The sequence below is a fragment of the Mesorhizobium sp. WSM4806 genome (assembly GCF_055811635.1).
Genome location: NZ_JBVVQZ010000006.1, coordinates 170,219 through 227,889, shown reverse-complemented (window position 1 = coordinate 227,889; position 57,671 = coordinate 170,219). Strand labels below are relative to the sequence as shown.

49 protein-coding genes and 1 pseudogene (2 of these 50 running past the window's edge) are annotated in these 57,671 nt (G+C 63.0%); 35 read left to right on the top strand and 15 right to left on the bottom strand.

Features of this window, described 5'->3' with window-relative positions:
• From AC0L2M_RS12120 to AC0L2M_RS12105, 4 genes are all read right to left on the bottom strand, one after another.
• Window positions 1-347: the 5' portion of an NADH-quinone oxidoreductase subunit I gene (locus tag AC0L2M_RS12120; RefSeq protein WP_023800392.1), read on the bottom strand. It extends 220 nt beyond the left edge of the window; the window shows 347 of its 567 coding nt (coding positions 1-347); the start codon lies at window positions 345-347; its stop codon lies off the left edge, out of view.
• A gap of 23 nt (window positions 348-370) precedes the next feature.
• Entirely contained in the window at window positions 371-1,357 is a 987-nt protein-coding gene (nuoH, locus tag AC0L2M_RS12115; protein WP_473524255.1) for an NADH-quinone oxidoreductase subunit NuoH, read from the bottom strand.
• Window positions 1,358-1,977: 620 nt separating this feature from the next.
• Entirely contained in the window at window positions 1,978-2,502 is a 525-nt protein-coding gene (locus AC0L2M_RS12110) for a DUF2867 domain-containing protein (protein WP_473534964.1), read from the bottom strand.
• A 40-nt stretch (window positions 2,503-2,542) separates the two neighbouring features.
• Window positions 2,543-2,896: a DUF6463 family protein gene (locus AC0L2M_RS12105; RefSeq protein ID WP_473534963.1), complete on the bottom strand. Its 354-nt coding sequence runs from the start codon at window positions 2,894-2,896 to the stop codon at window positions 2,543-2,545.
• A 332-nt stretch (window positions 2,897-3,228) separates the two neighbouring features.
• Here AC0L2M_RS12105 and AC0L2M_RS12100 point away from each other — a divergent pair, with 332 nt between their 5' ends.
• Window positions 3,229-3,831 (top strand): TetR/AcrR family transcriptional regulator, encoded by a 603-nt coding sequence (locus AC0L2M_RS12100; RefSeq protein WP_473534962.1) that lies wholly within the window; start codon window positions 3,229-3,231, stop codon window positions 3,829-3,831.
• Between the two features lie 221 nt (window positions 3,832-4,052).
• Here AC0L2M_RS12100 and AC0L2M_RS12095 read toward each other — a convergent pair whose 3' ends face one another.
• The 6 genes and pseudogenes from AC0L2M_RS12095 to AC0L2M_RS12070 all read right to left on the bottom strand — a co-directional run bounded on the left by AC0L2M_RS12095 (window position 4,053) and on the right by AC0L2M_RS12070 (window position 14,128).
• Window positions 4,053-4,295 (bottom strand): type II toxin-antitoxin system Phd/YefM family antitoxin, encoded by a 243-nt coding sequence (locus tag AC0L2M_RS12095; RefSeq protein ID WP_473534961.1) that lies wholly within the window; start codon window positions 4,293-4,295, stop codon window positions 4,053-4,055.
• A 177-nt stretch (window positions 4,296-4,472) separates the two neighbouring features.
• Complete coding sequence (locus tag AC0L2M_RS12090) at window positions 4,473-5,768, bottom strand: TIGR02679 family protein (RefSeq protein ID WP_473534960.1); 1,296 nt, start codon at window positions 5,766-5,768, stop codon at window positions 4,473-4,475.
• Window positions 5,765-9,943, bottom strand: a complete 4,179-nt coding sequence (locus tag AC0L2M_RS12085; RefSeq protein WP_473534959.1) for a TIGR02680 family protein — start codon at window positions 9,941-9,943, stop codon at window positions 5,765-5,767. Before AC0L2M_RS12085 ends, AC0L2M_RS12090 begins: the two co-directional genes overlap by 4 nt.
• Complete coding sequence (locus tag AC0L2M_RS12080; RefSeq protein ID WP_473534958.1) at window positions 9,940-11,229, bottom strand: TIGR02678 family protein; 1,290 nt, start codon at window positions 11,227-11,229, stop codon at window positions 9,940-9,942. Before AC0L2M_RS12080 ends, AC0L2M_RS12085 begins: the two co-directional genes overlap by 4 nt.
• Window positions 11,226-12,670: pseudogene (locus AC0L2M_RS12075) on the bottom strand (TIGR02677 family protein). Before AC0L2M_RS12075 ends, AC0L2M_RS12080 begins: the two are co-directional and overlap by 4 nt.
• Before the next feature lie 261 nt (window positions 12,671-12,931).
• The gene (locus tag AC0L2M_RS12070; RefSeq protein WP_473534957.1) at window positions 12,932-14,128 is read right to left on the bottom strand and encodes an ROK family transcriptional regulator; all 1,197 of its coding nucleotides are present in this window, start codon (window positions 14,126-14,128) and stop codon (window positions 12,932-12,934) included.
• Window positions 14,129-14,267: 139 nt separating this feature from the next.
• Here AC0L2M_RS12070 and AC0L2M_RS12065 point away from each other — a divergent pair, with 139 nt between their 5' ends.
• The 12 genes from AC0L2M_RS12065 (at window position 14,268) to AC0L2M_RS12010 (ending at window position 27,209) form a co-directional block, all read left to right on the top strand.
• Window positions 14,268-15,533 carry an ABC transporter substrate-binding protein gene (locus AC0L2M_RS12065; protein WP_287226346.1) on the top strand — a complete coding sequence of 422 codons (1,266 nt, stop codon included), beginning with the start codon at window positions 14,268-14,270 and terminating at the stop codon, window positions 15,531-15,533.
• A gap of 60 nt (window positions 15,534-15,593) precedes the next feature.
• On the top strand, window positions 15,594-16,529 hold the full coding sequence (locus tag AC0L2M_RS12060) for a carbohydrate ABC transporter permease (RefSeq protein WP_128167587.1): 936 nt from the start codon (window positions 15,594-15,596) through the stop codon (window positions 16,527-16,529).
• Window positions 16,522-17,424 (top strand): carbohydrate ABC transporter permease, encoded by a 903-nt coding sequence (locus AC0L2M_RS12055; RefSeq protein ID WP_128167586.1) that lies wholly within the window; start codon window positions 16,522-16,524, stop codon window positions 17,422-17,424. Before AC0L2M_RS12060 ends, AC0L2M_RS12055 begins: the two co-directional genes overlap by 8 nt.
• Window positions 17,425-17,434: 10 nt before the next feature.
• Entirely contained in the window at window positions 17,435-18,532 is a 1,098-nt protein-coding gene (locus tag AC0L2M_RS12050; protein WP_473534956.1) for an ABC transporter ATP-binding protein, read from the top strand.
• 49 nt (window positions 18,533-18,581) lie between these two features.
• Window positions 18,582-19,310: an SDR family NAD(P)-dependent oxidoreductase gene (locus tag AC0L2M_RS12045; RefSeq protein WP_473534955.1), complete on the top strand. Its 729-nt coding sequence runs from the start codon at window positions 18,582-18,584 to the stop codon at window positions 19,308-19,310.
• A gap of 38 nt (window positions 19,311-19,348) precedes the next feature.
• A complete protein-coding gene (locus AC0L2M_RS12040) occupies window positions 19,349-20,350 on the top strand; it encodes a sugar phosphate isomerase/epimerase family protein (protein ID WP_473534954.1) in 1,002 nt (333 codons plus the stop codon).
• A complete protein-coding gene (locus AC0L2M_RS12035; protein WP_473534953.1) occupies window positions 20,347-21,159 on the top strand; it encodes an SDR family NAD(P)-dependent oxidoreductase in 813 nt (270 codons plus the stop codon). Before AC0L2M_RS12040 ends, AC0L2M_RS12035 begins: the two co-directional genes overlap by 4 nt.
• Before the next feature lie 346 nt (window positions 21,160-21,505).
• Window positions 21,506-22,693 (top strand): magnesium transporter, encoded by a 1,188-nt coding sequence (locus AC0L2M_RS12030; protein WP_473534952.1) that lies wholly within the window; start codon window positions 21,506-21,508, stop codon window positions 22,691-22,693.
• Window positions 22,694-22,708: 15 nt separating this feature from the next.
• On the top strand, window positions 22,709-22,876 hold the full coding sequence (locus AC0L2M_RS12025) for a hypothetical protein (protein ID WP_288141952.1): 168 nt from the start codon (window positions 22,709-22,711) through the stop codon (window positions 22,874-22,876).
• 329 nt (window positions 22,877-23,205) lie between these two features.
• Window positions 23,206-24,462 (top strand): tetratricopeptide repeat protein, encoded by a 1,257-nt coding sequence (locus AC0L2M_RS12020; protein WP_473534951.1) that lies wholly within the window; start codon window positions 23,206-23,208, stop codon window positions 24,460-24,462.
• Window positions 24,463-24,557: 95 nt separating this feature from the next.
• Window positions 24,558-25,274 (top strand): FecR domain-containing protein, encoded by a 717-nt coding sequence (locus AC0L2M_RS12015; protein ID WP_473534950.1) that lies wholly within the window; start codon window positions 24,558-24,560, stop codon window positions 25,272-25,274.
• A 15-nt stretch (window positions 25,275-25,289) separates the two neighbouring features.
• On the top strand, window positions 25,290-27,209 hold the full coding sequence (locus tag AC0L2M_RS12010) for a CHASE2 domain-containing protein (protein WP_473534949.1): 1,920 nt from the start codon (window positions 25,290-25,292) through the stop codon (window positions 27,207-27,209).
• Between the two features lie 14 nt (window positions 27,210-27,223).
• Here the strand turns inward: AC0L2M_RS12010 and AC0L2M_RS12005 are convergent, their stop codons facing one another.
• Window positions 27,224-28,018 (bottom strand): IclR family transcriptional regulator, encoded by a 795-nt coding sequence (locus AC0L2M_RS12005; protein WP_473534948.1) that lies wholly within the window; start codon window positions 28,016-28,018, stop codon window positions 27,224-27,226.
• Between the two features lie 232 nt (window positions 28,019-28,250).
• Between AC0L2M_RS12005 and AC0L2M_RS12000 the strand changes: the two genes are divergently transcribed.
• The 16 genes from AC0L2M_RS12000 (at window position 28,251) to AC0L2M_RS11925 (ending at window position 48,052) form a co-directional block, all read left to right on the top strand.
• Window positions 28,251-29,852: an ABC transporter substrate-binding protein gene (locus AC0L2M_RS12000; protein WP_473534947.1), complete on the top strand. Its 1,602-nt coding sequence runs from the start codon at window positions 28,251-28,253 to the stop codon at window positions 29,850-29,852.
• 12 nt (window positions 29,853-29,864) lie between these two features.
• The gene (locus AC0L2M_RS11995; protein ID WP_473534946.1) at window positions 29,865-30,725 is read left to right on the top strand and encodes an alpha/beta hydrolase family protein; all 861 of its coding nucleotides are present in this window, start codon (window positions 29,865-29,867) and stop codon (window positions 30,723-30,725) included.
• On the top strand, window positions 30,722-32,332 hold the full coding sequence (gene ggt, locus AC0L2M_RS11990) for a gamma-glutamyltransferase (protein ID WP_473534945.1): 1,611 nt from the start codon (window positions 30,722-30,724) through the stop codon (window positions 32,330-32,332). The genes AC0L2M_RS11995 and ggt overlap by 4 nt, the downstream gene beginning before the upstream one ends.
• A gap of 58 nt (window positions 32,333-32,390) precedes the next feature.
• Complete coding sequence (locus tag AC0L2M_RS11985) at window positions 32,391-33,368, top strand: ABC transporter permease (protein WP_091597385.1); 978 nt, start codon at window positions 32,391-32,393, stop codon at window positions 33,366-33,368.
• 1 nt (window position 33,369) lies between these two features.
• Window positions 33,370-34,293: an ABC transporter permease gene (locus tag AC0L2M_RS11980; protein WP_413468470.1), complete on the top strand. Its 924-nt coding sequence runs from the start codon at window positions 33,370-33,372 to the stop codon at window positions 34,291-34,293.
• Window positions 34,290-35,252, top strand: coding sequence for an ABC transporter ATP-binding protein (locus tag AC0L2M_RS11975; RefSeq protein ID WP_091597382.1), 963 nt, complete (start codon window positions 34,290-34,292; stop codon window positions 35,250-35,252). Before AC0L2M_RS11980 ends, AC0L2M_RS11975 begins: the two co-directional genes overlap by 4 nt.
• A 56-nt stretch (window positions 35,253-35,308) precedes the next feature.
• Window positions 35,309-36,304, top strand: coding sequence for an ABC transporter ATP-binding protein (locus tag AC0L2M_RS11970; protein ID WP_091597380.1), 996 nt, complete (start codon window positions 35,309-35,311; stop codon window positions 36,302-36,304).
• 20 nt (window positions 36,305-36,324) lie between these two features.
• Window positions 36,325-38,235, top strand: a complete 1,911-nt coding sequence (locus AC0L2M_RS11965; protein WP_473534944.1) for a CocE/NonD family hydrolase — start codon at window positions 36,325-36,327, stop codon at window positions 38,233-38,235.
• A gap of 317 nt (window positions 38,236-38,552) precedes the next feature.
• A complete protein-coding gene (locus AC0L2M_RS11960; protein WP_473534943.1) occupies window positions 38,553-39,863 on the top strand; it encodes an ABC transporter substrate-binding protein in 1,311 nt (436 codons plus the stop codon).
• Window positions 39,864-39,935: 72 nt separating this feature from the next.
• Window positions 39,936-40,811 (top strand): ABC transporter permease, encoded by an 876-nt coding sequence (locus tag AC0L2M_RS11955; RefSeq protein ID WP_473534942.1) that lies wholly within the window; start codon window positions 39,936-39,938, stop codon window positions 40,809-40,811.
• Between the two features lie 2 nt (window positions 40,812-40,813).
• Window positions 40,814-41,713: an ABC transporter permease gene (locus AC0L2M_RS11950; RefSeq protein ID WP_023800425.1), complete on the top strand. Its 900-nt coding sequence runs from the start codon at window positions 40,814-40,816 to the stop codon at window positions 41,711-41,713.
• Window positions 41,710-42,816, top strand: a complete 1,107-nt coding sequence (locus AC0L2M_RS11945; RefSeq protein WP_128167576.1) for an ABC transporter ATP-binding protein — start codon at window positions 41,710-41,712, stop codon at window positions 42,814-42,816. Before AC0L2M_RS11950 ends, AC0L2M_RS11945 begins: the two co-directional genes overlap by 4 nt.
• Before the next feature lie 13 nt (window positions 42,817-42,829).
• Entirely contained in the window at window positions 42,830-43,318 is a 489-nt protein-coding gene (locus AC0L2M_RS11940; protein WP_023800427.1) for a (2Fe-2S)-binding protein, read from the top strand.
• 2 nt (window positions 43,319-43,320) lie between these two features.
• Window positions 43,321-45,708: a xanthine dehydrogenase family protein molybdopterin-binding subunit gene (locus tag AC0L2M_RS11935; protein ID WP_128167606.1), complete on the top strand. Its 2,388-nt coding sequence runs from the start codon at window positions 43,321-43,323 to the stop codon at window positions 45,706-45,708.
• Between the two features lie 10 nt (window positions 45,709-45,718).
• Window positions 45,719-46,540, top strand: a complete 822-nt coding sequence (locus AC0L2M_RS11930; protein WP_128171840.1) for an FAD binding domain-containing protein — start codon at window positions 45,719-45,721, stop codon at window positions 46,538-46,540.
• Between the two features lie 48 nt (window positions 46,541-46,588).
• Window positions 46,589-48,052 (top strand): amidase, encoded by a 1,464-nt coding sequence (locus AC0L2M_RS11925; RefSeq protein WP_023800430.1) that lies wholly within the window; start codon window positions 46,589-46,591, stop codon window positions 48,050-48,052.
• On the opposite strand, the gene AC0L2M_RS11920 is transcribed toward AC0L2M_RS11925, so the two are convergent.
• The 3 genes from AC0L2M_RS11920 to AC0L2M_RS11910 form a co-directional block, all read right to left on the bottom strand.
• Window positions 48,039-48,968 (bottom strand): LysR substrate-binding domain-containing protein, encoded by a 930-nt coding sequence (locus AC0L2M_RS11920; RefSeq protein ID WP_023800431.1) that lies wholly within the window; start codon window positions 48,966-48,968, stop codon window positions 48,039-48,041. The two genes, AC0L2M_RS11925 and AC0L2M_RS11920, sit on opposite strands and share 14 nt — an antisense overlap.
• 150 nt (window positions 48,969-49,118) lie before the next feature.
• Window positions 49,119-50,018: a proline iminopeptidase-family hydrolase gene (locus AC0L2M_RS11915; RefSeq protein ID WP_023800432.1), complete on the bottom strand. Its 900-nt coding sequence runs from the start codon at window positions 50,016-50,018 to the stop codon at window positions 49,119-49,121.
• Between the two features lie 153 nt (window positions 50,019-50,171).
• The gene (locus AC0L2M_RS11910; protein WP_473534941.1) at window positions 50,172-50,897 is read right to left on the bottom strand and encodes a helix-turn-helix transcriptional regulator; all 726 of its coding nucleotides are present in this window, start codon (window positions 50,895-50,897) and stop codon (window positions 50,172-50,174) included.
• 300 nt (window positions 50,898-51,197) lie between these two features.
• Here AC0L2M_RS11910 and AC0L2M_RS11905 point away from each other — a divergent pair, with 300 nt between their 5' ends.
• From AC0L2M_RS11905 to AC0L2M_RS11880, 6 genes are all read left to right on the top strand, one after another.
• Window positions 51,198-51,839 carry an ABC transporter substrate-binding protein gene (locus AC0L2M_RS11905; protein ID WP_473534940.1) on the top strand — a complete coding sequence of 214 codons (642 nt, stop codon included), beginning with the start codon at window positions 51,198-51,200 and terminating at the stop codon, window positions 51,837-51,839.
• 25 nt (window positions 51,840-51,864) lie between these two features.
• Window positions 51,865-52,887 carry an ABC transporter substrate-binding protein gene (locus AC0L2M_RS11900; RefSeq protein WP_473534939.1) on the top strand — a complete coding sequence of 341 codons (1,023 nt, stop codon included), beginning with the start codon at window positions 51,865-51,867 and terminating at the stop codon, window positions 52,885-52,887.
• A gap of 121 nt (window positions 52,888-53,008) precedes the next feature.
• Complete coding sequence (locus AC0L2M_RS11895) at window positions 53,009-54,037, top strand: ABC transporter permease (protein ID WP_473534938.1); 1,029 nt, start codon at window positions 53,009-53,011, stop codon at window positions 54,035-54,037.
• A gap of 11 nt (window positions 54,038-54,048) precedes the next feature.
• A complete protein-coding gene (locus tag AC0L2M_RS11890) occupies window positions 54,049-55,011 on the top strand; it encodes an ABC transporter permease (RefSeq protein WP_287171680.1) in 963 nt (320 codons plus the stop codon).
• A complete protein-coding gene (locus AC0L2M_RS11885) occupies window positions 55,001-56,023 on the top strand; it encodes an ABC transporter ATP-binding protein (protein ID WP_473534937.1) in 1,023 nt (340 codons plus the stop codon). The genes AC0L2M_RS11890 and AC0L2M_RS11885 overlap by 11 nt, the downstream gene beginning before the upstream one ends.
• Window positions 56,020-57,012 (top strand): ABC transporter ATP-binding protein, encoded by a 993-nt coding sequence (locus AC0L2M_RS11880; protein ID WP_128167568.1) that lies wholly within the window; start codon window positions 56,020-56,022, stop codon window positions 57,010-57,012. Before AC0L2M_RS11885 ends, AC0L2M_RS11880 begins: the two co-directional genes overlap by 4 nt.
• 87 nt (window positions 57,013-57,099) lie before the next feature.
• Here the strand turns inward: AC0L2M_RS11880 and AC0L2M_RS11875 are convergent, their stop codons facing one another.
• On the bottom strand, window positions 57,100-57,671 hold the 3' portion of the coding sequence (locus tag AC0L2M_RS11875; protein ID WP_473534936.1) for an arginase family protein. The gene runs 325 nt beyond the window's last position; the window shows 572 of its 897 coding nt (coding positions 326-897); its start codon lies off the right edge, out of view — the gene reads right to left on this strand; the stop codon is at window positions 57,100-57,102.

The window sequence follows — 57,671 nt, the reverse complement described above, 5'->3', positions numbered from 1 at the left end:
GCGTCCTCGCACAGCCCGCAGAACAGGCAGCGGGCCATGTCGATCTCGAATTTAGCTGGATGCCGGTTGCCCTTCTCGTCCTCGTAGGGAATGACTTCGATACAGTCGCAGGGACAAATCCGCGCGCAGAGTTCGCAGGCCACGCACTTGATCTCGCCCTCTTCGTCGCGCGTCAGGAAGTGATGCCCGCGGTAACGCGAATAGGGCAACCATTTTTCCTTGTCAGGATACTGCATGGTCACGGATCTGGAGAACATGTAGCCGAAGGTCAGCGCCAAGGCGCCCGCTAGATCGGCGAAGAATGCCCAGCCGATCCATGTTCCACTTATGTGCAGTGCGCGCGACATCGCCGCCTCGCTTGGGGTGGCCCTCAAAGGAAAGCAACACCTGTTACTATTATGTTCGCCAGTGACAGTGGAAGCAAGACTTTCCAGCCGATCGCCATCAGTTGGTCGTATCGATAGCGCGGGAAGGTGAAGCGGAACCACATAAACACATAGAGAAAGAACGCGACCTTGAGCGCGAACCAGAGGAGCGGCGGCAACGGGATCAGCACGCCGTTCCAGCCGCCGAAGAACAGGATGACCGACAGGACCGACACCAGCAGCATGACGGCGTATTCGCTGACCATGAAGAACGCAAAGCGGATGCCGCTGTATTCGGTATGGAACCCGGCCCCCAGATCGCCTTCCGCCTCCGCTAAGTCAAAAGGTATGCGCTGGGCTTCGGCCAGCCCGGCGACGAAGAATACGAAAAACCCGACCGGTTGGTAGACGATGTTCCAGACATCGGCCTGCGCCCGCACGATCTCGAGCAGGCTCATGGATTGCGCCAGCATGACCACGCCGATGACCGCGAACCCCATCGGGATCTCGTAGCTGATCATCTGCGCGCAAGTCCTGAGGCTGCCCAGGACCGCGTATTTGCTGTTCGCGGCCCAGCCGCCGAAGATGACGCCATAGACCTCGATCCCGATCACCGCGAAGACGAAAAGGAGCGCCACGTTCATGTTGGAGACGTAGAGCGTGATCTCGGCGCCGAGGACCGAGACGCTTTCGCCGAAGGGGATCGCGACGAACACCACGAAGGGCGGGGCGAGCGCCAGGATCGGCGCCAGTTTGAACAGGAAGCGGTCGGCTTCGGCCGGGATGTGGTCCTCTTTGGTCAAGAGCTTGATGCCGTCCGCCACCGGCTGCAGCAGCCCGTGCCACCCCACCCGCATCGGCCCCATCCGCTGCTGGATGTGCCCGGCGATCTTGCGTTCGAGCCACGTCAGCGGCAAAGGCAGCAGCAGCAGGATCGCAATCAGCAACGCGACCTTGAAGGCGATCAGGCCAAGGGCGACGACAAGTTCCATAATCCGCGGCTACTTGTTCATCGGGTTGAGACTTACGATACTGAGCACTGCGCTTGTCCGGCTTCGCGGAAACGACAGTCTGCCGGCGGCGACGCAACTTGTGCAATGGTATCACAGTCTTACCGTTGCTGGCCATGGTGTGTGTCGCTTGGCGCTCAAACGCGCCCGCACATCGAGCAATGGCACGCAATGACGGGACCAGATGGCCCCAGCGCCTAATACTGGACGCCTCCACAAACAGCCCCCTTCTTACCGTTCAACAACGGCATTCGGCACGAGACACATTCCTAAGGGCCAGAAGGCAGGGCACTGAACCGCTTAATCGGTGCGTTGACGCTCCCCCACTAAAGGGCAATCCGAACGAGTTGCCGCCCGCCCGGCCAGAAAAGAGACCGACAACGCAGACGAGAAATGGGGAAATCTCGGCAGCGCCATCGGTCCAACGGACCAAAGGCGAGGAGGGTTTGGTGCATTGTCAATGCTATCGGTCATTTCCTGACTGACGACCCGCTTCCTCAGCCGCGATGGGAACAAAAGACGCGCTACAGCCCATCGACCCGTCATGGTGTCGGCGCGTCTTTCGCTTGACCCGATCGCGGCCGAACCCCTGCTCGGCCACGCTAGTGGTCGGAAACCACCTGCATTAGCATCGCAGGAACGACGATACGGTGAAATGGCTTCACCAACGCGAGATAGCTGCTGCCTACCAAATTGTGGGTTTTGACTGCGGTCGAGACCGAGATCTCATGCTGGGTCGATGTGCGTTCCTTGACTTCCAATAACACGCGGAAATCGAGATGCCAGTCATCGAGACCGAACACGATACAATTGGAGGACTGCCTGACAACTGGCAAGAAGCCAATAGGGGCGCCAGATTTACTTCCCAATTCCGGCCCAGTTTTCAAGCCGAAAGGCGTCACAATGCCATTTCGCAACGCCAGCAGCCATTTGATCCAACTTGGCTGCCGCCCGAATACCTGCTGCGAAACGCCGACCGCGTCCAAGGCGAGACCTGTTACAACCAATGCATAAGTGTCGCCGAAGTTTGCGCCGGGAAGAAGCCTGTCAGCGTGCGCAAATGGCCTGGCAAAAGGTTTCGCCACAACTTGCGGCCGAGGAGGGTGATGCCTGGCGATGCACATCATTGGGCCTTGGTTCCCCGCTGCACGCCAAGACACAGGCCGATCAGAACAAGCACAGTAGCGGAAAGCCGCTTGGCAGCATGATCAGCGTAGCAACCGTTCCCCATCCCAACAATGCCAAGCCGACGAACCGTGGCACGACGATGCCCCTGCGCGTCATCCAGAGGAGGAGCAGGCCCAGGATGATCAATGGGATTGCAAAGCTGCCGACCGTCGACCTGAAGGCGAATCCGCTGAGGATCAGGCCGGGACGCTGATCAGCCAGCGGCCCCCAGTGGTCCCATGTCCACAATGCGCCCCCGAGCCAACCTGGCGCCTGGATCAAGGCGTCGCCGCCCAGAACGAACAGGTGGGCGATTCCGACAGCCGTTAACCCGTAGATCGAGTACTTCAACATTTCCTATCCTATTAAATGACTGCAGAAGCCGTTCGACTATTTGCACTTGCCATCCCCGGAAGCCGCACGTCCAGGCCATTTGCGGCCCCTGCAAGCATGCTGCCCGCACCGTCACCGTTATCGTCACTGACGATCTCGGCATGGTTCTGTTCCGCCTTCATTCGCCCCTTTTGCGGGCCCACCTGTTGCCGGCAATTGTGACCACGTCGGCATGAAGGCACCTACTCCGCCGGCTCTATACGTACCCGTATACATCGGCTTGGCTGTCGAGTCTATACGGTACCGTATAGAGCTGCTATGAGCGGCTTTCCGCGGAACATGCGAGGAGTTTCATGGCGCAGCGATCGGCAGGTCCCTCAAAAGAGGATTGGGTAGGCGCTGGCCTGACGGCCCTTATCGAAGGGGGTATCGAGTCGGTCAGGATTGAACGCTTGGCCGACTCGCTCGGGGTCAGCAAGGGCCCCTTCTACTGGCGTTTCAAGAATCGCGACGAGCTACTCAAGGCAATCATCGAGTTTTGGAGGCGGGATTTCACCACTCTGCTCATTGACCAGACCCGGGAGTTTGCCACGGCGCGCGAACGATTGATTGCACTCGCTGAGTTGTCTTTGGTTCAGCGAATGGGATCCGTGGACGTTGCGCAGGCCGAGTGCGCTTTGCGGGCTTGGGCGGCACGGGATCCAATGCCCAGGGCGGCAGCGGCGGAAGTCGATGCGGCTCGTATCGATCACCTTACCAAAGAGTTTGCCCTAGCGGGCGCTCCACAGCCATTGGCCGGACGGTTGGCCAAAGCGGTCTACGTTGCCCTTCTCGGGCTCTATATGCTTCGCCAATACACTCCGGAATTGGCGGACGACCAATCATTCCGAACCGCGGTTGAGACCGCTTTGGATGTCGCCGAGGCCGCATGCGAGCGCGGGGCCGGTGATATCTGAGTGCTCAGACGATAAGGTGGGCTGCCTGGCTGGTCGTGCCGTAGGCTTCCGCGCCTGGCTTCCTCAGCAATCCAAACGCCGTGCAGTCCGCTCGGGCGCGTTGCTTGGTCCGTTCGGCGCCATTCGGCTTCCGCTTCTCCGAGAATGCCTGATGGGGATAAGAGCGTCATCGCTTCATTTGAAAAGGGCGGCAACGATCAGCGACGTGTCGAGATAGTGCATCAGTAACGGTCGCCATCCCGCATCGACCGTACCAGATCGGCAGAACTCTCGGCCTGAGGAGGCATGGTCGCGGTCAAGGATTGCAGGAGCGTCGCGTCGATCCGCTGCCGCGGTCTCGCCACGGCGGTGAGCCGTGCGACCGGTTTACCCCGCCGGGTGATGTCGATCGTATCTCCCGCCTCGACCCGATCCACTAGCTCGCTCAGATGGGCTTTGGCATCTGCCAAGTTGATCACACTCATGTCACGCTCCTGACTATGGAAATGGTCATATGCGTGTTGCGCTTAACACTTCCAGCGAGAGGTTTTTCACGCGTCACGTTCTGCCCCGGCAGCGCTCAATGACATGATCTGCGAGCGTGCCGCGTCCGAAGTGCTGCTGTCAGGCTGAAAATGCGTCCCGCTTTGAAGAATGCAGCCTCATCGATCGTCGAGGTCCGGCAACAACGTGGCGGCCAGCGCCTCTTCGGCGATGGCCACTCCGTGCTGACGCATCGCGGGCGCCAGCGCTCCGTCCCATGACGCTTCGGCCACCTTTCCCTCAAGCGGGTGCGCCAGGCCGGGCGCAGTCCGCACAGCGGCAATATAGTCCGCGGCGCCAAAGCGCCATGGCTCTGCACCGTGTTCTCGCATGACCTGGTTGCCGATACGCAATCCGGGCCAGTCGAAATCGCCGTGATAGCGCAGCTGCGCGCCGGCCTGTGCGAGTTGGGCCAATAGGCATCGTTGCGCGGCGGCCGGCATCCCGTCGGTACACACCAGCGGCGCACAGCCTGCCCCCCATCGGTCCGCGGCGATGGCGAGCAGGTTGGGATTTTCGCAGACGTAAACGTTGCGGTCCGCTACCTCCCATCGCTGCGGCGAGCGCAGCAGCGATCGCAACGACGCATAGGCCGGTTCTCCCAGGGGCAAACGATCGCTTTCGGTCGCGCCTGTCGGCAGGTTCAGGAACAGGGCCGGGCGTGCCAGCTCGTTGACCAGAACGCCTGCTCTGGCCCATGTCTCGCGTATCCGCTCCGCGCCGGCGGCCGGTTCCGCACCGACGTCCTCTCTCGAATCGCGTACCGTCTCGCCATCTTCGTCGGCAGCTGCGGCGTCGGAAGCGGGCATGGCGGTCTGGCGCAGGACCGCCAGCACGAGTGCCGCGGCGCCGCGACCATTGTCAAGCGCATGGGCATCGCCCAGCGCGTCCGCGGCCAGTTGCGAACGTGTTACGCCTTTTGCCGGTAGGCGCCGCAGCACCGCTTCGGCGCGCCGGCAAAGCTCCGCAGCCGCGACCGTATCCCGCTGAGCGAGCCGCTTGACAAGGCCGATGCCTGCCGGCGTCAGCAGCAGCTTGGCCAAGTCGGGATGGCTGCAACCATCTATCACGCTCGACCACAATTTTTGCTGTCGAAGGCGTGCTCCGGCGAGATGAAGGATGGAGCCGTCAAGCCTTTCCAGGGCATCGCACAGCGATGTGGCGATGCCGGCGCGCCGCAGGTCGGCGTCGACGCGGCGGACGTCGATCTGCAAGGAGTTCGATCGGCGCTGCGGGCGGCCGAGCAGCGCCGCCAGTGCCGCGTGCTCCTCGTTACTGAGCCCGACGACGCGAATCTGATCGACAGCGCCTTCGAGCGGCGCGCGCTCGAAACGCTGGCGCAGCCGCTTGCGCAGCGAGGCAAGGTGGTCGCCACCGAGCAGGCGTTGAAGACGCGGGTCGACCTGATCGCTCATGCCGGCGCAAATCTGCGATCTGGATCGGCCTCGGGCTTCTTCTCTCGTCCGTCCCAGGTCCATCGCGAGACGAATACGGCATCGATGCCTTCGCGCCGCTGCAATTGGCAGATGGCGACACCTGGCAGTTCGGCATAACAGGCCCACTCGCGCTCGCTGGTGATGACGAAGTCCAGATCGAACTCGCGGATCAGCCCCATGCAATGCGCTCGCGCTGTGTCATCGATGCCGGCAAAGGCTTCGTCGAGCAGCATCAACCGTGGGGACAAGGCATAGCTGCTCTGGCTGTAGAAGCTGGCGACCGCGGCAAAGAGTGGCACCGTGAGGCCGAGCGCCCGCTCGCCGCTCGAAGCGGGTCCGGAAAGCTTGCGCCAATGGCCGTCCTGCCAGCGTTCGACGCGGAAGCGGTGCCAATGGCGATAATCGAGCGCGCGGGCCAGTTGGTCGAGCAAGGTGCCGCCGCTGTCCTTTCCGCCGGTGGCATCAGCGCGCTCGCGCTCGGCGGCGATGCGCTGCTGCAGCATCGCGCCGACGACGCGCCGGTCGTCTGCCGACCATAGGTCCGCGCTGGTGTTGAGCAGGCGCTTGCGCGCCACGTCGAGGCCCACCGGCGCGCCTTCCTCTTCGGACAGCGGCTGCCACAACAGGCGATACCGCACGCCGGTGGAGGTCGGGCGCTTGTGCAGTTCGACGTTGATGGCGTCGACCTGGCGTTCGGCGGCCTGCAACAGGCGCTGGATCTCTGCCGCGATTTCGGCCTGCAGATGGTTCTCCAGGACGGCGCGTTCGTTGGCGCTGAGCAGTTCGCCGCGCTGGGCGATCTCTTCGGCCAGCCGGATGGCGAGGCGGTCCGGCCGTTCGCGACGGTTCTGATAGACGATATCCACCCTGAAACCCCAATCGCTGGGATCAGCCTGGGCCTGGTGACCCAACGCGCCGAGTGCGCGCTGCAGCTCGTTAAATTCTTCAGCTATCTGCCGCCGGACGCGCGCCCACGCCTCATCGTCGTCCCTGAGATTCGACAGCTCCTGTTCCGCGCGTCTGGCCAGCGTCAGCGCGGGGTCGATCGTCCACGGGCTGCCCATGTCAGGCAGTTCGATATACGGCAGCCCTGCAGACAGCAGGCCGGTGCCTGCAAACAGCTGAAATCTGGAGATCGTCTGGGCGCGTGCTTCGCCGCGTTCCTGAAGCACGGCGTTCGCTGTCTCGGCCTGTTGCCCGGCGACCGCGCGTGCCTCACCCGCTTTGCGCAATCTATCGCCGGCGAGCTTCAGCTCGGCTTCGCCGGTTTCGACAGCGCGGCGGGCATCGGTCAGCCTTCGCTGCAGTTCCTCGACCTTGGCGCCGACCGTTTCCCGCAGCAGCTCGAGCCGGGCAGTGGCGTCTTCCGTTTCAATGCGGGCCGCCACGAGTTCCGCTTCGCGCTGCTGCACCTCGCTGCGCGCCTCGCCCTGGCGGGCACGCTGCCGTTGCAACTCGGGCAGTGCCAGACAAAACTCGTGAGCTGCTTGCTCGAGCCGGACCTGTGCATCGCGGTAATGATCCAGCGCCGCTTCGACGGCAGGCAGTGCATCGGGCGTTGCCGGCAGGCGCAAGTCCACGGCATCTGCGGCGAGCCGTTCCCGCACGGCTTTGAGCGCCTGTTCGGCCTCGCGGCTCCGCGTCTCCGCTTCGGTCAGTTTTTCGCCAGCCAGACGCGCGGCGTGAGCGGCTGCGGTAGCGGCCATATGAGCGCGCCGCAATTCCTCGTCGGAAGGCGCAAGGCGCCATTCCTCGTCGGCCTGTTCGCGATCCAGCGCGAGCTGCTCGGCTTTTGCCCGCACGGCCCTCAATTCATCGGAGAGTTGCGCCAGGCGGCCAGCAATCTCGGCCAGGCGGCGCGCGCGGGCTGCGGCGCGGGCGGCGTGGCCAATGTAGACCGCCTCCGGCTTGCCCCACGCTCCGGACAGCGCGCCGAGGCGGAAACGGCCGTCGGTGGAGACCCAGGCCTCGCTATCGATCGGATCGTCATCCGCCGAGGCGATGCCCGACAGCACCCGATCAACGATATTGGCCGGCACGGCGCAGCCCGCGGGCACGGTGGCTTCCAGCCAGTCGCCGAGGGATGGAGAATGCTTTTGCCGTTCCAGCAGCTGGGTATCGTAAGGCAGGGTGCCGCCGTCGCCGGCCTGGAGGCGTCCGTCAGGCGATAACCAGGCGTCGAGCAACCCGGCCGCTTCGAGCGCGGCTTCAAGGCCGGCGCGTTGCGGTGCAGCTACTGCGCCGCGAAAATCGATCACTTGCCAGAGCGGCGCGCCCTGACGCGCGTCCCGGACGGAGGCATCACGCGTGTAGGGCAGGGGCGGCGCCATGTCGTCGCCGGCTTCGAGGCGTCCGCGTTCGCCTTCAAGGAGCCCGTATTCCATCTCCAGCGCCTGTCGCTGGCCGTCGAGCGCCACGCGACGCTGTGTCAGAGAGAGACTGGCTCCTTGATACGCCGATTGCAGAAGGTGGCGGGCAGGGTTGTCGCCTTGCAGCGACGCTGTCCATTCCGCCAGAGTCGTCAGCGCCGCCGGCCTGCTGTCGGGATCGATCTGCAGTTGCTTCAGGCCGATGAAATGGCGGTCCCAGCCTTCCACCAGGTCCCGGCTTTGCCGTTCGACCTCGGCGTCAGCTCGGGTCCGACGCTCGGCGGCCTCTTCGGCTTCGACCTGCCGCTCACCCCGGATTTCGCGGCGCCGCGTGTAGGCAGCCTCGGCCTGAGCGACTTCGCCGTGGCGGCGACGCAGCAACCCGATCTGTTCACGCCGGCCGGCAACGAGGCTGCGAAGCTCGGCGCAGGCCGCGTCGAAAGCATGCTGCGTCAGTACGACCAGCGCGGAAGCCTCCAATCTGGCGAGGGGGTTTGCTGCGTGTTGGCCGGCGATGCCTGCGTCATCGGCGTGAACGGCGGTTTCCCGGCGCAGATCGGCCAATGCGCGTTCCGCCTGCCCCACGCGCCGGGTTGCCCGTTCGCTTTCCTCCGTGCTGAGCTCCAGTCGTCGGCCCGCCGCTTCGACGGCCAATGTCGCCCTCTGCATCGCCCGCAGTCGCGCCGCCTTCTCTTTTTCGGCATTTTCGAGGCGGTTGGCGTCCTGCATCGTCGGGTCGGAGCGCAAGGTATCGAGCCGCGCACGCCCGCGCGCCAGAGTGATCTCGGCGCTATCATGAGCGGTCCGCTCCAGCGCTTCCTGGCTTTGCGCTTCGTCGAAGCGAGCCTGGGCCTCACCTCGTGCTCGGCTGGCATTGTCGAACTCCGTCTGGGCCTGGCGCAACAAGCGTGCCTGCCGGCGGGTCAGCGTACCGGCGTAGACGCGATAACGCTCCTCGAATCGGCTGACGGCCTTGGCCAAGGCTTGATATTCGTCGAGCTGGCGGCGGTCTTCCTCCAACTGCCCGAGCGCTTCAGCAACGTCGCCGAGCAGTTCCGGCGCCAGCGGCGGCAGGGCCTCGGTCAGCGCATTCGAAAGCGCGGTTTCGTCCGGCTTTCTGGAAAGCTGCGGCTGGCGAAGCTGGATCAGTGTGTCCATCAACGCGTCGTAGCGCTTGGTGCCCAGATGGAACAGGCGCTCGTCGACGGCGCGACGGTAGCCGGCCGCGGTGTCGAACACCTGGCCACGGCCATCGAGCGCGTCGCGCAGGCGCTCCTTGGTCAGCACTACCTGCTGCGGACTGATCAACCGCAGATCGCGGTTGATACGCGGCGCGTCGTCGGTGTCTTCCAGCAGGAAGAACCAGCTGTCGACCTGCGGACGAGCTGCTGTCGCAAAAAGGCCGGCGCCGAGCGAAAGAAAACGTGGCGTGCCGTCTTCGGCAACGCGACCGAACTCGATCCACGCATAGCCGATGCGCCGGTCGTGGCTGTTCATCAGCAGGTTCCATGCCATCTTCTTGCCGCTGTCGCCATCAGGCTCGACGCGCGAAGACTTGAGCTGCGCGTCGAGCAGCAGCGGCAGCGTGAGCGACAAAACCTTGGACTTGCCCGTGCCATTATTGCCGCGCAGCAACAGATGGCCGTTGCGGAACCAGAATTCCTCGCTGTCGTAGTGAAAGAGCTCCACCAGGCCCAGGCGCAGAGGCTGCCAGCGCTGCCTTGTGGGCATCGGCAAAGCCGGTTTTTCCGGCGTCAGGCCGAGCAGGTCCAGGCGGTCGTTCATGTCGGTTCGAACCGAAAGCCGAAATCCGCAGCCGGCGCGTTGCGCGTTTCGCGAATTTCGGCGTCGCCCAACGCGAAGCGCGCGAGCGCCGGCAGCGGGCGGACGACGCCGGCTTCCCGCACCGCCAGCTGCAGTTTTTCCAATCTTTCGATCGCAATGGCGGCGAGCTCGCGTTCGGCGCCTGGTTCGCGTGCCGATTTACGCCAGTAACGGCCGTACTGCGCCTTGGCCTCGTGCAGGAAGCCGGCAATGTCATGCTCGTGGATATCCCGGCCGGAGGCCTGCGCCATGTCGCCGCCACCGGCTCGCCGCTGCCTTTGCCCGGCGCCCAGATATTCGGCGACGAGCAGTGTTACATGGGCGTCGGTGCCTTCGGCCGGCACCGCCAGGTCGGTCAGCAGACCGGCTTCGTCGACCAGCGCCAGCCCTTCCGCGCGCTGTTCCGCCACCAGGCCGGCGGCGTCGCAGAGGCGCGCAGCCATCGTTCCGCGCTGGTTGAAGAAATACGCACGAGCTTCCGGGTCCAACGTCTCGACATAGACGACCGGATCGTCGAGGAGTCGGCGTGCGAGTTGGTGGCGCAGCGCCGTGCGCCGGCCTTCCTCGCTGTCCGCCACATGTTCTCCGACCAGCGCGCACAGCCGCTCTTCGAGCGTTGCCGGCGCCTCTTCCGGAGTCCAGGTGGAGGGGCCACGCACCGCCGCCAGCATGCCGGACAGCATGCGGCGCTGCACGTCGTAGAGCGCATCCGCCTGATCTCCTCCGGCCTGCACGAACGTTTCCTCGTCGCCGGCCACGCGGTGCAGCACCCCGAGGATCAGCAATGTGCGGCACACCGAAACGAGTTCGCGCCGCTCGTGTTGCGCCTCGAGGGCGAAGCTGAAGTCGAGCGTCGGCTCGGCGGCGAGCTCCAGCAGCCTCTCGCCGAGCAGGCGCAAAGTGATCTGCGGGTCGGCGCGTTCGAGCACCGCGCAGGCGAGGCAAAGCAGCACGTAGCGCCGGCGATCGTAGCCGGCAATGCCACGCGTGGTGTCGGTCAGGTTTCCGGGCCGCTTGTAGAGGCGCGCGCCCTCGCGCTCGACTTGCAGTATCCAGCCGGTCTCGCGAGAAAACCATTCGCGCAATGCTTCGGCCTGGCGGCGTATGGCGGCGAAATCCTCGTGCCCCGGGCCGATCAGCGGCGTCATCAAAAGCGCGCGCACGCAGGCGCGAAACTCCTCGCGCTGGAAGCGCTGCTGCAGCAGGCCGATGCCACGATCGTCGTTGGAACCGTTCGCCGCCTTCATCGGCCGTCCTGCAAGGGGGTGATGGTGATCAGATGGTCGCGCCCGGCAAAGACGCCATGTGGCGTGTCGATCGTGGCGCGGCTGTCGGCGGCAAGCGGCTTCAGGTGGATGTGCAGCAAGCCGTCGCTGGTCTGGCGTTGCACCGCCGTCTCCGGCCCGGCTTGCTCGGCCAGTGTCTCCCCGAGCAGGCCCAGGAAGAGGCCGAAGGCGTGCTTGTCGAGTTCCCCGAGATCCGAAAGCCGCGCCGGTCGGCTGGTGGCGAGACGCTTGCGCGCCGCTTCGACCTGCTGTGATTCCTCCGCGAGCTGAAGCGCCAGGAACGCACGCTCCTCGGCGCGGTCGCGCACGCGCGGCAGCGGTCCGCGCGGGGTAGCTTCGCCATATTCGCGCAAACGCGGGTGAATCTTGAGCGGCGGGGCGTCGGCCCAGGAGGTGCTGGCCGGCAGCTCGGCGTCCACACTGGCGTTGAGCGAGAAATGCCGCGCCGGATTGAGAGCGAAGGCAGCCCGCGCAAGCCGGTGCGCCTCGCCGTCGTCTGCGCAAGCGGCAAACCAGCCGGCGAGCAGGCGGAAGTCGGCAGAGCGATCGCTGCGGCCGCTGCGGCGCTCATTCAGCGCGGCGATAGCGGCCAGAAGCTGCGGGATGGCCGACCGTGCCCGCGCCCGCAACAGTTCGGCTTGCGGCGGCTCATGGCCGGTGCTGAGGAACCAGCCGCGCAGACCCTTCCAGCGTTCTCGCCATGCTTGCAGGTAGGCTTTCCTCGCCTCGGCCTGATCGTGCGCGCCGCCTGGAGCCGTGTCCCGCGATTCGCGCTCGGCCACCTGTCCAAGCAGCGCCTCAACCTCAGGCTCTAACGCCAAAATGAGGCGTGCGATGGTGTCGGAACGGCGTACCAGATCGCCCATGAAGCGTTCGAGATAATCGATCAGCCGCTTCTTGTAGTTTGCGACCGCCCCAGCTTCAGCTTGCTGCAGCTCGATGCTGCGAGCGACGCCGGCCATGAACGCCTGCGCGTTCTCGGCCAAACTTTCGAAGACACGCACCAGATCCCGCAGTGTTTCGTGGATCTTGGCCACGTCGGGTGGGTTGCTTGCGCCAGCGCCTGCAGTGCCTGCAGTCGGCTCGCTATGTCCTCGAGCGCCACGGTTTGCAGCTCGGCACGGCGCTGCAAGGTCTGCACGAATGTCGCCAAGGCTGATTCCACTGCCTCGCCGCCCTGCGAGAGCCGGTAGAGGAAGCGTGCACGGTAGAAGTCGCTAAGGCTTGAAACCCGCGCGGTGTCGGGATGCGATTCGAGATTGCCCCATTCCGTGAGCTGAGTGAGCGCCGTATTCACGTCCTCTATGCGCGGCGGCTTGGCCGGCCATCGGGCTTCGGTAAGCACTTCGTCTGGCCGCAGCTGCAGACGGTATTGCCGCTTCGCCGCCGAGAATACGTCCATGATGCAGCGGTAAAATACGGCCTTCTCGGCGCTCACGTGACGGAATAGATCCGCCGGGTCATTCGCAATATGCACAGGCAATCGCCGCCTCCCGGACTCACTCCGAGCGTTTTCGCTTTGTCCTTGCGCCCCGTCAAGACCGCCTGGCGAGCTTTAGGTCTCCGTCTTCCTTGCATGGCGGTCGGTTCGCGCCGGTTCATACACCTTTCTAAGTACGTACGGGGCGGTAGATGTCAAAGCGCCGCTCGGCGCAAAGCTGGCTCATTGCAGCCGGCTGTTGTGGCGCAGCACCAGGCCAACTGCGCCGAGCAAGGCATCGTTCTGCGTGTGCTTGCCAACGATTATCCGCGTGCGCAGGGCTGGCGCGATATCGCGGGACTTGATGAGCGTGTGGCGTTCATATGACGCGATCAGCGGTGCCAGGAGAATATCGCCTGCCAAAGCCATGCGGCCACCGATGATGATGAGCGGCGGATTGATCACCGAGCCGATCAGACCAAGGCCACGACCGGCGAAGTCCGCGGTGTCCTCGATCATCCGCAGCGCCCCGACGTCGCCCTGTTCAGCCATCATGATCACCTCGTCCATCGTCACCGGCCGCCGCACGATGCGCGAAATCTGCTCGAGCGGCCGGGCAAAACTCGCATAAAGCTCCAGGCATCCGCGATTGCCGCACCGGCAAAGATCACCGCCTGGATCGATGCTGATATGCCCGAATTCGCCGGCGCCGCCGGCGATGCCCGTGACCAGCCGGCCATGCTGGACTATGGCCCCGCCGACGCCGAGATCGATCTTGAACAGCACGAAATCGTCTTGGCCAACGGCCGCGCCCCACATCAGCTCGGCAATGGCCGAGCAGTTGCTCTCGTTGTCGGCGAAAATCGGCTGTTCGAGAACCGGCCCGAACACATCGCGGATGTTGACCCCAGCCCAGGTCAAAACAATACTCGCACGCTGCACCACGCCTTCGCGGCTGACAGGGCCCGAGACGGAAACCCCAACCCCAAGGAGCCCCGCCATCGGCAGACCGTTCTCTTCGTAGCATTGGGCAATTGCTGACTTGGCGAGCTCGGCCGCCTGTTGTGGCTGGTAGTCCAGGCCCATGGCGATAGTTTGTTCGGCAATGACAGAATGCGAGACGTCGGCGATGAGGCAACGCATCTCATCGAGGCCTAGGTGAATGCCGACGCAGGTGCCCGCAGCGGGATTGAGCGTCAAGGTCGCGGCAGGCCTGCCAATGCCCCTGGCGCCGTCATGGTGGGCCGAGGATTCAATCACCATCCCGGACTTTCTCAAGCCATTGAGCGCGGTTGAAACTGTCGACCGCGCCAAACCGGTGATGTGCGCGATTTGCGAGGCAGAAAGCACGCCGCGCTCACGCAGGCATCGCACGATCAGGCTCTCCGGTGATGCGGAGGGCTTGTCGATCAGCCAATTTCTAAGCGAAGGTTTGTTCATGGTGAGCACAAAGGACGTTGACTGATAGCTCAAATATGTCATCTTGGAAAGAACGGAGATGCTGCATCTCCCTCTGCGACGAACTCCAATTGCGTCACAAGCGGTCGATACGAACCGTACATCACATGGGAGTGAAACGATGGAATACCTGAGGACGGCCGTTGCGGCCGCTACGGCGTACACCCTTGTTGCGGGAGCCGCGTTCGCAGAGCCCAAGACCAACCTGTTGCATCAATGGGCGACCGGATCGGACGCCCAAGCCATTGCCAAGCTCGGCGAGATGTTCACCGCCAAGGGTGGCACCTGGCAGCAGACCTCCATCGCGGGCCACACGGCCAACACGCTGGCGAAACTGCGCGCCGACGTGATCGCCGGCAATGCACCGCCGGCGGTGCAGCTCAAGGGACCCGAGATCGCCGAATGGAACGAGACCGGCATGACAGCCAATCTCGACGAACTGGCGACGACGGAAAATTGGGAGAAGGTCGTCGCTCCCGAATTGCTGCCGGTGATGAAGCCGACCGGCAGTTGGGTGGCGGCGCCGATGAACATCCATCGCATCAACTGGCTGTGGGCATCGCCGAAGGTCATGCAGGAAGCAGGCGTCGCCGAGGTGCCGAAGACCTGGGCGGACTTCAACGCCGCCTGCGACAAGGTCGTGGCATCGGGCAAAATCTGCATCTCGCACTCGACCGCCGACTGGACCGATTCGACGGTCTTCGAGGTGGTGGTCTACGGAATGGATCTCGATCTCTTCAAGAAGGCCTTCGTCGAGGGTGACGTCGAGGCGATGCGCAGCGACGGCATGGTCAAGGCCTTCGAACAGTTCCGCACAATGACGACCAAATATATGGACCCCGGCATGAACGGCCGCGACTGGGATAGCATGTCGCATCTGGTCGGCCGCGGCGAGGCCGCCTTCCACATCATGGGCGACTGGACGCTCGGCCTGCTCACGGCCGGCGGCTTCAAGCAGGGCACCGACTATGTCTGCGCCCAGGCGCCGACTGACTGGGGCAAGCCGGGCTTCATCCTGAATTCCGACTCGGTGGTGTTCTTCCAGCAGAAGGATCCGGATTACGTCGAGGGCCAGAAACTGCTCGCCAGCACCATCCTGTCGCCCGAGTTCCAGACGATTTTCAATCAGACCAAGGGCTCGATCCCGGCCCGTCTCGACGTCGATCTTTCGAACGGCTTCAATCCCTGCCAGCAGCTTTCCCAGAAGGACCTGCAGGCGTCGATCGATGGCGGCACGCTTGTCCGTTCGATGGCGCACAACATGACGATCCCGCAGAAGGTGCGCGGCGCGATCATGGATACCGTCACCGAATTCGTGGCGACGCCGGACATGACCGCGCAGGACGCAGCCAGCGCGATGGCCGATGCGGCCGAAGCGCAGATGTGAAGACGCTGCCGATGATGGCTTGTCGCGCGTCGCCCGGCCCCGACTTCGCCGGAGCAGAAGATGTCAACGCGTGACCTGACCGTACCGGTTGCGGCTACCGCAACCCCGTGGCGGCAGCGCCTGGGCACGATGGTGCCCATTCTGGTGCTGGCGCCGTCGCTTGCGGCGAGTTTCATCTACGTCTTCGTCTTCACGCTCTGGACGCTCTATCTCTCGCTCTCCAGTTCGTCGCTGATGCCGACCTATGGGTTAGTCGGTCTGGACAATTACGCTTCGCTCTGGGCGAACCGGCGCTGGAACATCGCCTACACCAACCTCTTTCTGTTCAGCGGCTTCTATATCGTCGGCTCGATGGCCATCGGACTGCTTCTGGCGATCCTGATCGACCAGCGCGTTCGCGGCGAGGCGGTCTGGCGCACGATCTTCCTCTATCCGCTGGCAGTCTCCTTCATCGTCACCGGCACGGTGTGGAGTTGGCTCTATAATCCCGTCGACGGCATCCAGGCCTTCGTGCGGGGGCTCGGCTGGACCGACTTCAGCTTCGCCCTGACGGCCAACCGCAACACCGCAATCTATGCGGTGATCATAACCGGTATCTGGCAGTCGTCCGGCTTCGCAATGGCGCTTTTCCTGGCTGGCCTGCGGTCGGTCGATCCGGATCTCATCAAAGCAGCGCAGATCGACGGTGCGTCGGTTTCCCGCACCTATCGGAAGGTCATCCTGCCGACGATCGCCCCGATTTTTCTGGCGGTGGCGGTCATTCAGATCCAGTTCGCCATCAAGACCTTCGACCTGGTGGCGGCGTTGACGCGGGGTGGGCCAGGTGTGTCGACCACCTTCCCAGCGATCTATGTCTATGACCTGATGTTCCAGCGCGGGCAGATCGGCGAGGGTGCCGCCGCGGCGATGATGATGCTCGCGGCCCTCGCGGTAGTGCTGGTGCCCTATTCCTTGTGGATCGTTTGGCGCAGGCGGGCGGAGGGCCGCAATGGCTGAAATTGTCACCAACGCCCGGCATGATCCCGAAGCGGCCGCGGCTACGCGGCGATATTTCTGGAACCGCTTCCTTGTCTATGCGGTGCTGACGCTTTTCGCGATCATCTACCTTGCACCGCTGCTGGTCGTCGTCTTCAACTCGTTGCGGGAGCAGTCCGACATTGCCCGCAACGGCCTCATCTCGCTGCCGCGCAGCTTCCGCCTCGACGCGTGGGTGCAGGCTTGGGGTACTTATTGCGTCAGCGGCACCTGCGAAGGCATGAAGCGCAATTTCTTCAATTCGCTCTGGATGACGATCCCCGCAACGCTCATTTCCACGCTCCTCGGCGCCATGAACGGCTATGTGCTGTCGAAATGGCGTTTCAAGGGCTCGGAAATTCTGTTCAACCTGATGCTGCTCGGCGTCTTCATGCCCGGCCAGATCTCGCTGATGCCGTGGGCGTTCCTGCTCGGCAAGCTCGGCCTGACCAATTCGACCTACGGGCTGGTCTTGATTCATGTCGTCCAGGGCATTTCGTTCACCACCCTGTTCTGCCGCAACTTCTACGTCAGCATACCCGACGATCTTATCAAGGCGGCACGCATCGACGGCGCCGGCTTCTGGCGGATTTTTCGCAAGATCATCCTGCCGCTGTCGCCGCCGATTTTGATCGTCACCGTCATCTGGCAATTCACCGGCATCTGGAACGAATATCTGTTCGGCGTCGTCTTCACCTCCGGCCAGCAGCAGCCGATTACGGCGGCATTGGTCGCGCTCACTGCCGGCGGCACGACCGCCCGTGCTTACGATGTGATGAGCGCAGCCGTGCTGATCGGCGCGCTGCCGCCGCTGCTGATCTACCTGTTCGGTGGAAAATACTTCGTGCGCGGCCTGACACAGGGCGCCATCAAATGAGGCATCGCCCATGTCCGCGCTGATGATCCGCGACCTTCACAAGAGCTATGGCGGGCTCGAGATTCTGGCCGGCATCAATCTCGAGGCGCGAACCGGGGAGTTCGTCGCCCTCGTCGGCCCGTCGGGCTGCGGCAAATCAACCTTGCTCGCCATGATCGCCGGCCTGGAGACCGTCACCTCGGGCGAGATCTGGATCGGCGACCGGCTGGTGAACTCCGTGCAGCCCAAGGACCGCGACATAGCGATGGTGTTCCAGTCCTACGCCCTCTATCCGACCATGACGGTGCGCCAGAACATCACCTTCGGCATGGAGAGCCGGGGCGTGCCCAAAGCCGAGCAGGCGGAAGCCGTAAAGCGGGTTGCCGCACTCCTGCAGATCGAGCAGCTGCTCAACCGCAAGCCCGGGCAATTGTCGGGTGGCCAGCGGCAGCGCGTTGCGATGGGACGCGCCCTGGTACGCGACCCAAAACTGTTTTTGTTCGACGAGCCGCTGTCCAATCTCGACGCCAAGCTGCGCGTCGACATGCGCACCGAAATCAAGAAGCTTCACCATCGCGTCGGCAAGACGACGGTGTACGTCACTCACGATCAGGTCGAGGCGATGACGCTCGCGTCCCGCATTGCGGTGATGAACCAGGGCTCGGTGCAGCAGTTCGACACGCCGAAGCGGATCTATGACCGGCCGACCAACGTGTTCGTGGCCGGTTTCATGGGATCGCCGGCGATGAATTTCATCCCCGCCCGGCTTACCGGCTCAACCAGCATCGCAGTGCGCGCCGCTGACGGCGGCGACGCTACTCTTGCCCTTGCCGCGCCGCTGCCTGTCGGTGCGCCAAAGGATGTGGTGCTCGGTGTTCGGCCCGAACATATCTACCGTTTCACGGCGGACCTGAAGTCGCGCAAACCTGCTGTCGAGTCCATGCAGGCGCCGGTCGAACTGGTCGAGCCGACCGGCGCCGAGACGCTTGCCGTCCTCAGGCTGGGCGACCTGGAGATCACCGGCCGATTCGAGCCGGATGACGCTCCCGTCATGGGCGAGACGATAACGCTCGGCATCGACATGTCGCGCGCCTGTTTGTTCGATCCAGCAACCAGGGCGCTTCTGTGATCTGATGTCCATGCAATTCGCGACTTACCCGAGCTTGACCGATCGAGTCGTGCTGATCTCCGGCGGCGCCTCCGGGATCGGCGCCGATATGGTCCGCGCCTTTGCTTCGAATGGCGCCCGCGTATGTTTTCTCGATGTGCAGGATGGGCCCGCAGAGGCGCTGGTCCGTGAACTCAGCGGTGCCGGCGGGCGAACTCCCCTGTACCTCCATTGCGATGTGACCGACGTTGATGCGCTGCAGGCTTCGGTAGAAGACGTGCGCGCTAAGCTCGGTCCGGTCGCCGTTCTGGTAAACAACGCTGCCGATGATCAGCGTCAACCCGTTGACGCGGTGACGTCAGAATATTGGGACCGCAGCTTCGACGTCAATCTCCGGCATCACTTCTTCGCCGCGCAGGCGGTGCATCCGCATATGAAAGAACTCGGCTTCGGCTCGATCATAAACTTCTCTTCCATCGCCTGGCGTTTCGGCGCGGACCAGATGGTGGCCTATGCCACCGCCAAGGGGGCTGTGGTGGCGCTGACGCGCGCATTGGCGCGGTCGTTCGGATCCGACAACATCCGCGTCAATGCAGTCGAACCCGGCGCCGTCATCACCGAGCGGCAGCGCCAGTTGTGGTTCAGGACCCAGGATGCGATCGATCAGACGGTGCAGCGGCAATTGATCCGCCGCGTCCTGCTGGGCGAAGAGATTGCGCGGACCGTGCTCTTCCTTGCCGCCGATGACAGCCGCATGATCACCAAGCAGTCCATCGCCGTCGATGCCGGCCTGCGCTGATGATCGCTTCAAAATCATTCAACGGAACTGCCAAACTGATGCTTCGTCTCGGCCTCAACCCATACGGACTGACCTACACTCTCGGCCTGCAGGGGCGCGGTACGCCGCGGCACAATCCGGACGGGACGGGGCTGGAAGGCTTCGTGGCGCTTGCGCAGGAACTGGGCGCACGCACGCTCGAGATCTATGAACCATGGCTGACCGACTTACCGGACGCCGAAATCGTCGAGCTGCGCAGGCGTCTGGCCGCGCTCGACATCGTCCCGGTGGTCAGTGGCGGACTTCTGGTGGCCGGTCCGTTGGACAGCGCGTTTCGGGCGGCGCGCCTGCTCGAGGCGACAACGATCCGTATCGCACTGACCCCCGTCCTGTGCGGCGACCGCAACCTGTGGGGCCCGAAATGGAGCGAGTTCAATGCGACGATCCGCGCTGCGTTGACGGAATGGGGGCCGCGTGCGGCGGCTGAGGGCCGGATGCTCGGCATCGAGAACCATCAGGATTTCGGCAGCGACGAACTGGTCGCGTTCTGCGAGCTCGGCGGCCCCGGTGTCGGCATCACCTATGATACGGGCAACACCTTCCCTGTCGGCGAGGCACCGCTTGCCTTCACGCGGCGCATCGCACCGCACGTCCGCCACGTTCACCTCAAGGATTATCGCGTGCAGTTCACCGATGAAGGCTACCGTCTGGTCCGCTGCGCGATCGGAGACGGCGCCGTGCCTTTCGCCGAACTGGCAGCCATCCTCGCCGAGCACCACGACACGCTGACGGCGGTGCTCGAGCCAGGCGCGCTGGAAGCCCGTCACGTTCGCTGTCTCACCGACGACTGGTGGAACGAGTATGCACCGAAATCCGCGCGCGAGTTCGCCGCCTGCCTGAGTGCGGCGCGCGTAAACCGCCTTGCGGACGACGTCGACTACCGGACGCCATGGGAGCGCGACGATGACGGCGCGCTGGTTTCGTATGAGCTCGACATGATCCGGCGCAGCGCCGCCAACATGAAGAAGTTCGATTTCATTGCAATGGAGAAATCAGCATGACTGCCCGAGAACTCAGCGGCCTGACCGCCTTCGTGACCGGCTCGGGACGCGGCCTTGGTCGCGTCATGGCCGACCGCATGGCCGAACTCGGCGCAAACGTCGCGATCCACGATCTCGATTGGACCCGGCCGTCGCAATATGGCGAATTCGCAGACCTCGGCCAATCCGCCAGGGGTTTGGAAAAGCATGGGACACGGGTAACCGCGGTTACGGGCAACATCGGTGACAGGCAAGCCGTTGCCGAAATGAAGAGGAAGATCGAAGCGGAGCTCGGCGATGTGCACGTTCTGGTCAACTGCGCCGGCGGCGACATCGGCGCCAAGGGGGTAAAGCCCAGTCCCAACAACGCGCTCGACATCGACTATGAAGACATTAAGGTGCTGACCGAGAACAATCTCATCGGCACGATGCTGGTCTGCCAGGCGTTCATTCCGCCCATGGTCAAACGCGGCTCAGGCTCGGTGATCAACATTGCCTCGGCGGCAGCGCATATCGGATGCTCGCCGGAGGTGGTCTACTCCACGCTCAAGGCGGCCGTCGTCCATTATACCCGTTGCCTCGCCAAGGAACTGATCGACGATGGCGTGCGCATCAATGCGGTGAGCCCCGGCGCCACCAAGACGGCACGGTTCCAGGCGAGCCGCGTCGTCGATCCGGAGCGCATGGATTCGAGCAAGAAATCGCTGAACCGCTATGCCGAGCCTGAAGAGATCGCTGAGGCGGTGGCCTTCCTCGCCGGTCCGCGTGCGCGCTTCATCAACGGGCAGGTCATTCGCGTCGATGGCGGTTTCACCATCTTCCCAGGTTGAATCGCGACCGTTCACATGGCGAACTGTTGGGCTGAGCGCACCCCAATGAGCAGGGCCACGACTGCCCATTGCCGACCTTACTTCGTTGATCGGTTGCGACGTGCTCGCAGAGCCAGGAATCGACGGTGAAGTTCGGCAACACGTCAATTCTCTTGGCGACACGCTGGCGTTACAGCCCGCCTGTATGCACCCACGCAATGGCTCAGATTTGTCTGGGTCGGTCTACTTGGCGCCCTGAGAAGGCGAAGATTCCGGATCGAGGCGCTTGGGCTACCGTGCGCCTGGGCAGAGCGAAACGGTCCGGTCTATAAGCTCAGAGGCGCAACATTAGAGGTTGGGGGAACAGATGAGGGAAGAGAACGACATTCAGAAGTTGGTGCGCACGCTGCGTGCTCGAGCCCCTGACGACGCGGCTGAATTGCTAGCCCGAGAGTCTCCCGAGTTCATCCGCGACGCACTAAAGTTGTTACCGGATAGGCACGCCCGGAAGGTGGCGGAGCATTTTCCCTCGCAAAGGAGGCCCATCAAATCTCATACCGACGGCAAGGATCTCGCGATCCCCGAGGCCATCGTTGAGCTGATGGATCCGATCCCCGCCAGCGTTGCTGTCGGGACGACGGTAGCCGCCGCGGTCGAGGCCGTCAGGCGCGCGCAGGTGCCGAGCGAGTTGACTTACCTCTACATCACGGACGAGGGCGATAGACTGGTTGGCCTAGTGGTCTTGCGCGATCTGATGCTGAGCGAGGCCGACGCGACGGTGGATCAGATTATGCTGGCAAGTCCGTTCGCCCTTCACGTCGATATGCCTTTGAGCGAAGCCTGCAAGGCGGCGGTACGCCGTCACTACCCTGTCTATCCCGTGGTGGACGCGGAGAACCGGCTGCTCGGGCAGGTTCGCGGCTGGCGGCTGTTCGAGCAGCAAATCATCGAGATTTCTGCCCAGCCTGGCCAGATGGTGGGTGTGCAGAAGGAGGAGCGTTCTTTCACTCCGCTGTTTTCAGCCTTCTTGAAACGTCATCCGTGGCTGCAGCTCAACCTGCTGACGGCCTTCATAGCCGCTTTCGTGGTCGGCTCGTTCACAGGCACGATCGAGAAGATCGTCGCGTTGGCGGCGTTCCTCCCGGTGTTGGCCGGACAGAGCGGAAACACCGGCTGTCAGGCGCTGGCTATTACGCTGCGTGGCCTCGCCTTAGGGGATGTGGACAAACGACCGAAGCTGCACTTGGTGCTGAGGGAGGGAGCGCTCGGGATCGCCAACGGCTTGCTCGTCGGTCTGGTGGCGGCTGCGGCCATGTGGTTCTACGCTTCACGGCAGCCGGAGTCGGCATCCCAGGCGCCCATGCTGGCGCTTGTGATCCTGCTCGCCATGTCCGGATCGTGCCTCATGTCCGGGATCTCCGGCGTGCTGATCCCGTTGGGCCTGCGGCGGGTCGGCGCCGATCCGGCCGTGGCTTCCGCGATCTTCCTCACGACGGTGACCGATATTGTAGGCATGGGCCTGATGCTGGGACTGGCCACCATGCTCGTGCTGTAGGCACGCTCGACGGACGTGATCGCGGACGAGGACGTTGTTGCCTATGAAGTGACCTCGTCGGCGTTCAACAAGATAACAAAGGCTAAGCCGCACATCGCGCAGGCCGTCCTGAGAAGCATCGCCCGCCAGCTCTCCGAGCGCTTGCGCAACGCGGCGGAAGACCTTCGGATGAGCTCCATATGACCCTGATGCGTCGTGCGGCGACCAGATACGTGGAGAATCGCGCAAACAATATTGATCTTGTCGGCTGCGCAATCCACCGCTGATTATGATTTGAATTAGTTGCCGTTTGTAGCGAATACTTGCTGGAAGCCAAGCAACGCTGAGAAGATGTTTGACCAACCAGCGTAGGCGAAATGCGAATGAATGCGATAATTTGTTGCGCAGCTGCAACAGCTGCTGAAGACTCGGAGGTTTCCTGACAGTTCTGTCGCTTTTTTTCGTGCAGGCGTGCTAGATCCGCTGCACTAGTCGGGTTGGGGTGGGTTCTCGGCATGCATTCCTCGTTTTCAATGATCCTCGGCTTCGCCGCGGCGCTGCTTTGTACCGGCATATTGCCGGCCGGCGCACAAGGTCTCTATCCGGCCTATGACGATGCGTTTTCGGCCCGCATTGCCAATCCGACCGACAACGGAGCGCTAGCTCAATTCGTCACAGTTGCCGTCAACGCAGGGCAGTACGATCAGGCGATCTCGTCGATCGAGCAGTATCTCATCAAACATCCTCGCGATGCGCGCGCCCGGCTCTCGGCCAGCCGGTTGTATTATCATGTCGGCTCCTATGAATTGGCCCGGCGGCAGGCGCAGTACGGTCTCGAGGTCGGGGACCTGTCCGCGGATGAGCAGCAGGAAGCCGTTCGCCTGCTCGCCCGCATCGAGCGCGCGTTACGTGGTGTCACTTGGGAAATCGCTCTGACTGGCGGCATGTTCAGCGCATCCACCGATTTTGAGCCGGGCGGGGCCGAAGACGACCGCACCTTGGTCTCGCCCTATGGGCGGGCGGAAGGCTTTATCCGATGGGATCTCGGGACGCCAAGTGCTGATGCACTTGTCCTCTCGGGCTCGCTGGCAGCGACAGAGCGCTTTTTCACCAAAGACCTGTCGGTTCCCGATGCCGAGGAGACTTTTATCCACGGGAACGCCGCCATTACCTTGGACAAGGGACTGCCCAACAGCGGGATCGATTCGCTACGGCTGCTACTTTCCGCGTTCGCCGTCACAGATCGCTTCGACAGCGACGTTCGCGAGACCGGCGTCGGTCTAAGTGGGCGCTTCCTCGTGCGCCCCACCGTCGAGACGACGCTTTTTGCAGGTGCCGGCTACATCGATCTAAGCAGCTCGAATGGCATCTTCGCCGATAGCAGGGTCTTCTATGAGGCAGGCGGCAGCTACCGCTTCCGCAATGGCCAGGCGCTCGGACTGCGCCTAGTCGGCTCGACAGACTTCGCCTCCGGAGCTGGCGAAATCGGCCGCAGCTACATGGGAGAGGTCCGCTACGGCGGCGTGGTGATGGAAGTACCGGACCTTTTCGCATGGTCTCACCAGGTCGCCGTCTCGGCCGGCCACAGCGACACTCCCGACTTGTCCGTCGGCATCGGCACGAACATCCAGAGCGACTTCTGGCGCATTGCCTCGGAAAGCGATTTTCAGCTCACTGAATGGCAGAAGGTCAGTGTCGATCTCGCCTATCGCGAAACCGACTTCGAGATCGCCAGCGGCGACCGAGATTCATTCGAATTGCTCGTGAGCTACACGTTGACACTCAACTGAAAGAGGCCGCGATGAGGACCCTGTATCGTCAGATAGCCACTTGTATCGCCTGCCTTGCCTTTGCGGCACCATCTGGCGCTGAAACGGTTGGGTCCATGACGGCCTACCAGACCAACATCATCCGCAATCACGGCGAGGCGATGAACGTCGGCGCTGGCGTCGAACTCGGCGACCAGCTGCGCAGCAATATCACCGGTCTCGGAATGCTCGTGTTCCGGGACGAGTCGAGCGCCAAGATTGGTCCGAACACCAGCCTGACGATCGATGAATTCGTCTACAATCCGGGGTCCCGATCAGGAAAGATCGACATCAGGATGAACAGCGGCCTGGCCCGTTTCTACGGCGGCCAGGTTTCGAAAGGCGGCGACATGCAAGTTGCGACGCCACACATGGTGCTCGGAGCCAGAGGTGGCATCATTGAGGTGCTTGTGATTGCTGGTCAGACCGTCGGCATACTGCGCGCCGGCCGCATGACCTGCATGATGAATGGTCGCAAGCTCGTGATCACAAACCCGGGCCACGCCTGCACGTCGGACAATGACAAACTGCTGACCGGCTACGGCGGTATCGACGCGTTCCCGATTTTGGACAGCATCGATCGAATAGCCGGCATCGGCCTGCCAGGCGAACCGGGTCCGGGGCTGAACGTAAGCGCGATTTGTGCGTCAGCACTCGGCAATTCGCTCAAAGCCTGCAAGTCCACCGACGGCGCATTGCCCGGCGTGGCCATGGAGTTCCCTGACAGCCCAACGCCCCCTGCAGGCAGCGGGGTGGATGATGAGGATGATGACTGCTTTCCCGACTGCCGGTAAGGCTGGCCGAGCGGCATGAGCCCCTCGCTTGATTGGCGGCGGGCTGCCAGGCGGAAAATACCTGGTCTTGCGGTCGTACTCTTGCTGCTCGCTTGCCATTTTGCTTTCGACGGGCCGCTGTCGCGCCTGCGCGAGCGCACGTACGACCTCTACCAGTCCCTCGCCCCGCGCCAGGCGACGAGCAATCCTGTTGTCATTGTCTCGATAGACGACTCGAGCCTTAAGGCATATGGGCGATGGCCTTGGAACCGTGGCCTTTTGGCCGATCTGGTCGATGGTGTCGCCGAGTCCGGTGCCGCGGTGATCGGGCTTGCGCTGGTGCTGCCCGAGGCAGATATCTCTCCTGATGGCATCGCTGGAGACAAGCGCCTCGCCAGCGCACTGGCGAAAAATCGAACGGCGCTCGCCGTCAGCCTGGGCAACGAGGTGACGGTTTCAGAAGCAGAGCCCAAAGCCGGCTGGTCGATCGTCGGGCAGGTACCCGAGACGCTTCCTGGCTTCACCGGTCTGACAGGCTCCCTTCCTGATTTCTCGAGCGCCGCTGCAGGCCTCGGCGTAATTCGCACTTTGCCCGATCCCGACGGCGTACTACGCCATGTGCCGCTGCTCTGGCTCCGAAATACGGCTCAAGGCGTGCAGCTCTGGCCGTCGTTCGCGCTCGAACTCCTGCGCCTCTACGCCGGAGAGAACGGCTACGTAGCTCGGATGAATGTCGCCGGGTTTGACGCGCTCAGGATGGCCGGGACCATTGTGCCACTTGAGCCGCAGGGCAGCATCCGCCTCTGGGAAACCGACGCCAATACGCCGCGCATATCTGCCAGTAATATCCTTTCGGGTCGCGGCGATCCGCTGCTGCGGAACGCGATCGCCATTGTTGATCTGTCAGCCGTGGGATTGACGCAGTATCTGTCCACCCCGGCGCGTCCGGCGCGACCAGGCGTGGACATCCACGCTGATGCAATCGGCCAGATGCTTGCCGCGAGCTATCTTGTAGAGCCAACGCAAGCGCGGACGCTGGAGCGGCTGTGGTTGGTCCTCAGTGGCATCGTTTTCATCGGGCTTTCTGGAGTGCTCGCCGAGCGGGTCGTGATTGGCGCATTCGCTCTGGCGCTCCTGGCTGCCACGCCCTTCGTGTTTGGCGCTCTCGAATACAGCCTGCAGGGTGCGCTCTATGACCCACTGCAGCCGGCGCTTGCGACGATCCTCGTAGCTGGCTTCGAAGGCTATGCCCTTTACAGGCGCAGCGAGCAGCGCCGATCCACCCTGGCGCGGCAGTTTTCCCAATATCTGTCGCCCTCTGTGGTGCAGCGCCTGGCAAATTCGGATACCGAAGCGATCCTGTCTGGAGAGAAGCGCGAGATCACAATCCTGCTGAGTGACATACGCGGCTTCACGGCGATGAGCGAACAACTCGATGCCCAAGAAATCGGAAAGGTGGTCAACCACTTCCTCGGCCTTGCGACCGATGAGATACTCAAGCGCGACGGGACCATCGATAAGTTCATGGGCGATGCCGTGCTAGCCTTCTGGAACGCGCCGCTTGACCAGCCAGATCATCGCGAGCGCGCGCTTGAAGCGGGGCTCGCCCTGATCGAACGGGTCAAGCGCGAAAACGCCGCGCTTACCGCGCGCGGGCATCCCCCTATCGAAATCGGCGTCGCCATCGAGACTGGCATCTGCTCTGTAGGGAATTTCGGCTCCGAACGGCGCTTCGATTACACCGCGATCGGCTCGCCGGTGAACCGCACGGCACGGCTCGAGTCAACGACCAAAAAGCTGAGCATCCCCCTGGTGCTTGGTCCCGGATTTGCCCAAGGAGCATCGATGCCGGTTGTCCAGGCGGGTGCCTTCGAACTCCAAGGCTTCAAGGGTGAGGTGCCGGTTTTCACCGTTCCGGAGATACACCCCTCGTCGCAATCTGCCGAGGCAGTGTGATGCTTGGCACCAGTTCAACTCGCTATGTCATTGGCAGCCGGCGAGCGGAAGCCAAGGGCGACGGAAATACGATGGGCGGCCCGGGCCACCATGTCGCCCAGTTCGCTTATACGCTCTTCCGGCACCCGGTTTTCCGGGGCAGCGATGTTCAGCGCCGCGATTATCTTACCCGGCGCCACGAACACCGGTGCGGTGATCGAAATCAGATCGTCGTTGATCTCGCCGCGACTGACGAAAAACTTCGCCTTGCGGATTTGCTCGAGCCCGCCCCTAAGAAGCCGAGGATCGGTCACCGTTTTCTTGGTGAAGCGCTTCAACGAGCCGGAAAGAATGGCCTCGCGCTCCTCATCACCCATATGGGCCAGGAACGCCTTGCTCGAACCGGCATGTAGCGGACGCCGCCGGCCGACAATCGCATTGACGCGAAGGTCCCGCTTCGGCTCCCATTTGGCGACGCAAAGACTTTCCTGGTCATCGCGGATCCGCAACTGGGTGGTTTCGCCGATCTTCTGACCGAGTTCTTCCAGAACGGGGTTTGCTATGCGGATCAGGTCCATCTGTTCGCTGGCGGCGTGGCCCAGCATCAATGCAGCGAGGCCGAGGCGATAGCCTTTTCCATCCGATGATCGCGCCAGCAAGCCGCGCCGCACCAGCGTCTGCAAAAGCCGGAAAGCGCGCGCCTTGCTGTCGCCGGAACGCCGCGCGATTTCGGAAACGCCAAGATCTGCTTCGCCGGCCACAGTCTGCAACAAACTGATCGCGCGATCGACGGAATCGACCGTGTACCGGGTATCTGCTTGATCGGTCATTTCTCACTTCCTCGCCAAAGCGTCTCGTGCAGGAGGTTAAACGAGAAAATTTGTATCGTCTAGTGAAACGATGGTTTATCTGTGTTGACAAATAGTGAAGCTTTCGTTTCACTCGCTGTCAGGAAGGAGGCCGGCACCATCAGCGGATCCCAAGCTGGGCTCGATCATGGCAAGCGGCAGCGGAAAAGAACTCCTCCGATGGAACTATCCAGAGTGGACACGGAGAAAACCAATGATGAACCGGACAATATCGCGCCGTGCACTGATGCAACGGGCGCTCGGCGGTGCCGCCGTCTTGCAAGGCATTAGCTTGACGGGGCTGGCCCAGGCAGCGGCAACCGGCCAATTGCGGATCGGCATGGCTGCTCCGCCGACGACGCTAGACCCGCATCTGAAGAGCAATGCGCCGAACAACGCGCTTGCCACCCATATCTACGACACGCTTGTCACCAACGACGAAAAGTCGATCTCCAGACCGGGGCTGGCGACGGCCTGGCGCGCGGTCGACGACACCCATTGGGAGTTCGACCTGCGCCCAGACGTGCGCTTCAGCGACGGTGAGCCGCTCACCGTAGACGACATCGTCGTCTCATTCGACCGGGCCAACACCATCGACAGCACGGCGTCGTTCCGGACCTACACGCGCAACATCAAGTCGATCACCTCGCCCCAAACCGGCAAGCTTCTCATCGAAACCAAGCAGCCGGAGCCGCTTCTGCCCAATTCGCTCAGTCGCATTCGCATCATCCGCGCCAAGTTCAAGGATACCCCGAGCGATCAGTTCAACAACGGCACCGCGGCGATCGGAACTGGCCCCTATGTGCTGAAGGAATATGTTTCCGGCAACGGTGTCGCGCTTTCCGCCAATCCCAACTACTGGGGACCGAGGCCTGCTTTGCCGGACGTCGAGCTCCGCATCGTCACCGATGCCGGCGCGCGGCTTGCCAACCTGCTCGCCGGCGATCTCGATCTCGTCGAACAGGTGCCCTACGAGGGTGTTGCCCGCGTCGAACAAGACGAGCGCTTTCACATCATCCGCGGCGTATCGAGCCGGGTGGTCTTCTTCTCGCTGGACACGTTCAGGGACGTGACGCCCTTCATCAGCGGCAAGGATGGCAAGCCGCTCGACCGCAACCCGCTGAAGGATCTGCGTGTGCGGCAGGCGCTGTCCATGGCGATCGACCGCAGCGCCATTGTCGAGCGCTTGATGCAGGGCAATGCCATTGTCGCTTCACAGTTTCTGCCCGCCGGCGCCCCGGGCACCTCGGCTGCTATCAAACCCGTTCCATTCGACGCTGCAAAAGCCACCGCCCTGCTTGCCGAGGCCGGCTACCCCGATGGCTTCCGCCTGACGATCCACGGGCCCAATGATCGTATCGTCAACGATTCGAAGATCGTGCAGGCCGTGGCGCAGATGTTCTCTCGCATCGGCCTGGAAGTTAGCGTCGAGGTCATGCCCTGGTCGGTTTATGCCGACAAGGCGGATGCCCATGAGTTCAGCGTCAATCTGGACTCCTGGGGCGTCAACACAGGCGAAACCTCGAACCCGATGACAGCTCTGGTCGCGACGCAGAATCCGGACGCCGGTATGGGCATCGCCAATTCGGGCCGCTACTCCAATCCCGATCTCGATGCCAAACTGGCTGTGGCGAAGCGGACGCTGGATGACACCAAACGCGAAATGATGCTCTCGGAGCTCAGCGACATCGTCTTCAACGACGTCGCCCTGATTCCGCTGCACCATGAGGTTCTCGTCGTGGCTGCCCGAAAAGACCTTCAGTTCACGACGCGGGCCGACCAGTATACGCTGGCCATGAACGCCAAGATTGTCTGAGGAGATGTAGACTTGACGAGCATCGCCACGGGATCTGTTGCGGATCGCGGTCGCGCTACGTACGATCTTGGCGCGACCGCCATCTTTGCTTCCAAATCGGACCCACGCTTCCACTATTGCCTGTATGTACCGCCCGCGGTTGGGGAAGGCGCCCAAGTCGACCTGCTGGTGGCCGTCCATGGTACCGGCCGCACCTCGTTCCTGGGTTTCCGTGATGCGTTCGCCGAGTTCGGACGCTGGAACGACTGCGCCATTTTGTGCCCGGTGTTTCCAATGGGCGTTCTCGGCGACGATGCCCGCAGCGGATACAAATACATGATCGAGGGCGACATCCGCTACGATCAGGTGCTGCTCGCGATAGTCCAGGAAGTCGTCGCGAAATACCGTCAGGACTGGACCCGCTTCGCTATGTTCGGATTTTCAGGCGGCGGGCATTTCACCCATCGCTTCGCCATCCTTCATCCCGACAGGCTATGGGCGGCGTCGATCGGCGCACCGGGATCGGTGACCCTGCTCGATCCCACGCGGGACTGGTGGGTGGGCATTCGCGATCTGCCGGAGAAGTTCGGCATCACCTTCGACACCGCAGCGCTGGCAAAAGTGCCTGTCCAGATGATCGTCGGCGATGCCGACCTGGAGACCTGGGAAATCACGCATGTCCAAGGCAGCGCGCATTGGATGCCGGGCGCCAACGATGCAGGACAAACGAGGCCGGAACGCCTCAGCACGTTGTGTCGATCGTTCGAGGAAGCGGGTGTGCGCGTACGCTTTGATTTGCTGCCCGGGGTAGCCCACGAACGCGACGCGGTTCTCGATCCGGTCAAGGATTTCCTGGCCCAGGCGCTCAAGGAACGACGGAACGCATCAAGATGAATGCAATGATCGTTGCGCCGCAGCCGGAGGCGGTCGAGGCGGGCGCTCTGGTGCTCAAACGCGGCGGCAACGCCGTCGATGCGGCGATCGCCTGCGCTTTCATGCAAGGCGTCGTCGACCCTCAAATGGCCGGCATCGGGGGCTTTGGCTCGATGCAGGTCTATATGCCGCGACGCGGCGTGCACGAGGTGCTAGAATTCTACGCCAGGGCGCCGCTCAAAGCGTCGCCTGAAATGTGGAGCGACCTTCTGGTCGGCCAGTCGCGCGACGGCTTCGCCTTTCTGCTGGAAGGCGGCATCAGCGAGATCGGCTATCTCGCCGTCTGCACGCCGGGCAGTGTCAAGGGCTATGCCGAGGCGCTGGCGAGATACGGCACTTTTGAATGGGCCGACGTCGTCGCACCCGCCGCCAAGCAGGCGAGGCGCGGCTTTATGGTCCGCCCGCATGTCCATTGGTACTGGGCCCAGGACGGCGTAGATACCGGCGAAGTGCGGACCCTTGACAAGCTGCGCTTCAGCAACACGGGGCGCGCCATCTATTTTCGCCCGGACGGCGCGGTCAAGCTGCCAGGCGACGTCGTCGTCAACACCGACCTCGCCCAAACGCTCGAGCGCATCGCGGCCGCCGGTCCGGACATTTTCTACAAGGGCGAGATCGCCGAAGAAATCGCCGCCGACATGGCCGCCAACGGCGGCCTTATCGAGAAGGATGATCTGGCGCGCTATGAGCTATCCACCGCGCAACCGCTCTGGGGCGAGTATCGTGGCTACGATATCGCGACCAGCCCGCCGCCCGCCAGCGGCATATCCATGCTGCAATTGCTCCACATCCTCGAGCATTTTGATGTCGGAGCCATGGAGCATGACGGTGCCGAGCACATCGTCCTGCTGGCGGAGGCGATGAAGCGCATGACCATCGACAAGGACCGCCATCTCGGCGATCCTGCCTATGTCGACGTGCCGGTCGCGCGGCTGCTGTCCCGCGACTATTGCAGCGGGCTCGCCGCCGAGATCAAGGCCGGGCTGCGCGCCAGGATCGAGCGCGTCGATGACCGGTCGCCGCGCGACACGACCCATATTTCGGTGGTCGACCGTGAGGGCAATGCCGTCGCCTTGACCCACACGCTGGGCAGTCCCTCGGGGGCGATCACCGATGGCCTGGGATTCATGTACAACGGAACGATGAGCCGCTTCGACCCAAGGCCGGGCCGGGCCGGATCGCTGGCTCCCGGCAAGCGGCGGGCCAGCTCTGCGGCTCCCACAATCGTATTCAAGGACGACCGGCCGGTGATCGTCATGGGAGCGCCCGGCGGCAGCTATATCGCGCCGTCCATGGCGCAGGGGCTGATGAATCTCATTGATTTCGATATGAGCATGTCGGAAGCGGTGGCCGCCCCGAGGATCGTGGCGGTGTCGAACACAATCGACGTCTCCAATCGCATTCCGCGCTATGTCACTGAAGAAATCGAGGGCCGGGGCTACGAGGTGAAGCGCTCCTGGCAAAGTTACGCTTTTGCCGCCCTCCACGGCATCCAGATCGAAGACGGAATTTGCCGCGGCGGCGCCGATCCGCAGCGCGACGGCATGGCGATGGCGGTGCCGGCGTGATGTGCCGCGCACAGACGACCGGCGACCCTTTCCGGCAATCAGGCTGCGGAGCGATGCCATGACCGCAGCCGTCGCGCGCCGGCTGCTCCAGGCTGTGATGGTCATGTTCGCCATGACGGTTATCGTCTTCATCGCGATCAACGTCATCGGCGACCCCGTCGACATTTTGATCTCGCCCGACGCCGATCAGATCGAGCGCGCGCGCGTCGTCCAGGCACTCGGGCTCGACCTGCCGCTTTGGCAGCAGTACCTCCGCTTCCTCTGGGCAGCGCTGCATGGGGACCTTGGCGAGAGTTACGTCTACAACGAGCCGGCGATCAGGGTGATCCTGCAGCGACTGCCGGCAACACTCGAACTGGCCGTCTCTGCCATCCTCATTGCCATCGTCGTCGGCGTGCCGCTCGGGCTTTATGCCGGACTGCGGCCGGATGGCATCTTGAGCCGCGTCATCATGACCGTCAGCATCCTCGGCTTCTCGTTGCCGACCTTCTGGGTCGGGCTGGTGCTGATCATGTTTTTCGGCGTGCAGCTCGGCTGGTTGCCGAGCGGCGGGCGCGGCCAGACCGCCGAACTGTTCGGTGTCCAATGGGCGTTCCTGACCAAAGACGGCCTTGCCCACCTGATCCTGCCGGCGGTGAACCTCGCCTTGTTTGACGCCTGCCTCATTCTGCGCCTGACGCGCGCCGGCGTCGCCGAAGTCCTGCCGCTCGATTTCGTCAAGTTCGCGCGGGCCAAGGGCCTCAGGGAAACGCGCGTGATCGGCGTCCACGTCTCGAAGAACATCATGATCCCGGTGGTGACCATCATCGGCCTGGAATTCGGCTCTATCGTCGCCTTCTCGGTCGTCACCGAAAGCGTGTTCAGCTGGCCTGGCATGGGCAAGTTGATCATCGACAGCATCAACGTGCTCGACCGTCCGATCATCACCGCATACCTGATGGCGATCGTCGCCTTCTTCGTCATCATCAATCTCGTCGTCGACCTGACCTATACGGCACTCGACCCGCGGGTGCGGCTCCAGGGCGAGGGACCGTGACATGAGCGTCGACACCTTGCCGCCACCGATGCCTACCGAGGCCGAGAAGGGTGAAGAGGCGCCGTTTCGAGTGCTCGTGCGGGCGTTCTTCCGCTCGCCTGCCGCCATTGCCGGTTTCGTGCTGCTGACCGCGATCATCGGGCTGGCGCTGCTCGCGCCGCTTATAGCGCCGCAAAATCCCTACGACCTCAACCAGCTCGACATCATGGACAGCCGCCTGCCGCCCGGCTCGCAATCGATGACGGGCATGATTTTCTGGCTCGGCACCGACGACCAGGGTCGTGACATGCTTTCCGGCATCATCTACGGCCTGCGCATATCGCTCGGCGTCGGCGTCAGCTCGGCGCTTTTCGCCGCGCTGTTCGGCGCCTCTTTAGGCCTGCTCGCCGCCTATGTCGGCGGTCGGACCGAGACGGCGATCATGCGCATCGTCGATCTGCAACTCTCCTTCCCCTCCATTCTCGTCGCACTGATGATCCTCGCCTTTCTCGGCAAGGGAATCCTCAACGTCGTACTCGCTCTGGTGATCGTCGAATGGGCGACTTATGCACGTGCCGCGCGCGGCACGGCGCTGGTGGAGCGGCGCAAGGAATACATGGAGGCGGCAGAGTCGCTCGCCATTCCGCGATGGCGCATCCTGTTCGTCCATCTTCTGCCCAACTGCCTGCCGCCGCTGATCGTGATCGCGACGGTGCAGGTGGCGCGCGCCATCTCGCTGGAGGCGACCTTGTCCTTCCTTGGCCTCGGTGTGCCGATCACCGAGCCCAGTCTCGGCCTGCTGGTCGCCAACGGCTATCAGTACATGCTCTCCGGCATGACGTGGATCAGTTTCTATCCCGGCGTGGCGCTGCTGATTACCGTGGTTGCGATCAACCTCGTAGGTGATCGGCTCCGCGACGTGCTCAACCCGCGGGGGCGCGAATGAATGCGACCGTGCTCGAAGTCCGCGATCTCAGGACCCATTTCGGACAAGCAAAAGCCGTCGACGGTGTCTCGTTCAGCGTCGCGCGCGGCGAGGTTCTGGGTCTCGTCGGTGAAAGCGGGTCCGGCAAATCGGTCACCGGCTTTTCCATCATCGGCCTTGTCGATCCGCCAGGCACGATCGTCGGCGGCCAGATCGTCTTCGACGGCCGCGACATCACCCGCTCCAGCCGCGAGGAGATGCGAGCGCTGCGCGGGCGCCGCATGGCGATGATCTTCCAGGATCCGATGATGACGCTGAACCCGGTCCTGCGCATCGACACGCAGATGATCGAGGCGGTGCAGGCGCATGAAAACGTCTCGCGCATGGACGCCAGGGCGCGGGCGCGCGACGCGCTCGGCATGGTCGGGATCCCGAGTCCGGATGAGCGGCTGCAGGCCTATCCGCATCAGTTTTCCGGCGGCATGCGCCAGCGCGTCGTTATCGCTATTGCGCTGCTGCACCGGCCGGACTTCATCATCGCCGACGAGCCGACCACCGCGCTCGATGTGACGATCCAGGCACAGATTCTCGCCGAGATGCAAAAGCTCGTGGCGCAGAACAACACGTCGCTGATCTGGATCACGCATGATCTCGCCGTCGTCTCGCGGCTCGCCGACCGGATCGCCGTGATGTATGCGGGCCGCATCGTCGAATCCGGCCCGGTGTCGGACGTTCTCGCCCGTCCGTTGCACCCTTATACCGCCGGTCTGATCGACTCCGTTCCCAGCCGCAACCGGCGTGGCGAGCGGCTTCGGCAGATCCCGGGAATGGCGCCCAGTGTTGCGCGGCTGCCGGCCGGATGCGCTTTCGCCCCGCGCTGCGCGCGCGCCGACGCGGCGTGTGCCCAGGCGGTGCCTCTGCTCACTGCTGGCCCGCGCGAGCACCGCTGCGTTCATCCCTTGCCGGAGTTCCGCGTATGATCCCCTCCACTCCGGTTGCGGCAGACATTCAAAGCTCCTCAGCGGGTTCTAGCGGGATGGCGCCGCTGATCGAGCTGAACGAGATTTCTCACAGCTTCGGCACGCGGCCGGATCTCGCGGCCCGTTTGGCGATCTCGTTCAAACTCGCCAAACCGACGGCAAGCGTGCAGGCGATTGACGGTGTCAGCCTCGCCGTTCGCAGGGGCGAGGTTCTGGGCCTCGTTGGCGAGTCGGGATGCGGCAAGTCCACACTGGGCCGGATCGTCGCCGGCATCGTGGCGCCCAGCAAGGGATCGGTATCATGGCGCGGCAAGGACTTGAAGGCGCTTCCGCCGCTCGAACGGCGTGAGGCCAAGCTGCGCGTGCAGATGATATTCCAGAATCCCTACGCCTCGCTCAATCCGCGCCGCAAAGCGGCCGATATCGTCAGCGAGGCGCCGCGCGTACACGGGCTGGTTGAGGGCGATCTCGGTACCTTTGTCGATCAACAGTTCCGGCGTGCCGGTCTCGATCCGGCGCTAAAACACCGCTTTCCGCATCAGTTCAGCGGCGGCCAGCGCCAGCGGATCGGCATTGCGCGCGCGCTCGCCGTGCAGCCGGAATTTCTCGTCTGCGATGAGGCCGTTGCCGCTTTGGACGTCTCGATCCAGGCGCAAATCCTCAATCTCTTCATGGACCTGCGCGAGAGGCTGAACCTCACTTACTTGTTCATCAGCCACGATCTCGGAGTGGTCGAGCACATCTCCGATCGGGTGGCGATCATGTATCTCGGCCGCATTGTCGAAGAGGCTCCGGCCGAGGAGATCTTTGCACGGGCCAACCATCCCTACACGCAGGCGCTTCTCGCCGAGGTGCCGCGGATCGAAACCACCAAACGCGGCTTTGCCGCGATCAAGGGTGAATTGCCCAGCCCGCTCTCGCCGCCGAGCGGATGTCATTTCCACCCGCGCTGCCCGCACGCGATGCCTCGTTGCCGCACCGAAGCGCCCCGACTGAAGGTGGTTGCTGCCGGACACAAGAGCGCATGCCACCTCAATGACGCCGCCGCCTGAACGCCTTGGAATTTTTTGAGATGACCGACCTCCAGGCGTTCCAGTCCGTGACCGATGACATGGTCCTCTGCCGCGATATCATGGTGACGATGCGCGATGGGATAAGACTGGCGACCGACGTCTACCGACCGGCAAGGGGAGGCCGCGCGCTGGACCGGCCAGCTCCCGTCATCGTTGAGCGGACGCCTTATGGCAAGGCGATGGCATCGCGCGCCGAACTCGAGGTCAGCATGACCGAACCGATGGATCGCGCGACGGTCGCCGAGCATTTCGTGCGCCATGGCTACATCGTCGTCTACCAGGACTGCCGCGGCCGCTACGGCTCGGAAGGCGAGTTCGTCAAATATCGCTCCGAAGGTCCGGACGGCTACGACACGCTTGCATGGATCGCAGCCCAGCCCTGGTGCAATGGCCGGATCGGCACCATGGGCCTTTCCTATGCTGCGCATACCCAAATGGCGGCGGCGTGCCTTGCGCCGCCGGCTCTTGCAACCATGATCCTCGATTCCGGCGGATTCTCTAACGCCTTCACCTGCGGCATCCGCCAAGGCGGCGCGTTCGAGCTGAAACAGGCGACCTGGGCCTACCGGGAAGCCCGCGAGAGCGCCGTCGCCGCCGGCGACGAGTTGGCCCGAAAGGCGCTCGAAGCGGAAAACCTGCATCGCTGGTTCGGCAAAATGCCCTGGTCTGAGGGCCGTTCCCCGCTCCGCTGGGCTCCGGACTACGAGGCTTACCTGCTGGAGCAGTGGCGGCACGAGACCTTCGACGGCTTCTGGAAGCAGGTCGGCATTCATGCAGCAGGCTTCTACGACGCCATTCCCCACATTCCGATCGCCCTGATCTCGAGCTGGTTCGACGTCTATGTCCCGACGACGTTCGAGAATTTCGCCGGCCTTGCACGCAATGGCAAACGGCCGCTCGCCTTGATCATGGGTCCGGGTCTGCACGGCGATCGCAATCTGACCTTTGCCGGCGACGTCGATTTCGGACCGAACGCTCCGCTCGGCGGCAATGTGGCGGCGAGCTGGCTGGAGTTTCGTCGCCGCTGGTTCGATCGCTGGCTGAGGAGCGGGCCGGAGGACAATCTCGACGAGGAGCCGATCCGCCTTTTTGTCATGGGCGGGGGAAAGGGCACGAAAACTGAAACGGGCCGTCTCGATCACGGCGGGCGCTGGATCAAAGCCAAGCGGTGGCCGCTGCCGGACATGACCGAGCAAACCTACTACCTGCACCCCAACGGCAGGCTTTCGGAGGCCTTTCCCGCGCCCGACGCCGCCGCGCTAAGCTATGATTTCGATCCCGCCGACCCGGTCCCGACCATTGGCGGCGCGCTGACCAGCGGTCAGCCGATCTTCACAGGGGGCGGCTTCGACCAGAGAGAGGACGAGAGGTTCTTCGGCTGCCGCAATTTCGGACTGCCGATTTCCGCCCGTCTCGATGTCCTCTCCTTCGAGACCGAGCCGCTTGCCGACGATTTGACCGTGCTCGGAAGGGTGGCAGTGGATCTCTGGGCGACGACCGATGCGCCAGACACCGACTTCACCGCGAAACTGATCGACGTCCATCCACCGAGCGCCGACTATCCGACGGGCTTTGCCCTGAACCTGACCGACGGGATTTTCCGCTGCCGCTTCCGGCGTTCATTCGAAAGAGCCGAACTCGTGAAGCCTGGAGAGATCATGCGGCTTCGCATCGAGCTATTTGCGACTGCCAATCTGTTCCGTGCCGGCCATCGGCTGCGGCTGGATATCTCTTCGAGCAATTTTCCGAAGTTCGATGTCAATCCGAATACCGGCGCGCCGGCGGGCCTCGGCCGTAGCCGGCAAGTGGCGCGCAACACGGTTTTTCTCGATAGAGCGCGGCCATCGAGGCTAATCGCGGAGAGATTGGGGGCACAATCGGGCGGCTCCTTTTCGGCAGAGCTCGCTTGAGCGGACATCCTCTCTTTGATATTGCGGCTCCCTCACGGTCCCCCGGTGGCTGCGAGTCTGCGCGCTACGGGAATTGCCAACTTGCTGAATATTCTGGCAGGAAAGAGTAGGGAATCTGCGCTTTTGCATATGTTTTGGGAGAACGGCGCTTGCCGGTGCGCATATCGGCGGCAGATTTGCCCTGCTTATAATTGGAATTTTCACTTCTAATTTGGCGGGCTGCGCAAAAAATATATCCTACCCTCCAGCATAAAGCCGGACATCGAAGAATGTGGATTGCCGACAACAGGCTCGGCATGCAGAGGAAGGGTTTGACCATGAAACAGGTGAAAGCGCCGACGAATACACTGACAAGAAGAAAGTTTCTCAAAGGCAGCGCGGCTGCTGCCGGGGCCGCCGTAGGGTCCGGAGCGATCGGCGGTTTTCCGACGATCTGGGCCCAGGAGATCAAGGACATCGAACTGCGCCACGTCGGCGTTTCGTACTCGGTCGTCAAGGCGATCGGCGACCAGGCGGCCAAGGATCTCGGCTTGAAAGTGACGATGCAGAATCTCGACACCTCCGCTGCCATCAACCGCTTCATCACCCAGCCGAATTCGGTCGATATCGCCGACCTCGAAGGCTGGCAGGCCAAGCTCGCCGCCAAACGCGGCGTGATCCAAGGCATCGAAATCAACAAGATCAAGGAGTTCGATAATATCCTGCCGATCTTCACCAAGGGTGAGATCGACGGCGCAGTGGTGTCGCGCCAGGGCATTTCGCCGTACGAAGCGATGTATATCGAGACGCCCGACGCGACCGATCTCCACGACGGCGTCACCGAATGGGCGACATTCCTGCCGCAAGTCTACAATGCGGATTCGATCGGCTACCGTCCTGATCTGATCGGCCATCCGGTTACCGAGTGGAAGGAACTGATCGACCCGAAGTTCAAGGGCAAGGCGGCGATCCTCGACGTGCCGGCGATCGGGATCATGGACGCCGCCCTGTGTTTCGAGAGTGCCGACCTGATCAAGTACGGCAACAAGGGAAACATGACCAAGGAAGAGATCGACTTCACTATCGACAAGCTGATCGAGCTGAAGAAGTCGGGGCATTTCCGCGCCACCTGGACCACATTCGACCAATCCGTGCAGCTCATGGCGGCCGGCGAGGTGATCATCCAGTCGATGTGGTCGCCAGCGGTTGCCGCGGTTCGCGTCAAGGAGATCCCTTGCGTCTACGCGCCGGTCAACAAAAAGGGCGACAAGGAAGGCTATCGCGGCTGGTGCAACGGGATGGGCTTGATGAAGCACCTCACCGGCAAGAAGCTTGAAGCGGCCTACGAGTATATGAATTGGTACTACACCGGCTGGCAGGGCGCTTTCGTCGCCCGCTACGGCTACTACAGCCCGGTGCCGTCCACCGCCAAGCCGTTCCTCACCGCCGCCGAATGGGACTACTGGTACGACGGCAAGCCGGCGCCGGATGAAGTCAAGGACCCCTACGGCACTCCGATGGAGAAGACGGGTACGGTGCGCGATGGCGGCTCCTTCCTCGAGCGGGTCAAGAACATCTCGTGCTGGAACACGCTGATGGACGAGGCGGCCTACATGAACAAGCGCTGGAACGACTTCAAGGTTGCGTGACCGGCGTCGCCGCAACCGGATCGGGCGCCTTGCCCGATCACACCTTCATCCGAAAATCCTCGGAGTCCGGCGATGACACAAAGCGTTGCGTTCAAGCGAAATCTGGCCGGGTGGGCCTATGTTGCCCCGCTGGTCGTCGTGCTGATCCCGTTCTTCGTGCTACCGCTGGTTGCAGTGGTGGCAGCGAGCTTCTTCGAAACCGATGGCTTCGGCGGATTGTTCCCGGCGTTCAATCTCGAAAACTACACGCAGATACTGACCTCGGAATTGACGTTCAATCTCTATTACGAGACCATCAAGTTCACCGTGCTGACGTGGTTTTTCAGCCTGGTGATCGGCTTCCTCGTCGCTTATTTTCTTGTCTTCCATGTCAGGAACCCGCTGCTTGCGCTCGGGCTGTTCCTGCTCTGCACAGTGCCGTTCTGGACCTCCAACATTATCCGGATGATTTCCTGGATCCCCTTGCTGGGCAAGGAGGGGCTGGTCAATGAGGCCTTGCTCAAGATCGGTCTGATGGACCAACCGCTCGAATTCCTGCTGTTTTCCAGCTTCGCGGTGGTCGTCGCCTATGTCCACCAGCTCACCATCTTCATGATCGTGCCGATTTTCAACGCCATGGGCCGGATCGACAAGCGCGTCGTCGAGGCGGCGCTCGACGCTGGCGCCAGCCGCTTTGATATCATGCGGCTGATCATCGTGCCGCTGTCCAAGAACGGTATCGCGCTCGGTTCGATCTTCGTGATTTCGATCGTCATGGGCGACTTCTTCGTGGTCAAGGTAATGTCGGGCGGCGGCTCTGCCTCTGTCGCCGGCGCCTTTTATGAGGACATCTCGGTGCTGCAATATCCGACCGCCGCGGCCAGTGCAGTGCTGCTCACCGTCGTTCTCGTGCTGACTGTCGGCTTGATCCTGCGCTTCGTCGACATCCGCAAGGAGATCACGCGATGAGCATGGCCCCGACCATCGCCGCAAGCGTGCCGGCGCACAGGAGCCGGGCGATTGCCCCGGCCAGTGGACGCCGGCCGTGGACCTTCTATGTGCTTGCCACCCTGTTCACGCTCTACCTGGTGGCGCTCTACGGTCCGATGGCCTGCATCTATATTCTTTCCTTCCAGGATCTGCGCGGCGGGCTGGTCTTCCCGATCAAGGGTCTCTCGCTGCACTGGTTCGTCGACCTGTTCACGCAGGTCCGCACCGGCGACGTCAAGGGCTCCTTCGAGCGCTCGTTCGAGCTTGCGATCGTGGTCACGGTGCTGACCGTGGTCGTATCCTTCCTGGCCGGACTTGGCTTTCGCAAACGCTTCGCCGGTGACACGACCGTCTTCTATTTGATGATCGGCAGCCTGGTCGCTCCCGGCCTGGTGCTCGGCATCGGCGTCGGACTCATCTTCAACGCGGTCGGTATCGAGGCAAGCCTGTTCACCTCGGCGCTTGGTGCGCAGCTTTCATGGACGTTGCCTTTTGGCGTGCTCGTCATGTTCGCCGTCATGTCGCGCTTCGACCATGCCTGGGAAGAAGCGGCGCGCGACCTTGGCGCCTCGCCCTGGCAGGCGATCCGGCTCGTCGTGATCCCGGTGCTGGCGCCCGGCCTTGTCGCCGTCGCGCTGTTCGGCTTCACGCTCTCCTATGACGAATTTGCCCGGACGCTGCAGACCGCCGGCTCGCTCAATACACTGCCCCTGGAGATCTGGAGCATGACGCTGAACATCACTTCGCCGGCACTCTATGCGCTTGGCACCGTCACCACGATCGTCTCTTTTCTCGTCATCGGGGCAAGTCTGGGCACGATCGCCTTCATCCAGAAGCGGCGCAGGAGCCGCCCGCCCGTTCTCGTGGGAGCCGGCGCATGACGGTCGGCATGGGTCATATTGAGATCGCCGGCGTCGCCAAGAGCTATGACGGCTTCAGCTATGCGGTCGACGGCGTCAATCTGAAAATTCCGGACGGCGCCTATTGCTGCATTCTCGGCCCTTCGGGCTGCGGCAAGACCACGATCCTGCGTATGATCGCCGGCCACGAGGATCCGACCGTTGGCGAGATCCTGATTGGCGGCGAAAGTGTCGTCGGCCTGCCACCGGTCGAGCGCCGTACGGCGATGATGTTCCAGTCCTACGCGCTGTTTCCGCATCTGACGGTTCGCGACAACATAGCCTTCGCGCCCAGGGTCCGTGGGCTCTCGAAGACCGAGCGCTACGCCAGGACTGACGCCATGATCGAGAAGGTACGGCTGGCCGAGTTTGCCAACCGTCTCCCGGCGCAGCTTTCCGGCGGTCAGCAGCAGCGCGTGGCGCTCGCCCGCGCTGCCATTACCGAACCACGGGTGTTGCTGCTCGATGAGCCGCTTTCGGCGCTCGACGAGCATCTCCGCATCAGGATGCGCGCCGAGCTGAGACGCATGCAGCGCGAACTCGGCATCACCTTCGTCCATGTCACGCATACGCAGCTCGAGGCCATCGCGCTCGCCGACATGGTCGTCGTCATGGAAAACGGCAAGATCAAGCAGTCTGGTCCGGCGCGTGAAATCTATGCTGCGCCGAAGGATCGCTACGTCGCGGAATTCCTTGGTGGGCAGAATGTGCTCAGTGGCAAGGTCGGCAGGATTAATGGCACGCGCGCTATGATCGCGAGCCCTGAAATCAACGGCATTACGATTCCGATGCGCGCCGGCGTCCGGCTGGAGGCCGGCCAGGCGATCGACATCGCGGTGCGGCGCGACGACGTCGAACTGTTCCGCACGGGCACAACGCTCTCCGAGCAGGACATGGCTTCGGTGCCGGCGACGATCCTCGGCATCGAATACCAGGGCAATTTCGTCAAGGTGATGCTGGACGCTGCGGGCGAGGAGGAATTCGTCGCCTATGTGCCGGAACGCCGCTTTTTCGAGAATCCATTCGACGTCGGCGATAGCGTCCTTGCCGCATGGCTGATCGACCGCGCGCATTTGCTTGCCTAGCCCGGAGCACACCATGGAAATCAATCTCACGCTCAATGCACGCCCGGTCAGCGTATCGATCGATCCGGCGATGCTGCTGGTCGATCTCCTGCGCGAGCAGCTCTCGCTCACCGGAACTCACATTGGCTGCGACACCAGCCAATGCGGTGCCTGCGTGGTGCATCTCAACGGCGAGTCGGTGAAAAGCTGTACCATGCTGGCAGTCTCGGCAGATGGCGGTTCAGTAGCGACGGTTGAAGGCCTGGCGGGCGCCGGACAGGCGAAGCTGCATCCGATGCAGCAGGCCTTCCATGAAAACCACGGGCTGCAATGCGGCTTCTGCACGCCGGGGATGTTGATGAGCGCGGTCGACCTTGTCGGACGCAATCCCGACCCAACCGAAACGGAGGTGCGCGATTGGCTGGAGGGCAATCTCTGCCGCTGCACGGGCTACCACAACATCGTCAAATCGGTGATCGCCGGCGCCGCCGCCATGCGCGCGGGCAAAGTGAGGGGCTCATGAACATGTCAAAAGTGGTTGGCATCGGCGCGGCGCCGAAGCGCAAGGAGGATCTGCGCTTCGTCACCGGGCGCGGAAACTATGTCGCCGATATCAAGCGGCCGGGCATGCTTTTTGGCGCGTTCCTGCGCTCGCCGCATGCGCACGCCCGGCTTGGAGAGATCGATGCAACTGCCGCCCGCGCCATGCCGGGCGTGGCGGCGATCTATACCGGCGAAGACCTGAAAGCCGACAATGTCGGCGGGCTGCCGGTCGGCTGGGGCATCCACGGCAAGGACGGCATGCCGATGAAGGAGCCGCCGCACCCGCCGATCGCTCATGGCAAGGTGCGGCACGTCGGCGATGCCGTCGCCTTCGTCGTGGCGCAATCACTGGAGCAGGCGCGCGCCGCGGTCGAGGCGATCGAGGTCGAGTACGAGATCCTGCCTGCCGTGGTCGGCGTGGTCGACGCGTTGCAGCCGGGTGCGCCCGCCGTCTACGACGACATTCCCGACAATCTGTGCTGCGACTGGGAGCTGGGCGATGCCGCTGCCGTGGAGGTCGCGTTCGCCGACGCGGCACATGTCGCCAGCATCGAACTCGTCAACAACCGCCTAATCGGCAATCCAATGGAGCCGCGTGCGGCGATCGGGGAATATGATTTCGCGACCGGCCAGCACACGCTGTGGACGACGAGCCAATTTCCGCACGTGGTCCGCTTCCTGATGGGTGAATTGGTGCTCCACATTCCTCAGCACAAATTGCGTGTCGTGGCGCCCGATGTCGGCGGCGGCTTCGGTGTCAAGCAGTTCCACTATGCCGAGGAAGCCGTCGTCACCTGGGCCGCCGCAAAGCTCGGGCAACCCGTCAAGTGGGTTTGCGAGAGATCGGAAGGCTTCGTCTCAGACGCCCAAGGCCGCGATCATTTCACCGAGGCCGAGCTGGCACTCGACGAGAGTGGCAAGTTTCTCGGACTCAGGGTGCGCACACTCGCCAACATGGGTGGCTATCTCTCGACCTTCGGACCAAACATCCCGACCAACCTTTACGCACCGCTGCTATCGGGCGTCTATCGTATGCCGGCTATACATTGCTCGGTGAAGGTGGTCTTCACCAACACCGTTCCTGTGGATGCCTATCGCGGCGCCGGACGGCCAGAGGCGACCTTCGTGCTGGAACGACTGGTCGACGTCGCGGCGATCGAGATGGGCATCGACAAGCGCGCGATCCGCCGCCGCAACATGATCCCGACCGAGGCCTATCCCTACCAGACGCCGGTCATCGTCGAATATGACAGCGGCGATCCGCTGGGCTGCCTCGACAGGGCCGAGAAGCTCGCCGATGCGGATGGCTTCGAGCAGAGGCGGCTGGAATCGGCGGGCCGCGGCAAATATCGCGGCCTCGGCCTGTCCACCTATGTCGAGGCTTGCGGATTGGCGCCATCGCGATTGGCCGGTAGCCTCGGCGCACGTGGCGGGCTTTACGAAAGCGCGACGGTGCGCGTGCACCCGACCGGCGCGGTCACTGTGCTGATCGGCACCCACAATCATGGCCAGGGCCACGAAACGACGTTCGCGCAGATCGTCTCGGATCGTCTCGGCGTGCCGTTCGAAGACATCGACATCGTCTGCGGCGACACCGCCAAGGTGCAGTTCGGGATGGGCACCTACGGCTCGCGCTCGCTTGTGGTCGGCGGAGCGGCGCTCTCGAAAGCCGCCGACAAGGTGGTCCTGAAGGGGCGCAAGATCGCCGCGCACCAACTCGAGGCCGATCTTGAGGATATCATGTTCGACGCGGGAGAGTTTTCGGTCGCCGGAACCGATCGCAAGAAAACGTTCACGGAGATCGCCGGCGCGGCCTATGTGCCCTTCGACTATCCGCTGGAAACCCTTGAGCCCGGCCTCGAGGAGCAGTCCTACTACGACCCGGTCAACTTCACCTATCCTGGTGGCGCGCATTTCGCCGAGGTCGAAATCGATCCCGATACCGGCATGGTGACGCTGGAGCGCTACACCGCCGTCGATGATGTCGGCACGATCATCAATCCGATGATCGTCGAGGGCCAGTTGCAGGGCGGTATCGTACAGGGTGTCGGCCAGGCGCTGTTCGAGCACGGTGTCTACGATGAAAGCTCCGGACAACTGCTCTCCGGGTCCTTCATGGACTACTGTATGCCGCGTGCCGACAATTTTCCGGCGATAGTCGTTGCCCCGCATTCAACGACATGCACCCACACGCCGATGGGCGTGAAGGGATGTGGCGAATGCGGCACTATCGGTTCGCCGGCTGCCGTTATCAACGCCGTGGTCGACGCCCTGCAGCCCCTGGGCGTCACCCATGTCGACATGCCTGCGACGCCAAACAAGATTTGGAACATCATCCGCAATTCGCGCGCCGCGCTCGCAGCCGAATAAGGGGGCTTCGATGAAATCCTTCGACTATCTGAAGCCTGCAACGACCGTGGCAGCGGCTGCCCTGCTTGCCGAGCATGACGACGCCAAGATCCTAGCTGGCGGCATGACCTTGCTGCCCACCATGAAGCAAAGCCTAGCCGCGCCCGTCGCGATCATCGATCTTTCGGCGGTCGCAGCACTTCGCGAGATAGCGTTCGATGAAGGCGTTCTGGTCATCGGCGCGATGGCTCGCCATTGCGACGTCGCCTCCTCAGCGCTGGTGCGGACACATATACCTGGACTGGCTTCGCTCGCCGCGCACATCGGCGATCCGCAAGTCCGCCATCGTGGCACGATCGGCGGCTCGGCCGCCAACAACGATCCAGCCGCCGACTATCCTGCGGCGATCCTCGCTCTTGATGCAACCGTGATCACGATCGAACGGACGATCCCCGCCGACGCGTTCTTCGTCGATATGTTCGAGACTGCGCTCGAAGCTGGCGAAATCGTCACCGGTTTCCGCGTCCCGGTTCCCGACATGGCGGCGTATGCGAAATTCCGCAGTCCTGCATCGCGCTATGCGATTGTCGGCGTGTTCGTCGCACGAACGGCCGGAAAGGTGCGCGTCGCGGTCACCGGTGCAGCCTCGTCGGTGTTCAGGGCAACCGACATCGAAACGGCGCTGCAGGAGCGGTTCGATCCGGATGCGCTGAGCCGCGTGTCATTGGATCCGTCGGGATTGAATTCGGACATCCATGCGGATCGGGAATATCGCGCCAATCTCGTAATGGTCATGGCGCGACGCGCGGTCGCCGCAGCGCTCCGGAATGCCGACGAAAGTGCAACAAAATAGCGGTCGGCCGGCGTGGTTCGGCCGCGCGAGTCCGGCCCGGGAGGGCTCATGACCATGATTCCAGTCAATGTCGGCGTAGCCAGTGCGCCGGGCGATCTTGCGCGTCTCTCTGCCGTCGACATGGTCGCCGGCTACAGGGCGGGCCGTTTCGACCCCGTTGATGTGATCGAAGACACGGTGTGTGCGCTCCGCCGCACGGATGCGGTCTGCAATATCGTTGTGACTGATCTCTACGAAGAGGCTGTTTCCGCAGCCAAGGTGATCGCGCAGCGTTACCGAAAAAGCGCCGAAACCCGCCCGCTGGCAGGGGTTCCCGTCACCGTCAAGGATCTCATCTTCGTCGCCGGCAAGCCGGCGAAGGCGGGCGCGCCCTCATTTGCCGGCTTCGTGCCGCCAGTCGATGCCCATGTCGTGCGCCGTCTACGCGACGCCGGCGCCATCGTAACCTGCAAAACGACCACCTGCGAATCCGGTTACAAGCTCACTGCCGACAGTCCCGTCAGCGGCATAACCCGCAATCCCTGGTCGCTGGAGCGAACCAGCGGCGGCTCCAGCGGAGGTGCTGCTGCGGGCGTCGCCGCCGGCTGCGGTCCGCTGGCAATTGGAACCGATGGCGTCGGCTCGATCCGCGTACCTGCTTCCTTCTGCGGGGTCTTCGGCCTTAAACCGACTTACGGCCTCGTTTCGCGCGCGCCCGGCTTCTTTCCGCCATCATGGGGATCGCTCGCGCACACCGGTCCAATAGCGCGCACGGTTGCGGACGCTGCTCTGCTGCTCGAGACAATAGCGGGCTATGATGTGCGCGACGCCGCCTCGCTCGCCCTGAAGCCGCAGGAGTACTCCAGGATTCCGCCATCGGTCATGGGTCTGCGCGTCGCTTTTTCGGTCGATTTCGGGTATGCGCCGGTCGATCCGCAAGTGCGTGCGGCGTTCGCCACCGCACTCGACATTCTGGCCTCCGCCGGCGCCAACCTCGTCGAGGTTCCCTTCGCCCTCGACCCGGATATTCTCGACAGGGTGCTCAATCCGATCGCCTTCACTGAACAAGCGGCATCGGTTGGTGATCGCGGCGCGGAAGCATTTCTCGACTCGGACGAGGAGTTCCGCGCCGTTCTTGACAAAGGCCTCACCTACAGCGGCGCTGATTACATGGAGGCGACGCATCTGCGCTCCCGGCTCCGGAACCAATTCGTCGAACTGTTCCGCACCGTCGACGTGATGCTTACGCCGACAGTTGCGGTTACCGCCTTCGCGGCCGGCACGCTCGGCACGTCCTGCATCGACGGGCATCCGGTCGACGCGCATCTGGGCTGGTCGCCTTTCACGTGGCCGGTCAATCTGTGCGGCCTGCCGGCCGCGACGGTCCCGTGCGGACGTGATTCTTCGGGCCTGCCGATCGGCGTTCAGATGATCGCACCATGGATGCGCGAGACTTCCATCATCGCTCTCGCGGGAGCCTTTGAGGAAGTGCGACCCTGGACGGAGGAATGGCCGCCGCTCAACCTTCGTTGAGCGGCCTTTCGGATTCGGGTTCGCGCATGTCCGGCATCACCACAGCGCCGATCTCCCGGTTAATATCGAGGTAGTGCGACAGGTAGTCATAGAGCGCCTTGGCCGCCGGCTTGGTCGTGCCCTGCGCCTTGTAAAGCAGCAGGTCAACTTTGGGCAGCGTGGGAAAGTCGCCGCTAGCCACGATCTCGCGCATGCCCGAAACGAGTGCGCTGCGGCCGAGCACGGTTACGGCCATGCCTGAAAACACCGCCGCCTGGAGCCCGCTGACACTCTCGCTCACGCAGGCGATCCGCCATGAGCGGCCCGCCACTTCGAGGTGCTCTATCGCATGATCGCGATAGATGTTGCCCGGCGGAAGCAGCGCCAGAGGCAGAGGTGTCTCGGTATGCGCCGTCGAGTGTTCTCCGGTGATCCAGACGAGCTGTTCCTGACGCACCACTCGCCCGCCGATGAAGTCGTTCATCCGCGTGACCAGCGCGATGTCGATTTCGCCGCGATGGACCTGTCCGACCAGCGGCGTCGACAGCGAGCAGTGAAGCTGGACCTGGACGCGCGGGAAGGCACGCTGGAATACCGCAAGGATCGACGGCAACAAATAGGCCGCGTAGAGGTCGGGGGTGCCGAGGATCACCTGACCTTCGATATCGGGCGATGAGAGGCGCGAGAGCAGTTCGTCGTGCAGACGCAGGATCGAATTTGCATAAGAAAGCACCAGTCTGCCATCGGAAGTGAGCACCATTTTGCGCCCATCGTGACGGAACAGATTGCAGCCGCAGATCACGTCGAGCCGCTGTAGCTGCAGGGTAATGGCGGGCTGCGAGCGGCTGAGGCGCCGCGCCGTCTCAGTAATGCTGCCGGTTTCCGCGACGCACTGCAGCGATCGGAGCATTCTTATGTCGACGCTGATGAGGTTCATATGTTCGAGCCAGATCCGATGCGGCCGGTCTAACTACGCAAGATTCATTCCAGCCGACCTTCGGCGCAGTTTTGTGCTCCGTCGCGCAACTCGATTGGCTAAGCCCGGCACGATAAGCTTGTGCAAAGACAGGCTGCTGTGGGGTAGGCCTCAATCGTATTTGGCCACAAAGCGTCCAACGGCGGCGAGGCAATCGTCCTTCTCCTCGACATGCGGCATGTGGCTGGAATTTGGGAAGACCATGCCTTCGACGTCGGGAATATGATCGAGAAAGGGCTGGACGCAGGCTTCGGTCGCTTCGTCGTAAAATCCGCGGAACGCCAGCGTCGGCGCCTCGATCAGATGCAGGCGCTCGACGATGGTCCAGTTCCGCATCGTGCCGATGACGTGGAATTCATTGGGTCCGTTCATGGTGTGATAAACCGTCGGATCCGCGTCGATTGCCGCGAATGTCCGGGCGACCTCCCGCGGCGTTGGAAGGACACGGCAGACGTGGCGGTCATAGAAGGCTTTGGTTGCCGCAACATAATCCGGGTGATCGGTGGTCCCGGCTGCCTCGTGCCGGTCAAGCGCGAGTTGCACATCGGCCGGCAGCCCGGCCCGCAATTGCAGCGCGCCTTCCATCCATAGCGCCATTGAGGCCAGCGAATTGGCCAGGATCAACGCCTTGAGCCCGGCAGGGCGTCGCACGGCATGTTCGGCCGAAAGTATGCCGCCCCAGGACTGGCCGAGCAGGGCGTAACGCTCGGCAATGCCAATGTGAGCGAGCAGCGCATCGAGTTCGCCCAAAAAGAAATCGACGGTCCAGAAGTCGCCGCCCTTGTCGGGCAGATGGGTCGACTTGCCGTTGCCGATCTGATCGTAGTGGATGACGGCCCGCCCGGTATCGGCAAGCTCCCTGAATGAATCGACGTAGTCGTGGGTGCAGCCCGGCCCGCCGTGAGCGACGACCAATGGCAGCTTGCCCGAGTTGAGATCTCCGATCACGCGATACCAGGTGCGGTAGCCCCTGTAGTCGCTGAATCCTTCGGTGGTCGCATGTGCCGTCACAGTTCCAAGCTCCGGGTCCTGGCTGGCAGGAACCAAAGTGACGGACCCTCCCAAGCCTTGTTTGCGGCCGACGGTACTAAGCGGCCCGGCGCATTTACAGCTAGCACTATTTATAGGTTTGCCCTGGCGGGAGGAGCCCTCAGGCGGAGAGCCTCAATGCTCCGGCTCGAGCAGCCGGTAGTGGGCAGCCAGCGCGATGGCGTGAAAGCGGTTGCGCGCGCCAAGCTTGCGTGTCGCCGCGTTGAGATGCAGCGTTGCTGTCGGCACCGCGCGGCCAATCTCGCGCGCGACCTGCTTGGCCGTCAGTCCGGCGGCGGCGAGGCGCAGGCACTGGCGCTCGCGCGACGTCAGGTGGACGTATGGGCAGGTGCGGATGCCGGCATCGAAACCGGCGTAGACGGAGTCGTGCAAGAGATGGCCCAGATCGCCGATTTCGGCGATTAACTGCCTTGCTTCGGCCTCGAACCCTGGCTCTGGGTCGGCGCGGATCGCGGTGAAGGTGGCCAGGTCCCCACCGGCAAGACGGATGGGCACGGTGACGCCGCAGGTCATCCTGGTATCGAGCAGATAGCTGATCACCGGATCATGCCTGGACCGAAGCACATGCTGCATGACGGTGCTCTGAACGCCCTTGTGCGACCAGAGGAACGGCCTCGATACGGCGAGCGCTGCTTCCTGCACCGGGTCAAGTTGATAATAGCCGCCTTTGCACCAGAGGTCCTGCATGTCGCGCGGAACGTTGTGCAGAGCCATCAGCGAGGGCGTGATCAGGTCGCCCTCATGGCTGACCGGCACAGGCGTATAGTCATAGATGAATGAGGTGAAACCAACAGGCTCCAGCACATCGGTCGCCACCACCATGGCGGCGTCGATGCTCATTCCCGTTCGGAACCGGCTCTCTAGATCGCCTGAAAAGCCCTGCATTCGATAAGCTTACCCGCTGGCCATTGCTTGTCAAATAGCCATGTCACTCGCGTGCTCAACAAATAGGCTAAGGTCGGCCTCTCCGACCTATCTATCTTAATAGCTATCCCGCCTGGCTTCGCTGGTCGTAGTCTTTTTGCGATTGGGCGAAGGTGCGGAGACCACCCGCGACCCAAGATCATTTCCAGCCACGCCGCGGTCGTCGATTGCATATAGCGTGGCTAGTCGACACGCTTTCCACGAGGAAACACAACCATGCGACCCCAAAAGGCACTTGCAGCCCAAAAGGCACTGGCAGCGTTGATACCCGGCCTGGCTCTGCTCGGCATGACGATCGTGTCGCCGCCGAGCAGTGCCTTGGCCGCGGAAGGCAAGCTTGGCGGCACGCTCCGCTTGCTGGCCAACGCCGCTGCCGGCACCGCCGATCCGCATATCAATTACACGCTGCAGTTTTTCCAGATGAACTATCTTCTCTACGATGGTCTGGTGACCTACAAAAAGGCCGGGGACAAGACCGGCTTCGAGGTGGTCGCGGACCTCGCCGAAACCCTGCCGAAGGTCGAAAACAGCGGCAAGACCTACGTCTTCAAGCTGCGCAAAGGTATCAAGTTCGCCGACGGCTCGGACGTCACCAGCAAGGATGTGGTGGCTTCGTTCCAGCGCATCTTCAAGATCAGCGGGCCGACGGCCGGGACCTTCTACAACGGCATCGTCGGCGCCGATGCGTGTTTGAAAACCCCGGCGACATGCACCCTCGATGGCGGCCTGTCGGTTGACGACGCAGCCGGAACGATCACCTTCAACCTGGTCCAGCCGGATGCCGAGTTCCTGCAGAAGATCGCCATTCCGCACGCGGCGATCCTGCCGGCGGGCGCCGCTCAAGGATGCCGGCACTGATCCGATCCCGGGCACCGGGCCCTACATGATCGCGAGCTATGACCCGAACAAGCTGATGAAAATGGTGCGCAATCCTCACTTCAAGGAATGGAGCAAGGAAGCCCAGCCGGCAGGGTATCCCGACGAGATCGACTATGAATTCGGCCTCACCGACGAAGCGGCGGTGACGGCGGTCGAGAACGGGCAGGCGGACTGGATGTTCGATCCGCCGCCGGCGGACCGTCTTGGCGAACTCGGCACCAAATATGCCAAGCAGGTCACGGTGCATCCGCTGATGGCGATGTGGTATGCGCCGATGAACAACAATCTGGCGCCGTTCAACGACATCCGTGTTCGCCAAGCGGTGAACTTCGCCATCGACCGCGCCGCGATCATCAAGCTCTTTGGCGGCAGCAATCTGGCGCAGCCGGCTTGCCAGATCCTGCCGCCGGGCTTCCCGTCATTCGCGCCTTATTGCCCATTCACCGCCAATCCGGGCGAAAAGTGGTCGGCGCCGGATATGGACAAGGCCAAACAACTGGTTGCTGAATCGGGAACTGCTGGTCAGGAGGTGACGATCATCACCGAGGACAGCAGCGTCTCGAAGTCGATCGGGGTCTATCTGCAGGACGTGCTCAACCAGCTCGGCTATAAGACATCGGTCAAGCCGATCTCGCAGAACATCCAGTTCACCTACATCCAGAACACCAACAACAAGGTGCAGATCTCGGTCTCGCAATGGTTCCAGGATTACCCGGCGCCATCCAATTTTCTGGAAGTGCTGTTCAGCTGTGCCTCATTCACGCCGGGCTCGGACGCCTCGGTCAACATTTCCGGGTTCTGCGACAAATCGATCGACGCGTCGATGGCCGAAGCAGAGACAGCCACCATCGCCGACCCAGCCAAGGGCGCAACGCTGTGGACGGCCATCGACAAGGCGGTGACGGACAAGGCCCCGGTCGCTGTTTTGTTCACACCCAAGCGGGTCGATGTCGTCTCTTCCAGGCTGAAGAACTTCACCTTCAGCCCGCAATTCTACTGGATCGTCAGCCAGTCCTGGGTCGAATGATCCCCTCGAGCCAATGCGACGGAGTGCCACCGGCGCTCCGTCGCATTTCCTTTTCCGCCGGATCAGCGCATCTTCCAGGTCGAGATTTTTGCCAGGCAATCCCGTTTATGGTCCCCCGTTCATGGTCAATGTCATTGCGGACCAGCCTGCCGCCCCGGTCCGCCAGGCCGCCGCTGGCCCATGGCGCACGGCATGGCGCAAGCTTAAAGCCGATCGTTCGGCAATAGCGGCGTTCGGTGTGCTCGTCGTCATCGTCATCGCTTCGCTGGCGGCGCCGCTTTATGCGCAATACATCGCCCACACGGATCCTTTCGTAACCAATCTCAACGGCGAGATCGTCATCGATGGGGTGACCCAGCCGGTACTGCAGGCTTCCACCGAAGGCCTTGGCCTCGGCATGACGCCGATTGGGCCGATTTGGCGGATCGGGCCGTATTTGCTCGGCGCCGACAATCAGGGCCGTGACGTCGCGGCGCGACTGCTTTATGGCGGGCGGGATTCGCTGCTGATCTCGGGCGCTGCAGCTGTGCTGTGCCTCGTCCTGGCGACCTTTCTGGGGGTTGTTTCCGGGTTCTTCGGCGGCATTGTCGATGTCGGCCTGTCGCGCATTCTCGACGTGCTCTGGGCGTTCCCGGTTTTCCTGCTGGCGATTTCCCTGTCGATCGTGCTGATCGCGCAGAGCATCCAGATCGGTCCGTTCGAAATCCGCTCCGGCAGCCTGTGGCTGCCGATCTTCATCATCGGCATCGTCTATGTGCCCTATGTGGCACGGCCGATCCGTGGCCATGTCCTGACCTTGATGCAGGCCGAATTCGTCACCGCGGCGATCGGGCTTGGCGCGTCGCCCTGGCGCATCCTGCTGCGCGACATCATGCCAAATGTGGTGACGCGCATCATCGTTTTCGTGCCGTTGATCCTGGCACTCAACATGATGACCGAATCCTCACTGTCGTTTCTGTCGATCGGCGTGCAACCGCCGGACGCCAGTTGGGGCACGATCATCCAGGACGGTCAGGGCCTGCTCTATTCCAGGCCGATCGTGGCGCTGGCGCCCGGGCTTGCCATTGTCATCACCGTGCTGGCTCTCAACATTCTCGGCGACGGCGTGCGCGATGCGCTCGATCCGAAATCCTCGCCGAGGGGCATCTAGTGCTTGCCGCCATGAGTTTTCGGCTCGGCCAGATGGTGCTGGTCATGTTCGGCATCAGCGTCGTCGCTTTCCTGATCTTCTTCGCCACGCCCGGTGCCGATCCCTCGGCGCGCATTGCCGGCCGCAATGCGTCCCAGGAGACATTGGTCCAGGTCCGCCACGATTTCGGTCTCGACCGGCCTTTGCCGGTGCAATACGGGCTGATGATGAACCGGCTTTTCGTCAGCCGCGACCTCACCTCCTTCGTCAATCGTGGGCAGCGCGTAATTCCCGCGGTGACAGCCGCCATTCCGGTTACGCTGTCGCTGGTCGGCGGCGCGGCGGTGCTGTGGGTGTTGGGCGGACTGATCGTCGGGGTGATCGCCGGGGCGACGCGCGGCACGTTTATCGACCGGGCGCTGATGATCCTGAGCCTGATTGGAGTGTCCGTTCCGGTCTTCTGGCTCGGCGAGGTCGCCAATCTGCTGACACAGAGCCGCTGGCATGACACCTGGCTGTTTTCTTGGGTTCCTCCGCTCGGCTACATCCCCCTGACACAGGACCCCTGGGGCTGGTTCAAGGCGCTCGTCATTCCGTGGTTCACGCTGGCGACGCTTTATGTCGGCCTTTACGGACGGGTGCTGAGGGCAAGTCTGATCGAGATGATGCAGGAGGATTTTATCCGCACCGCGCGGGCCAAGGGGATCGGCGAGCGGCGGGTTTTGCTGCATCACGGCCTCAGGACGTCACTGGTGGCATTCGTCACCATGTTCGGTCTCGATTTCGGTGCCTTGGTCGGCGGCGGCGCGCTGTTGACCGAAGTGGTCTTCGGGCTGCAGGGCGTCGGGAAATTGACCTATGAGGCACTGCAGACCCTCGACCTGCCGATGATCCTTGCCACGGTGATCTACGCCTCGTTTTTCGTGGTGATGGCAAACTTCGTCGTCGACGTCGTCTTCGTCTTTATCGACCCGAGGGCTCGCGATGTCCGTTAACGCTCCCCTTCTCGTCGTCGAGGGTCTCACCGTATCCTTCCGCAGCGACGCGGGGCTGGTGCGGGCTGTGGCAGGCGTCTCGTTTGCCGTCGAGCAGCGGGAGATCGTCGGTGTCGTCGGTGAGTCCGGTTCCGGCAAAAGCCAGATCTTGCTGGCCATCATGGGGCTGATCGACAGCCCCAATGCCGTCGTCTCCGGTTCAATCCGCTTCATGGGGCAGGAGCTCGTCGGGCTCAACCGGCGTGCGCTCGATGCCATTCGCGGCCGCCAGGTCGCGATGATCTTCCAGGATCCGATGTCGGCGCTCACCCCGGTGCATACGATCGGCAACCAGATCGGCGAGCAGGTGCGTGCGCATGAGAAAGTGTCGGCGCGGGCGGCGCGGGCGAGGGCGGTGCAGTTGCTGGATGCGGTCGGCATTGCCAATCCTGATCGGGTCGTCGACGGCTATCCGCACCAGCTCTCCGGCGGCATGCGCCAGCGTGCGGTGATTGCGATGGCGCTCTCGTGCAACCCGGCGCTGCTTGTCGCGGATGAACCGACCACGGCCCTGGACGTGACCGTGCAGGCGCAGATCCTCGAACTGATCGGACGGCTGCGCGATCAGTTCGGCTCGGCGGTGATCCTGGTCACACACGATCTTGGCGTCGTCGCCCAGGTCGCGGATCGGGTCTTGGTCATGTATGGCGGACGCTTCGTCGAGGAGGGCCGCAAGAGCAGCGTGTTCCGAACGCCGCTGCATCCCTACACATGGGGACTGTTCGGCTCGATCCCGCCGATGGATGGTGAGCGTCCGGTACGCCTCGCCGCGATTCCGGGAGCTCCGCCTTCCCTCTCCGACCTGCCGAAAGGCTGCGCCTTCGGTCCGCGCTGTGCCTTTCGCCACGATGCCTGCCTGGTCCAGCTCCCGACAATGCGTGGCGACGGCCATCGCGCCGCCTGCGTATTACCGGAAGCCAGACGCAAGCAATTCAACATCCACAAGGCTGTCGGCGTGGAAATGCAACGATGAGTGCTGCGCCACGCGAGCGCCCGCTACTTCGCGCCGGAGATCTTTCGAAGCATTATCACGTCGGCCGCTCGATTTTCCCGGCGCAGCGCCGGACGGTCCAGGCGGTCGACACGGTATCGCTCGACATCTGGCCCGGGGAAACGCTTGGCATCGTCGGGGAGTCAGGTTGCGGTAAATCCACTCTTGGCCGATGCCTGGTGCGTCTGACCGATATCACCTCCGGTTCTCTGGAGTTCGAGGGCCGCGACATTACCGACGCGTCCCAGCGTCAGCTCCGTCCGTTGCGGCGACAGATGCAGATGGTCTTTCAGGATCCGAGCGCCTCGCTCAATCCACGTCGGCGGGTCGGCGATCTGCTGGCCGATCCGTTCCGCATCCATGAGCGCCTCTCGGCATCGGAAATGACGGACCGCGTCGCCGAGCTTCTGCGCCGGGTCGAATTGTCCCCCGAGCACGCGTCGCGCTATCCCCACGAATTCTCGGGCGGCCAGCGGCAGCGGATCGGCATTGCTCGCGCGCTGGCGCTCCGGCCAAGGCTGATCGTGGCCGACGAGCCGGTCTCGGCGCTCGACGTTTCGATCCAGGCCCAGATCGTCAATCTGCTGGCCGATCTGCGTGAGGAGTTCAACCTGACCTATGTGTTCATCGCCCATGATCTATCCGTGGTGCGCCAGATTTCGACGCGCGTGGCCGTCATGTATCTGGGATCGGTCGTGGAGAGCGGGCCGACCGATCTGGTCTTTGCGGCGCCCAGGCACCACTACACCACGGCACTCCGTTCCGCGGTGCCGATACCCAGTATCGATCGGGCACGACGCGAGCGGCTTGTCCTGAAGGGTGACTTGCCGAGCCCGATGAACCCACCCTCCGGCTGCCGGTTTCACACCCGCTGCCCGGCTGCCACTTCCATGTGCCGCAACGAACGTCCGCTGCTGCAGAGCACGGGCGACGGTCGCCTGGTTGCTTGCCATCATCCGGGCGGCGGGTAAGGCGCGGGATTCTCGTTGGGGGAGGGGACAGGTCGTTGCGTGTGGCGGCGAAGTCGAAGCACAACGGTCAAGATTGCTCCCGTCCGCTCAAGCGGGCGCGGCTGTGCCGAGAGCTGCGGCCAGGACATCAGCGAGGCCACGGCCGGCGCTGCCGTCCTCGTCGAGGCGCGGATTGTAGATGGTGACCTCGATCCCGACCGCCTTGCCGCTCGCCAGGATGATGCGGAGCGCCGCCGACAGTTCGTCCCAAGACAGCCCGCCCGGTATGCGGAAATCGACCGCCGGCATGATCGCATCGTCGAGACAATCGGCGTCGAGATGGATGAAGAAGCCGTCGAGTTCCGCCCGCGTCAGGTGGCCAACGGCGGCCCGGGCGGCGGCTTCGACGCCCAGGCGGCGGATGGCGTGCAGATCGTAGGCCATGAACTCGGCTGGCAAAGGCTGGCTGCCGAATTCGGCCTGGTCCTCGTGGTCGCGAAATGCGAAGGCGACGACGTCCCCGGAGCGCACCAACGGGCGGCGGCCCTCCAGGTCGGTCAGCAGCGCCGGCCCGTAGCCGGTGACGAAGGCCAGCTCCATCGACGCGCCTTCGCTGTTGGGCTCCGCTTCCGGCTGGAAGAAATCGGCGTGGCCGTCGATGAAGAACAGGCCGTAGCGGC

Coding starts and splice junctions, on each gene's coding strand:
- AC0L2M_RS12100 (WP_473534962.1), top strand. CDS start 3,229: ATGGCGCAGCGATCGGCAGGTCCCTCAAAAGAGGATTGGGTAGGCGCT.
- nuoH (WP_473524255.1), bottom strand. CDS start 1,357: ATGGAACTTGTCGTCGCCCTTGGCCTGATCGCCTTCAAGGTCGCGTTG.
- AC0L2M_RS12020 (WP_473534951.1), top strand. CDS start 23,206: ATGATCCTCGGCTTCGCCGCGGCGCTGCTTTGTACCGGCATATTGCCG.
- AC0L2M_RS12050 (WP_473534956.1), top strand. CDS start 17,435: ATGTCCGCGCTGATGATCCGCGACCTTCACAAGAGCTATGGCGGGCTC.
- AC0L2M_RS12015 (WP_473534950.1), top strand. CDS start 24,558: ATGACGGCCTACCAGACCAACATCATCCGCAATCACGGCGAGGCGATG.
- AC0L2M_RS11895 (WP_473534938.1), top strand. CDS start 53,009: ATGGTCAATGTCATTGCGGACCAGCCTGCCGCCCCGGTCCGCCAGGCC.
- AC0L2M_RS11900 (WP_473534939.1), top strand. CDS start 51,865: ATGATCGCGAGCTATGACCCGAACAAGCTGATGAAAATGGTGCGCAAT.
- AC0L2M_RS11910 (WP_473534941.1), bottom strand. CDS start 50,897: ATGAGCATCGACGCCGCCATGGTGGTGGCGACCGATGTGCTGGAGCCT.
- AC0L2M_RS11905 (WP_473534940.1), top strand. CDS start 51,198: ATGCGACCCCAAAAGGCACTTGCAGCCCAAAAGGCACTGGCAGCGTTG.
- AC0L2M_RS11985 (WP_091597385.1), top strand. CDS start 32,391: ATGACCGCAGCCGTCGCGCGCCGGCTGCTCCAGGCTGTGATGGTCATG.
- AC0L2M_RS12095 (WP_473534961.1), bottom strand. CDS start 4,295: ATGAGTGTGATCAACTTGGCAGATGCCAAAGCCCATCTGAGCGAGCTA.
- AC0L2M_RS11920 (WP_023800431.1), bottom strand. CDS start 48,968: ATGAACCTCATCAGCGTCGACATAAGAATGCTCCGATCGCTGCAGTGC.
- AC0L2M_RS11885 (WP_473534937.1), top strand. CDS start 55,001: ATGTCCGTTAACGCTCCCCTTCTCGTCGTCGAGGGTCTCACCGTATCC.
- AC0L2M_RS11940 (WP_023800427.1), top strand. CDS start 42,830: ATGGAAATCAATCTCACGCTCAATGCACGCCCGGTCAGCGTATCGATC.
- AC0L2M_RS12055 (WP_128167586.1), top strand. CDS start 16,522: ATGGCTGAAATTGTCACCAACGCCCGGCATGATCCCGAAGCGGCCGCG.
- AC0L2M_RS12085 (WP_473534959.1), bottom strand. CDS start 9,943: ATGAACGACCGCCTGGACCTGCTCGGCCTGACGCCGGAAAAACCGGCT.
- AC0L2M_RS12040 (WP_473534954.1), top strand. CDS start 19,349: ATGCTTCGTCTCGGCCTCAACCCATACGGACTGACCTACACTCTCGGC.
- AC0L2M_RS12060 (WP_128167587.1), top strand. CDS start 15,594: ATGTCAACGCGTGACCTGACCGTACCGGTTGCGGCTACCGCAACCCCG.
- AC0L2M_RS11935 (WP_128167606.1), top strand. CDS start 43,321: ATGTCAAAAGTGGTTGGCATCGGCGCGGCGCCGAAGCGCAAGGAGGAT.
- AC0L2M_RS11975 (WP_091597382.1), top strand. CDS start 34,290: ATGAATGCGACCGTGCTCGAAGTCCGCGATCTCAGGACCCATTTCGGA.
- AC0L2M_RS11925 (WP_023800430.1), top strand. CDS start 46,589: ATGACCATGATTCCAGTCAATGTCGGCGTAGCCAGTGCGCCGGGCGAT.
- AC0L2M_RS11945 (WP_128167576.1), top strand. CDS start 41,710: ATGACGGTCGGCATGGGTCATATTGAGATCGCCGGCGTCGCCAAGAGC.
- AC0L2M_RS12090 (WP_473534960.1), bottom strand. CDS start 5,768: ATGAGCGATCAGGTCGACCCGCGTCTTCAACGCCTGCTCGGTGGCGAC.
- AC0L2M_RS12065 (WP_287226346.1), top strand. CDS start 14,268: ATGGAATACCTGAGGACGGCCGTTGCGGCCGCTACGGCGTACACCCTT.
- AC0L2M_RS11970 (WP_091597380.1), top strand. CDS start 35,309: ATGGCGCCGCTGATCGAGCTGAACGAGATTTCTCACAGCTTCGGCACG.
- AC0L2M_RS12005 (WP_473534948.1), bottom strand. CDS start 28,018: ATGACCGATCAAGCAGATACCCGGTACACGGTCGATTCCGTCGATCGC.
- AC0L2M_RS11890 (WP_287171680.1), top strand. CDS start 54,049: ATGAGTTTTCGGCTCGGCCAGATGGTGCTGGTCATGTTCGGCATCAGC.
- AC0L2M_RS11960 (WP_473534943.1), top strand. CDS start 38,553: ATGAAACAGGTGAAAGCGCCGACGAATACACTGACAAGAAGAAAGTTT.
- AC0L2M_RS11965 (WP_473534944.1), top strand. CDS start 36,325: ATGACCGACCTCCAGGCGTTCCAGTCCGTGACCGATGACATGGTCCTC.
- AC0L2M_RS11955 (WP_473534942.1), top strand. CDS start 39,936: ATGACACAAAGCGTTGCGTTCAAGCGAAATCTGGCCGGGTGGGCCTAT.
- ggt (WP_473534945.1), top strand. CDS start 30,722: ATGAATGCAATGATCGTTGCGCCGCAGCCGGAGGCGGTCGAGGCGGGC.
- AC0L2M_RS12110 (WP_473534964.1), bottom strand. CDS start 2,502: ATGATGTGCATCGCCAGGCATCACCCTCCTCGGCCGCAAGTTGTGGCG.
- AC0L2M_RS12070 (WP_473534957.1), bottom strand. CDS start 14,128: ATGAACAAACCTTCGCTTAGAAATTGGCTGATCGACAAGCCCTCCGCA.
- AC0L2M_RS11930 (WP_128171840.1), top strand. CDS start 45,719: ATGAAATCCTTCGACTATCTGAAGCCTGCAACGACCGTGGCAGCGGCT.
- AC0L2M_RS12030 (WP_473534952.1), top strand. CDS start 21,506: ATGAGGGAAGAGAACGACATTCAGAAGTTGGTGCGCACGCTGCGTGCT.
- AC0L2M_RS12105 (WP_473534963.1), bottom strand. CDS start 2,896: ATGTTGAAGTACTCGATCTACGGGTTAACGGCTGTCGGAATCGCCCAC.
- AC0L2M_RS12035 (WP_473534953.1), top strand. CDS start 20,347: ATGACTGCCCGAGAACTCAGCGGCCTGACCGCCTTCGTGACCGGCTCG.
- AC0L2M_RS12010 (WP_473534949.1), top strand. CDS start 25,290: ATGAGCCCCTCGCTTGATTGGCGGCGGGCTGCCAGGCGGAAAATACCT.
- AC0L2M_RS12080 (WP_473534958.1), bottom strand. CDS start 11,229: ATGAAGGCGGCGAACGGTTCCAACGACGATCGTGGCATCGGCCTGCTG.
- AC0L2M_RS11950 (WP_023800425.1), top strand. CDS start 40,814: ATGGCCCCGACCATCGCCGCAAGCGTGCCGGCGCACAGGAGCCGGGCG.
- AC0L2M_RS11880 (WP_128167568.1), top strand. CDS start 56,020: ATGAGTGCTGCGCCACGCGAGCGCCCGCTACTTCGCGCCGGAGATCTT.
- AC0L2M_RS12000 (WP_473534947.1), top strand. CDS start 28,251: ATGATGAACCGGACAATATCGCGCCGTGCACTGATGCAACGGGCGCTC.
- AC0L2M_RS11980 (WP_413468470.1), top strand. CDS start 33,370: ATGAGCGTCGACACCTTGCCGCCACCGATGCCTACCGAGGCCGAGAAG.